The 54908-nt window shown below is 73.5% G+C and carries 51 protein-coding genes and 2 pseudogenes (2 of these 53 cut by a window edge); 27 read left to right on the top strand and 26 right to left on the bottom strand.

The window, feature by feature from the left end; genetic code table 11:
* On the bottom strand, nucleotides 1-395 hold the 5' portion of the coding sequence (locus ACFYXA_RS06750; RefSeq protein WP_352251830.1) for a MarR family winged helix-turn-helix transcriptional regulator. It extends 82 nt beyond the left edge of the window; only the first 395 of its 477 coding nucleotides appear in the window; its start codon is at nucleotides 393-395; its stop codon lies off the left edge, out of view.
* Nucleotides 396-524: 129 nt separating this feature from the next.
* Here ACFYXA_RS06750 and ACFYXA_RS06745 point away from each other — a divergent pair, with 129 nt between their 5' ends.
* Both ACFYXA_RS06745 and ACFYXA_RS06740 read left to right on the top strand, forming a co-directional pair.
* The gene (locus tag ACFYXA_RS06745; RefSeq protein ID WP_352251832.1) at nucleotides 525-2045 is read left to right on the top strand and encodes an SDR family oxidoreductase; all 1521 of its coding nucleotides are present in this window, start codon (nucleotides 525-527) and stop codon (nucleotides 2043-2045) included.
* Nucleotides 2046-2181: 136 nt separating this feature from the next.
* On the top strand, nucleotides 2182-3546 hold the full coding sequence (locus ACFYXA_RS06740) for a cryptochrome/photolyase family protein (RefSeq protein WP_389028794.1): 1365 nt from the start codon (nucleotides 2182-2184) through the stop codon (nucleotides 3544-3546).
* Nucleotides 3547-3592: 46 nt separating this feature from the next.
* Here the strand turns inward: ACFYXA_RS06740 and ACFYXA_RS06735 are convergent, their stop codons facing one another.
* Nucleotides 3593-4666 (bottom strand): MerR family transcriptional regulator, encoded by a 1074-nt coding sequence (locus ACFYXA_RS06735; protein WP_352251836.1) that lies wholly within the window; start codon nucleotides 4664-4666, stop codon nucleotides 3593-3595.
* A gap of 156 nt (nucleotides 4667-4822) precedes the next feature.
* Here ACFYXA_RS06735 and ACFYXA_RS06730 point away from each other — a divergent pair, with 156 nt between their 5' ends.
* Both ACFYXA_RS06730 and ACFYXA_RS06725 read left to right on the top strand, forming a co-directional pair.
* On the top strand, nucleotides 4823-5419 hold the full coding sequence (locus ACFYXA_RS06730; RefSeq protein ID WP_352251853.1) for a sigma-70 family RNA polymerase sigma factor: 597 nt from the start codon (nucleotides 4823-4825) through the stop codon (nucleotides 5417-5419).
* Between the two features lie 120 nt (nucleotides 5420-5539).
* Nucleotides 5540-5980 (top strand): SPW repeat protein, encoded by a 441-nt coding sequence (locus ACFYXA_RS06725; RefSeq protein WP_352251838.1) that lies wholly within the window; start codon nucleotides 5540-5542, stop codon nucleotides 5978-5980.
* Between the two features lie 107 nt (nucleotides 5981-6087).
* Here the strand turns inward: ACFYXA_RS06725 and ACFYXA_RS06720 are convergent, their stop codons facing one another.
* From ACFYXA_RS06720 to ACFYXA_RS06710, 3 genes are all read right to left on the bottom strand, one after another.
* The gene (locus ACFYXA_RS06720) at nucleotides 6088-6885 is read right to left on the bottom strand and encodes a GNAT family N-acetyltransferase (protein WP_389028789.1); all 798 of its coding nucleotides are present in this window, start codon (nucleotides 6883-6885) and stop codon (nucleotides 6088-6090) included.
* Nucleotides 6886-6960: 75 nt separating this feature from the next.
* Nucleotides 6961-7812: an aldo/keto reductase gene (locus ACFYXA_RS06715; protein ID WP_389028786.1), complete on the bottom strand. Its 852-nt coding sequence runs from the start codon at nucleotides 7810-7812 to the stop codon at nucleotides 6961-6963.
* Nucleotides 7813-7938: 126 nt separating this feature from the next.
* On the bottom strand, nucleotides 7939-8274 hold the full coding sequence (locus ACFYXA_RS06710) for a hypothetical protein (RefSeq protein ID WP_352251844.1): 336 nt from the start codon (nucleotides 8272-8274) through the stop codon (nucleotides 7939-7941).
* A 146-nt stretch (nucleotides 8275-8420) separates the two neighbouring features.
* Here ACFYXA_RS06710 and ACFYXA_RS06705 point away from each other — a divergent pair, with 146 nt between their 5' ends.
* Together ACFYXA_RS06705 and ACFYXA_RS06700 are read left to right on the top strand one after the other, a co-directional pair.
* Complete coding sequence (locus tag ACFYXA_RS06705; protein WP_389028782.1) at nucleotides 8421-9482, top strand: ABC transporter permease; 1062 nt, start codon at nucleotides 8421-8423, stop codon at nucleotides 9480-9482.
* A gap of 111 nt (nucleotides 9483-9593) precedes the next feature.
* Nucleotides 9594-10127 (top strand): DoxX family protein, encoded by a 534-nt coding sequence (locus ACFYXA_RS06700; RefSeq protein ID WP_389028779.1) that lies wholly within the window; start codon nucleotides 9594-9596, stop codon nucleotides 10125-10127.
* Nucleotides 10128-10211: 84 nt separating this feature from the next.
* Here ACFYXA_RS06700 and ACFYXA_RS06695 read toward each other — a convergent pair whose 3' ends face one another.
* Nucleotides 10212-10427 carry a hypothetical protein gene (locus ACFYXA_RS06695; protein ID WP_351096601.1) on the bottom strand — a complete coding sequence of 72 codons (216 nt, stop codon included), beginning with the start codon at nucleotides 10425-10427 and terminating at the stop codon, nucleotides 10212-10214.
* 411 nt (nucleotides 10428-10838) lie between these two features.
* Between ACFYXA_RS06695 and ACFYXA_RS06690 the strand changes: the two genes are divergently transcribed.
* On the top strand, nucleotides 10839-11276 hold the full coding sequence (locus ACFYXA_RS06690; RefSeq protein ID WP_389028776.1) for a DUF2809 domain-containing protein: 438 nt from the start codon (nucleotides 10839-10841) through the stop codon (nucleotides 11274-11276).
* On the opposite strand, the gene ACFYXA_RS06685 is transcribed toward ACFYXA_RS06690, so the two are convergent.
* Nucleotides 11263-12246 (bottom strand): expansin EXLX1 family cellulose-binding protein, encoded by a 984-nt coding sequence (locus ACFYXA_RS06685; RefSeq protein ID WP_389028773.1) that lies wholly within the window; start codon nucleotides 12244-12246, stop codon nucleotides 11263-11265. The genes ACFYXA_RS06690 and ACFYXA_RS06685 overlap by 14 nt on opposite strands.
* 297 nt (nucleotides 12247-12543) lie before the next feature.
* Between ACFYXA_RS06685 and ACFYXA_RS06680 the strand changes: the two genes are divergently transcribed.
* The gene (locus ACFYXA_RS06680; RefSeq protein ID WP_352253719.1) at nucleotides 12544-14715 is read left to right on the top strand and encodes an FUSC family protein; all 2172 of its coding nucleotides are present in this window, start codon (nucleotides 12544-12546) and stop codon (nucleotides 14713-14715) included.
* Here the strand turns inward: ACFYXA_RS06680 and ACFYXA_RS06675 are convergent.
* Complete coding sequence (locus tag ACFYXA_RS06675; protein ID WP_389028768.1) at nucleotides 14703-15206, bottom strand: hypothetical protein; 504 nt, start codon at nucleotides 15204-15206, stop codon at nucleotides 14703-14705. The two genes, ACFYXA_RS06680 and ACFYXA_RS06675, sit on opposite strands and share 13 nt — an antisense overlap.
* A gap of 200 nt (nucleotides 15207-15406) precedes the next feature.
* On the opposite strand from ACFYXA_RS06675, the gene ACFYXA_RS06670 reads away from it, so the two are divergent.
* Together ACFYXA_RS06670 and glpK are read left to right on the top strand one after the other, a co-directional pair.
* A complete protein-coding gene (locus ACFYXA_RS06670; RefSeq protein WP_352253608.1) occupies nucleotides 15407-16252 on the top strand; it encodes an MIP/aquaporin family protein in 846 nt (281 codons plus the stop codon).
* Nucleotides 16253-16321: 69 nt separating this feature from the next.
* Nucleotides 16322-17839: a glycerol kinase GlpK gene (gene glpK / locus ACFYXA_RS06665; protein WP_389028765.1), complete on the top strand. Its 1518-nt coding sequence runs from the start codon at nucleotides 16322-16324 to the stop codon at nucleotides 17837-17839.
* 73 nt (nucleotides 17840-17912) lie between these two features.
* Here the strand turns inward: glpK and ACFYXA_RS06660 are convergent.
* A pseudogene (locus ACFYXA_RS06660) lies at nucleotides 17913-18768 on the bottom strand (MBL fold metallo-hydrolase).
* A gap of 137 nt (nucleotides 18769-18905) precedes the next feature.
* On the opposite strand from ACFYXA_RS06660, the gene ACFYXA_RS06655 reads away from it, so the two are divergent.
* Entirely contained in the window at nucleotides 18906-20177 is a 1272-nt protein-coding gene (locus ACFYXA_RS06655; RefSeq protein WP_389028762.1) for a cytochrome P450, read from the top strand.
* Between the two features lie 54 nt (nucleotides 20178-20231).
* Nucleotides 20232-21896 (top strand): multicopper oxidase family protein, encoded by a 1665-nt coding sequence (locus tag ACFYXA_RS06650; RefSeq protein WP_389028759.1) that lies wholly within the window; start codon nucleotides 20232-20234, stop codon nucleotides 21894-21896.
* A 79-nt stretch (nucleotides 21897-21975) separates the two neighbouring features.
* Here ACFYXA_RS06650 and ACFYXA_RS06645 read toward each other — a convergent pair whose 3' ends face one another.
* The 4 genes from ACFYXA_RS06645 to ACFYXA_RS06630 form a co-directional block, all read right to left on the bottom strand.
* Nucleotides 21976-22227 (bottom strand): DUF2945 domain-containing protein, encoded by a 252-nt coding sequence (locus ACFYXA_RS06645; protein WP_389028756.1) that lies wholly within the window; start codon nucleotides 22225-22227, stop codon nucleotides 21976-21978.
* A gap of 94 nt (nucleotides 22228-22321) precedes the next feature.
* Nucleotides 22322-23278, bottom strand: coding sequence for a sensor histidine kinase (locus ACFYXA_RS06640; protein ID WP_352253602.1), 957 nt, complete (start codon nucleotides 23276-23278; stop codon nucleotides 22322-22324).
* A complete protein-coding gene (locus tag ACFYXA_RS06635) occupies nucleotides 23275-24069 on the bottom strand; it encodes an MEDS domain-containing protein (RefSeq protein ID WP_352253604.1) in 795 nt (264 codons plus the stop codon). The genes ACFYXA_RS06640 and ACFYXA_RS06635 overlap by 4 nt, the downstream gene beginning before the upstream one ends.
* 61 nt (nucleotides 24070-24130) lie before the next feature.
* Nucleotides 24131-25387: an aminotransferase class V-fold PLP-dependent enzyme gene (locus ACFYXA_RS06630; RefSeq protein WP_389028751.1), complete on the bottom strand. Its 1257-nt coding sequence runs from the start codon at nucleotides 25385-25387 to the stop codon at nucleotides 24131-24133.
* A 247-nt stretch (nucleotides 25388-25634) separates the two neighbouring features.
* On the opposite strand from ACFYXA_RS06630, the gene ACFYXA_RS06625 reads away from it, so the two are divergent.
* A complete protein-coding gene (locus tag ACFYXA_RS06625) occupies nucleotides 25635-26051 on the top strand; it encodes an ATP-binding protein (protein ID WP_351096627.1) in 417 nt (138 codons plus the stop codon).
* A 120-nt stretch (nucleotides 26052-26171) separates the two neighbouring features.
* Here ACFYXA_RS06625 and ACFYXA_RS06620 read toward each other — a convergent pair whose 3' ends face one another.
* Entirely contained in the window at nucleotides 26172-26756 is a 585-nt protein-coding gene (locus tag ACFYXA_RS06620) for a hypothetical protein (protein ID WP_389028747.1), read from the bottom strand.
* A 160-nt stretch (nucleotides 26757-26916) separates the two neighbouring features.
* The gene (locus ACFYXA_RS06615) at nucleotides 26917-27486 is read right to left on the bottom strand and encodes an N-acetyltransferase (protein ID WP_352253548.1); all 570 of its coding nucleotides are present in this window, start codon (nucleotides 27484-27486) and stop codon (nucleotides 26917-26919) included.
* Nucleotides 27487-27665: 179 nt separating this feature from the next.
* Between ACFYXA_RS06615 and ACFYXA_RS06610 the strand changes: the two are divergent.
* From ACFYXA_RS06610 to ACFYXA_RS06600, 3 genes and pseudogenes are all read left to right on the top strand, one after another.
* Nucleotides 27666-28318 (top strand): annotated as a pseudogene (locus ACFYXA_RS06610) (DUF6629 family protein).
* Between the two features lie 94 nt (nucleotides 28319-28412).
* Complete coding sequence (locus tag ACFYXA_RS06605; RefSeq protein WP_389028744.1) at nucleotides 28413-28670, top strand: EF-hand domain-containing protein; 258 nt, start codon at nucleotides 28413-28415, stop codon at nucleotides 28668-28670.
* Nucleotides 28671-28774: 104 nt separating this feature from the next.
* A complete protein-coding gene (locus ACFYXA_RS06600; protein ID WP_389028741.1) occupies nucleotides 28775-30253 on the top strand; it encodes a glutamate--cysteine ligase in 1479 nt (492 codons plus the stop codon).
* Between the two features lie 75 nt (nucleotides 30254-30328).
* Here ACFYXA_RS06600 and ACFYXA_RS06595 read toward each other — a convergent pair whose 3' ends face one another.
* The gene (locus ACFYXA_RS06595) at nucleotides 30329-30778 is read right to left on the bottom strand and encodes a DUF2690 domain-containing protein (RefSeq protein ID WP_352253554.1); all 450 of its coding nucleotides are present in this window, start codon (nucleotides 30776-30778) and stop codon (nucleotides 30329-30331) included.
* Nucleotides 30779-31037: 259 nt separating this feature from the next.
* On the opposite strand from ACFYXA_RS06595, the gene ACFYXA_RS06590 reads away from it, so the two are divergent.
* The 6 genes from ACFYXA_RS06590 to ACFYXA_RS06565 all read left to right on the top strand — a co-directional run bounded on the left by ACFYXA_RS06590 (nucleotide 31038) and on the right by ACFYXA_RS06565 (nucleotide 38022).
* Nucleotides 31038-34121, top strand: a complete 3084-nt coding sequence (locus ACFYXA_RS06590; protein WP_389028737.1) for a tetratricopeptide repeat protein — start codon at nucleotides 31038-31040, stop codon at nucleotides 34119-34121.
* A 178-nt stretch (nucleotides 34122-34299) separates the two neighbouring features.
* Nucleotides 34300-34584: a zinc-ribbon domain-containing protein gene (locus tag ACFYXA_RS06585; protein ID WP_352253558.1), complete on the top strand. Its 285-nt coding sequence runs from the start codon at nucleotides 34300-34302 to the stop codon at nucleotides 34582-34584.
* Nucleotides 34585-34709: 125 nt separating this feature from the next.
* Nucleotides 34710-35294, top strand: coding sequence for a hypothetical protein (locus ACFYXA_RS06580; RefSeq protein ID WP_352253560.1), 585 nt, complete (start codon nucleotides 34710-34712; stop codon nucleotides 35292-35294).
* A gap of 126 nt (nucleotides 35295-35420) precedes the next feature.
* A complete protein-coding gene (locus ACFYXA_RS06575; RefSeq protein WP_352253562.1) occupies nucleotides 35421-36308 on the top strand; it encodes an oxygenase MpaB family protein in 888 nt (295 codons plus the stop codon).
* 280 nt (nucleotides 36309-36588) lie between these two features.
* Entirely contained in the window at nucleotides 36589-37155 is a 567-nt protein-coding gene (locus tag ACFYXA_RS06570) for a hypothetical protein (protein WP_352253564.1), read from the top strand.
* 186 nt (nucleotides 37156-37341) lie between these two features.
* Complete coding sequence (locus ACFYXA_RS06565; RefSeq protein WP_388484012.1) at nucleotides 37342-38022, top strand: class F sortase; 681 nt, start codon at nucleotides 37342-37344, stop codon at nucleotides 38020-38022.
* Between the two features lie 13 nt (nucleotides 38023-38035).
* Here the strand turns inward: ACFYXA_RS06565 and ACFYXA_RS06560 are convergent, their stop codons facing one another.
* The 4 genes from ACFYXA_RS06560 to ACFYXA_RS06545 form a co-directional block, all read right to left on the bottom strand.
* The gene (locus ACFYXA_RS06560) at nucleotides 38036-38512 is read right to left on the bottom strand and encodes an MSMEG_6728 family protein (RefSeq protein WP_352253463.1); all 477 of its coding nucleotides are present in this window, start codon (nucleotides 38510-38512) and stop codon (nucleotides 38036-38038) included.
* A 48-nt stretch (nucleotides 38513-38560) separates the two neighbouring features.
* On the bottom strand, nucleotides 38561-40837 hold the full coding sequence (locus ACFYXA_RS06555; RefSeq protein ID WP_389028730.1) for a catalase: 2277 nt from the start codon (nucleotides 40835-40837) through the stop codon (nucleotides 38561-38563).
* A 257-nt stretch (nucleotides 40838-41094) separates the two neighbouring features.
* Nucleotides 41095-42648, bottom strand: a complete 1554-nt coding sequence (locus ACFYXA_RS06550) for an MFS transporter (protein ID WP_389029106.1) — start codon at nucleotides 42646-42648, stop codon at nucleotides 41095-41097.
* 298 nt (nucleotides 42649-42946) lie between these two features.
* On the bottom strand, nucleotides 42947-44641 hold the full coding sequence (locus ACFYXA_RS06545; protein WP_389028727.1) for a cellulase family glycosylhydrolase: 1695 nt from the start codon (nucleotides 44639-44641) through the stop codon (nucleotides 42947-42949).
* A gap of 213 nt (nucleotides 44642-44854) precedes the next feature.
* Between ACFYXA_RS06545 and ACFYXA_RS06540 the strand changes: the two genes are divergently transcribed.
* A complete protein-coding gene (locus ACFYXA_RS06540; RefSeq protein WP_389028724.1) occupies nucleotides 44855-46039 on the top strand; it encodes an amidohydrolase in 1185 nt (394 codons plus the stop codon).
* A 15-nt stretch (nucleotides 46040-46054) separates the two neighbouring features.
* Here the strand turns inward: ACFYXA_RS06540 and ACFYXA_RS06535 are convergent, their stop codons facing one another.
* The 5 genes from ACFYXA_RS06535 to ACFYXA_RS06515 form a co-directional block, all read right to left on the bottom strand.
* The gene (locus ACFYXA_RS06535; protein WP_389028722.1) at nucleotides 46055-47041 is read right to left on the bottom strand and encodes an MASE1 domain-containing protein; all 987 of its coding nucleotides are present in this window, start codon (nucleotides 47039-47041) and stop codon (nucleotides 46055-46057) included.
* A 60-nt stretch (nucleotides 47042-47101) separates the two neighbouring features.
* Nucleotides 47102-47950 (bottom strand): PP2C family protein-serine/threonine phosphatase, encoded by an 849-nt coding sequence (locus ACFYXA_RS06530; RefSeq protein ID WP_352253471.1) that lies wholly within the window; start codon nucleotides 47948-47950, stop codon nucleotides 47102-47104.
* A 153-nt stretch (nucleotides 47951-48103) separates the two neighbouring features.
* Nucleotides 48104-49744: a phosphoglucomutase (alpha-D-glucose-1,6-bisphosphate-dependent) gene (pgm, locus tag ACFYXA_RS06525; protein WP_389028719.1), complete on the bottom strand. Its 1641-nt coding sequence runs from the start codon at nucleotides 49742-49744 to the stop codon at nucleotides 48104-48106.
* 133 nt (nucleotides 49745-49877) lie between these two features.
* Nucleotides 49878-50195, bottom strand: coding sequence for a hypothetical protein (locus ACFYXA_RS06520; RefSeq protein WP_389028716.1), 318 nt, complete (start codon nucleotides 50193-50195; stop codon nucleotides 49878-49880).
* A gap of 87 nt (nucleotides 50196-50282) precedes the next feature.
* Entirely contained in the window at nucleotides 50283-50456 is a 174-nt protein-coding gene (locus tag ACFYXA_RS06515; protein ID WP_352253475.1) for a hypothetical protein, read from the bottom strand.
* A gap of 209 nt (nucleotides 50457-50665) precedes the next feature.
* Here ACFYXA_RS06515 and ACFYXA_RS06510 point away from each other — a divergent pair, with 209 nt between their 5' ends.
* Entirely contained in the window at nucleotides 50666-51334 is a 669-nt protein-coding gene (locus ACFYXA_RS06510; protein WP_389028713.1) for a lysophospholipid acyltransferase family protein, read from the top strand.
* A 70-nt stretch (nucleotides 51335-51404) separates the two neighbouring features.
* On the opposite strand, the gene ACFYXA_RS06505 is transcribed toward ACFYXA_RS06510, so the two are convergent.
* Nucleotides 51405-52394 (bottom strand): LacI family DNA-binding transcriptional regulator, encoded by a 990-nt coding sequence (locus tag ACFYXA_RS06505; protein ID WP_352253618.1) that lies wholly within the window; start codon nucleotides 52392-52394, stop codon nucleotides 51405-51407.
* A 392-nt stretch (nucleotides 52395-52786) separates the two neighbouring features.
* On the opposite strand from ACFYXA_RS06505, the gene ACFYXA_RS06500 reads away from it, so the two are divergent.
* The 3 genes from ACFYXA_RS06500 to ACFYXA_RS06490 all read left to right on the top strand — a co-directional run.
* Nucleotides 52787-53713 carry a carbohydrate ABC transporter permease gene (locus tag ACFYXA_RS06500; RefSeq protein WP_389028710.1) on the top strand — a complete coding sequence of 309 codons (927 nt, stop codon included), beginning with the start codon at nucleotides 52787-52789 and terminating at the stop codon, nucleotides 53711-53713.
* A 4-nt stretch (nucleotides 53714-53717) separates the two neighbouring features.
* Nucleotides 53718-54665: a carbohydrate ABC transporter permease gene (locus ACFYXA_RS06495; RefSeq protein WP_389028707.1), complete on the top strand. Its 948-nt coding sequence runs from the start codon at nucleotides 53718-53720 to the stop codon at nucleotides 54663-54665.
* 105 nt (nucleotides 54666-54770) lie between these two features.
* Nucleotides 54771-54908 carry the start of a sugar ABC transporter substrate-binding protein gene (locus ACFYXA_RS06490; RefSeq protein ID WP_351096668.1) on the top strand. The gene runs 1197 nt beyond the window's last position, so 138 of the gene's 1335 nt are visible here — the first part of the coding sequence; it begins with the start codon at nucleotides 54771-54773; its stop codon lies off the right edge, out of view.

Raw genomic sequence — 54908 nt, 5'->3', positions numbered from 1 at the left:
GTGAAGCGGGTGCGGGCGGCCTCGGTCGCCTGGGCCAGCGGCCTGAAGTAGGTGCGGGCGGCCGACCGCGCGTCGGCCGCGTAGTGCAGATGGACCACGCGGCGGTCGGCGCTCTCGCGCACCCTGCGGATGTGCCCCGCGCGCTCCAGCCGGTCGACGCAGGCGGTGACGGCCCCCGAGGTCAGGCCGAGGTGCTCGCGCAGCCGCTTGGGCGTCATCGGCTCCTCGGAGTCGAGGATCGCGGCCAGCGCCTGGACGTCCGTCGCGTGCAGCCCGTGGTCGCCGGCGAACCCGTGGACCAGCCGGTTGATCTCGCCGTTCATCCGCCGCAGCCGTACGGCGAAGGCGTGCAGGTCGGTCGCCGCCGCGGGCGTGTCGTCGTTCGCTGTGGCCACGCGGTCAGCGTAGTCGCTGACCGCGGATCACCCGATCGTGCGCACGGCGCCGGGTCGCCGCATCCGCGGGCGGCCCCCGGGTGGAAGCGATACCGAGGGGGCCCGCCGACATGTGAGGACCGACGACCCATGACCGCAGACGGCCGCGGCGCCGAGGCGCCGCTCTGCCTGGTGACCGGTGCCACGGGGTACATCGGCGGCCGGCTCGTCCCGGAGCTGCTGGAGGCGGGGTACCGGGTGCGCTGCCTGGCCCGCTCGCCGGAGCGGCTGCGCGACCACGAGTGGGCCGGCCGGGCCGAGGTGGTGCGCGGGGACGTGACCGACGCGGAGTCGGTCGGGGAGGCGATGCGCGGCGTGGACGTCGCGTACTACCTGGTGCACGCGCTGGGCACGGGCGCGGACTTCGAGGCGACCGACCGGCGGGCGGCGCGGATCTTCGGGGAGCGGGCCCGCGTCGCCGGGGTGCGCCGGATCGTCTACCTGGGCGGGCTCACCCCGGCGGGAGTGCCCGAGCGGGAGCTGTCCCCGCATCTGCGCTCCCGCGCCGAGGTCGGCCGCATCCTGCTGGACTGCGGCGTCCCGACGGCCGTGCTGCGGGCGGCGGTCGTCATCGGCTCCGGCTCGGCCTCCTTCGAGATGCTGCGCTACCTCACCGAGCGCCTCCCGGTGATGGTCACCCCGAGCTGGGTGCGCACCCGGATCCAGCCCGTCGCGGTACGGGACGTGCTGCGGGCCCTCGTCGGCAGCGCCGGTATGCCGCCGGACGTCAGCCGGGCCTTCGACATCGGCGGGCCCGAGGTCCTCACCTACCGCGAGATGATGGCCCGTTACGCCGCCGTGGCGGGCCTGCCCCGGCGCGTCATCGTGCCGGTGCCGGTGCTCACGCCGCGCCTGTCCAGCCACTGGGTGGGCCTGGTGACGCCGGTGCCCGCGTCGATCGCCCGGCCGCTGACGGAGTCGCTGCGGCACGAGGTGGTCTGCCGCGAACACGACATCGCGCGGTACGTGCCCGACCCGCCGGGCCATCCGGTCGGCTTCGACGAAGCGGTGCGACTGGCCCTGAAGAAGGTGCGCGACGCCCAGGTCACCACCCGCTGGTCCTCCGCGTCCCTGCCCGGCGCCCCCAGCGACCCGCTGCCCACCGACCCCGACTGGGCCGGCGGCAGTCTCTACACCGACGAGCGCGAACTGCCCGTGGACGCCTCCCGGGCTGCCCTGTGGCGGGTCATCGAGGGCATCGGCGGGGACAACGGCTGGTACTCCTTCCCGCTCGCGTGGGCGGTACGGGGCCGGCTGGACCGTCTGGTCGGCGGGGTGGGCCTGCGCCGGGGGCGGCGGGACGCGGCGCGGCTGCGGGTCGGCGACTCGCTCGACTTCTGGCGGGTCGAGGAGATCGAACCCGGGCGGCTGCTGCGGCTGCGCGCCGAGATGCGGCTGCCGGGCCTGGCCTGGCTGGAGATGCGCGCGGAGTCGGACGACGCAGGCCGCACCCGCTACCGGCAGCGCGCGTTGTTCCACCCGCACGGACTGCTCGGCCAGGCGTACTGGTGGGGCGTGTCGCCGTTCCACGCGGTGGTGTTCGGCGGCATGGCCCGCAACATCGCCCGGACGGCGGCCGCCACGTCCCCCGAGAGGGCGCCGGCGCCATGACGGCGGATCCGTACACGGGCCCGAACTGCCGTCCCCCGTACGGGTGGTGGCGTCTCTTCCTGTTCCTCCCGCATCCGTGGGCCGCGCCGGGGCGGAAGAACCGAGCGGCCCGCCCGTCTCACCCGGAGTCAGCGTCATGAACGTCTCGGTCGTCCTGTTCACCTCCGATCTGCGTCTGCACGACCATCCGCCGCTGCTCGCGGCGCTCGACGGGGCCCGCGAGGTGGTGCCGCTGTTCGTGCGCGACCGGGCCGTGGACGCCGCCGGGTTCGCCGTCCCCAACCGGCTGGCGTTCCTCTCGGACTGCCTGCGGGACCTGGACGCGGGGCTGCGCGAGCGGGGCGGGCGGCTCGTCGTCCGCTCGGGGGAACCGGTGGAGCAGGTGTGCCGGGTGGCGGCCGAGGCGGGCGCCGACGAGGTGCACATGTCGGCCGACGTGAGCGCGTACGCGAAGCAGCGGGAGGAGCGGCTGCGGCGCGCCCTGGAGGCGGAGGGCGTGCGGTTGCATGTGCACGACGCGGTGACGACGGCCGTCGCCCCCGGCGTGCTCACACCGTCCGGCGCCGACCACTTCGCCGTCTTCACGCCGTTCTACCGGCACTGGTCGCAGAAACGGCTGCGGGATCCGCTGGGCGCGCCCCGGACTGTGCGCGTCCCGGACGGCGTGGGCTCGCAGGAACTGCCCTCGGACAAGGGGACCTCGCCGGGGCTGGCGCCGGGCGGCGAGAGCGAGGCCCGCCGCCGGCTGACGGCGTGGCTGCGCGACGGGATCGCCGCCTACGAGGACCGGCACGACGACCTCGCCGGCGACGGCACCTCCCGGCTCTCGCCGCACCTGCACTTCGGCGCGCTCTCCCCCGTCGAGCTCGTGCACCGGGCGCGCGCGGCGGGCGGCCCGGGCGCCGGGGCGTTCGTACGGCAGGTCGCCTGGCGCGACTTCCACCGCCAGCTGCTGGCGGCCCGCCCGGACGCCTCCACCGCCGACTACCGCACCCGGCACGACCGTTGGCGCACGGAGCGCACCGCGCGCGAGGACATCGAGGCATGGCGGGAGGGCCGTACCGGCTACCCGGTGGTGGACGCGGCGATGCGGCAGCTCCGGCACGAGGGCTGGATGCACAACCGCGGCCGGCTGCTGACCGCGAGCTTCCTCACCAAGACGCTGTACGTGGACTGGCGCATCGGCGCGCGGCACTTCATGGAGCTGCTGGTCGACGGGGACGTGGCGAACAACCAGCTCAACTGGCAGTGGGTGGCGGGCACCGGCACGGACACCCGGCCCAACCGGGTCCTCAACCCCGTTCTGCAAGCGAAGCGTTATGACCCGGACGGCGCGTACGTACGCCGCTGGGTGCCCGAACTGGCCGGGATCGACGGCGCGTCGGTGCACGAGCCGTGGAAGCTCCCCGCGCGGGAACGGGCCGCTCTCGACTACCCGGACCCGCTGGTCGAACTGCCCGAGGGGCTGGCCCGCTTCCGCAAGGCGCGTGAACGGGGCTGACAGTCAGGGAGTTGCAGCTCGGACGGGACGTTCGCGGGCGCGGCTGTCACCGGCCGGGCGGGAGGGCCGGTGATCCCGGCCGTGCTCCCGTGAGCAGGTTCAGGGCCTCGTGCAGTCCCGCCGGCCGGGGCATGCCCTGGACCGGGCGTCCCGCCCAACCGGGGCCGCCCAGCACCACCGTGGGGCTGCGCCGGGCGCCGCTGACGCCCCAGCGGGTGTCCGCGAGGTGCCGGGCGAGGGCGGTGCTCGCCGTGGAGCGGGACTGCGCCCACAGCACCACCGCGGACGGGCCGAGCCTGCGGACCGCCGCCGTCAGCGCCTCCGCCGGCACCGCGGCGCCGAACATCCGCGCGGGGACGCCGAGTCGGGCGAGCCCGGCGTTGAGCGCCTCCAGCGGCAGCGTGTGCTGCTCACCGGGCACGCAGGCCAGCATCACCGCGCCGGGGGCGGTGATCGGCTCCGTGAGCGGCCGGGCGGCGCGGCGCAGCACGGTGGAGACGTGCCAGGACAGCAGGTGCTCCACCTCGATGTAACGGTCGTCGGAGGACGCCCACTTGCGGCCCACGGCGTGCAGGGTCGGCACCATCACCTCCTGCCAGGCGACAGTCAGTCCGTGCCGTTCGACGGCCTCGCTCAACTGGTCCTCGACAGCGGGCGCGTCGAGGCGTACGGCGGCTCGGGCCAGCCCCCGGCACTCCTGGCGCACGTCCCGTCCCAGCGGGAGCGCCCCGGCCGCGCGCGAGCGGCCGACGGGCGGCTCGGGCGACCCGGGGCGTTCGGAGTGCTCAGGGTGCCCGGCGTGCTCGTCCGTCCAGCCAATGGGCGCCGTGGTGTCGTCCGCCGGGTATCCGCCCGTCTCGCCCGCCTTCTTCGCCGCCCTCGCCGCCTCCGCGGGCGGCACCCCCGCCGAGGTGAGCCGGCACATCGCCTCCAGGACGGCCACGTCGTCGTGCCGCCAGCGGCGGTGCCGGCCGTCGGCGCGGACGGCGGGGCCGATGCCGTAGCGGCGGTCCCAGGAGCGCAGCGTGGTGGGCGCGACGCCCAGCCGGCGGGCCAGCGCGCCGGTCGTCAGGGCCGCGTCCTCGGAGGGGGGCGTGGTGCTCGGAGGTGTGGTGCTCATACCTCGACGATACGACGCAGGAACGACGCATGTTGAGTGATCGACGCACCGCTTCGCACGATGGCGTCCACCGGGGGCCACCCCGGTGGACGTCCGCACCGGCCTCGCGGCAGGCCGCCCGATGTGTCAGGAGCCGTCGCCATGAGCCCGCTCGCCATGATCACGCAGCCGATCGCCCCCACCGCTCCGCGGCCCCTCGCCGAGGAGTCGCTGCCCGACGAGGAGGTGGCCCGGCGTCTCGTCGCCGGGGAGGAGGCCTTCCTGGCTGTCGCCTACCGACGCTGGTCCGCCCTGGTGCACGCGCTGGCGCTGCGCTCCCTGGGGGACGCGAAGGAGGCCGAGGACGTCACCCAGCTGGTGTTCCTGGGCGTCTGGCGCGGCCGCGCGGGGTACCGGCCCGAGCGCGGCACGTTCGGCGCCTGGATCGTCGGCATCACCCGCCGCAAGATCGCCGACGCGCTCTCCGCACGGACCCGCCGCCGTGATCTGGTCGCCTCGGCGGGCTCCGACCTCGCGCTCGCCGACCCCGCCCTCGACCGCCCCGAGACCTCGCTCGACCGCGTCCTGCTCCACAGCGAGCTCGCCCGGCTGCCCGCGCCGCAGCGGTGCGTGCTGCGGCTGACCTTCTACGAGGACCTCACCCAGACGCAGATCGCGGCACGCACCGGCTGGCCCCTGGGCACGGTCAAGAGCCACGCCCGGCGGGGGATCCACCAGCTGCGCAGGCGTCTGGGTCCGGAGGTGCGGGACTGAGTACGCGCCCTGTTCCGACCTCTACACATAAAGGCTGAATAAGCGCAAAATGAACCTGCGCGGCGCTCACCGCACACCGCACCAGACGCGGTCAGGCCTGCAAGTCAAAGGAGACGAGTCATGGCCAACGTCTCGCCCACGAGAGGCGACATGTCGACTCACCCGGATGTCTCCGAGATGCGGACGAGGTACGACCGCATGCTCGGCGGCCGTGATGTGGCGCTCGTCGACGGACCGGTGTTCCTGCTCGGTCTGTACTGCGCCGTGTCCCCGTGGACGGTCCACTACAGCGCCGGCCAGCCCGCGCTCATGACGCACAACCTGATCGTCGGCATAGCCATCTGCGTGCTGGCGCTCGGGTTCACGGCGGCTCCCGCCCGGATGTACGGGCTGAGCTGGGCCATGTGCGCGCTGGGCATCTGGATGATCATCGCCCCGTGGGTCGTCGGATCCAGCCCCGACGCCGGTGTCGTCGTGAACAACGTCATCATCGGCTGCCTGGCTCTGATCCTCGGGCTGATGTGCGCCGGCACGGCGGCGAAGAGCGTCCCCAGGTCGTAAGCGGACCCCTGGGGCGTCAGGCCCTCCCCCGCCCACAGGTCATCACACCCGCACAGGAGGAAAGGCGACTCGGCCGGTCCGCGGTGGCGCGGGCCGGCCCGGTCGCGTCACCGGCGCGCCGGCGGCCGGTGGACGTACGGCGTCGTCGTGGTCAGGGCGGCGAAGCCGAGGCGTTCCAGGATGGGGCGGCTCTGGTCGGAGGCGTCGACCTGGAGGTAGCGGTAGCCGCGGTCGGCTGCGATCCGGGCGCGGTGGGCGACCAGCGCGCGATAGACGCCGCGGCCGCGCCAGGCGGGGGCGGTGCCGCCGCCCCACAGGCCGGCGAAACCCGTGCCCGGGATCAGTTCCATGCGCGCCGAGCTGACCGGCTCGTCGCCCGCGAGGGCGACCACGGCGACGGTCTCGTCCGGGGCGATGTCGAGCCGGGCGAGCATCCGGTCGCGCAGCCACGAGCCGTCCCTGCCGAACGCCTTCTCGTTCGCCTCGACCATGAGGTCGACGCCGGCCCGGTCGGTGACGGGGACGATGCGCATCCCCTCGGGCGGCGCGGCGGCGGTGAGCTGTGTGTCCGTCTCGGCGATCATCAGCGTCTCCTCCGGCTCTGCGGTGAACCCCGCCGCCGCGAGCCGCCGTCCGAGGTCGGCCGGACGGTCGTGACCGTAGAGCTTCCACTCGAACTCGTGGCCGAGGCCGGTGAACCAGTCGATCTGCTCGGCGATCGCGGCGTCGACGTCCGCCGCGGACATGCCGTCGAGGCCGGACCAGAGGACGCCGTTCCAGCCGTCGGCGGAGGCGATCTGCCGGACCACGCTCCCGGCGCGCTCGACACGGGCGTCGGGGCTGTCGGGGCGGGCGCCTTCGCGCATGTCCCGGTCGTACAGGGCGAGTGTCGCTGCGTGATCCATGCGGGTACTTCAGCAGGCCGGTGCGGCTGTCTCAACGCAATTAACGTACGGGGCGCGACGAGACGGAGCCGGCGGTCAGTCGGGGATGCGGATCTTGCCGAGCCGGGCCGTCACGGCCGGGTCGCGATGGTCGAAGAACTGGGACACTCCGGTGTCGAGAGCGGCGATGGACGCCATCTGCTCGTCGGTGAGCTCGAAGTCGAAGACGTCGATGTTCTCCCGCATGCGTTCCGCGCGGACCGACTTGGGGATGACGACGACCTCCCGCTGCACGAGCCAGCGCAGCACGACCTGCGCCACGGACCTGCCGTGCTCGCCGGCGATCCCGCTCAGCACCGGGTGGGTGAAGAGATCGTTGCGGCCCTCGGCGAAGGGCCCCCAGGACTCGATGCGCACACCGCGCTCCCGCATGAGTTCCTGGTCGGCGGTGCGCTGGAAGAACGGGTGGGTCTCGACCTGGTCGACAGCGGGCGGGATCTCGTTGTTGTCGATCAGGTCGACGAGCCGGTCCGGGTAGAAGTTGGACACCCCGATGGCCCGGGCGAGCCCCTCGCGATGGATCTCCTCCAGGGCGCGCCACTCGGCGTACACGTCGCCGTAGGGCTGGTGGATCAGATACAGGTCGACGTGGTCCAGGCCGAGCTTGTCCAGCGAGACGCTGAAGGCCCGCCGGGCGTTCTCCTCGGCGGGAGCGTCCTGGATCCACAGCTTGGTGGTGACGAAGAGCTCCTCGCGCGGAACGCCGCTCCTCCTGACGGCCCGGCCGACGGCTTCCTCGTTCTGGTAGGCGGCGGCGGTGTCGAGCGAGCGGTAACCGGCGGCGAGGGCGTCGGTGACGGCCTGCTCGGTCCGCTCCGGCGGGATCTGGTAGACGCCGAACCCGAGGATCGGCATCTCCACCCCGTTGCCGAGAGTGACGCTCCGCATGACACTGCCCTCCGCCCTGCCCCCGCCCTGGACACGACCGCCGCCGGGTGGAGTTCCCCCCGGGTTCCACGGCCCGAATGATTCAGACGCACCGACGGCCTTCGTTCCGTGTTCCGAGGGGCCCGGTCATTCCGGGTGGGCCACGGCATCCCTGTGGAGTTGTGCCGCTGCCAGGAGGGACAGGGCCGGTTCCGCCCGGCGCAGGGCCTTCACCGCTGCTGTCGAGTCGAGGGGGCCCGTGAAGCCGGCGGCTGCCAAGCGGGTGCGGACCCATTGTGCTCGGAGGCGGGGTTCCGAGACGGCCGCGGTGGACTCGACGAGGGCTGCGGCGCGTTCCAGGCCGGGGCGGTCCTCGGGGGAGGCGTCGGCCAGGGCCTTGCGCAGGGTGTCGGCGATCAGGTCGGAGTCCCGGAGGACCAGGACGACGTCGTGTTTCTTGTTCGGTCCCAGCAGGGGTGTCATGGGCGTCATCGTCGTCACCATGTCGCTCAAGCGGCAAGGGACTTGAGCGTTTTCAGAGGCCCGTGCGGCCGCCGGGGCTCCGCCGCCGCCGCTCAGGGGGCGTACGGCGCGGTTTCGCCGCGGGGCTCGCGGTAAACGGGAAACGCATGTCCGAAACGCCACACGGCAGTCACGCCAGGCCGCCGACGCCCGCGGAGCGACGGGCTCGGCTCAAGGAGTCGCCGTTGCTGCCGGCGGCCGTGCTCGTGCTGATCCTCACGGCCGCGGCGGCCCTGTTCGCGGGTTCGTACACCTACTCGATGGCGGATCCGACCCCCCACTCCGTGCCCCTCGCGGTGACCGGGGCGTACAAGGAGCCCCTCGGCCGGAAGTTCGTCGTCGGCATGGAGGAGGCGCTGAACGCGGGTGTGAAGGTCCACCTCTACGACACGCCCGCCGCGGCCCTTACCGCCGTGGAACAGCAGCGCGACTTCGCGATCCTCGACGTGCGCGACCAGGGGCGCTCCGTCGTGCTGGACCTGTCCTCGGCGTCCGGCGCGTCGGTGGCGGAGGTGCTGGCCAAGGCCGCTCCGGCGGTGGGCGGGAAGACGGGGGCCGCGGTCACCGTCCGGGACGTCAACCCGCTCCAGGAGGGCGATCCGCGCGGCCTGGCGATCTTCTACGTCTCCCTCGCCGCCGTGATCATCGGCTTCGTCGGAGCGATCCAGCTCAGCGTGCACGCCCGGGCCCTCACCCCGATCGAACGCATCGCCTGCACCGTCGTGTACGCGCTGCTCGGCGGGTTCGCCATCGCCGCGACCGTGGACTGGCTGCTCGGCGCGCTGGACCTGCCGTTCGTCGAGTCGTGGCTGATCCTCGCGCTCACGATGTTCACCAGCGGCATGGTCTTCACCATGTTCAACACGCTCGTGGGCCGCTGGGCGATGCTGCCGACATGGGGCCTCATGGTCCTGCTGGGCAACCCCTCCTCGGGCGGCGCGGTGTCCTGGCCGCTGCTGCCGTCCCCGCTGGGCGTGATCGGCCGGTGGCTGCCGCCGGGCGCCTCGGTGAACGCCCAGCACACGGCGGTGTACTTCGCCGGGCACCAGCACGTCTTCCCGTTCCTGGTGCTCGCCGGGTGGGCGCTGGTGTCGTGCGCGGTGTTCTGGATCTGGCGGCACCGCCATCCCGGCGGCCGGGAGACGGCACCCGCGCACGCCGCCCCGTGAGCGCCGGGGGACCGCCCCGCGTTCCGTGTCCCCGACGCCGAGTGACGTGCGCCCTCGTGGGGAACCCGGTCACCGTCTGTGTCGTGTCGGTCAATCTGTCTGGAGAGGACCATGAGTGTGCTGCGTCTGGTCGGTCGTCCCCTGCTCGCCTCGATGTTCGTCTCGGGCGGCCTGGGCTCCCTGCGGGCGCCCGAGCAGGTCACTCCGGCCGCCGAGCCCGTCGTACGGCCCGTCACCGACCGGGTGACGGCTCTGCCCGACCGCACCGAGGAGGTCGTACGGCTCAGCGGTGCCGTGCAGGTGGCCGGCGGACTGCTGCTGGCCACCGGGCGTGTCCCGAGGGTGGCCGCGCTCGCGCTCGCCGCGACCCTCGTACCGACGACCCTTGCGGCGCACCGGTTCTGGGAGGTGAAGGACCCCGAGGAGCGGGCGCAGCAGCGCATCCACTTCCTGAAGAACGCCTCCATGCTGGGCGGTCTGCTGATCGCGGCCGCGGACACCGCCGGCAACCCGTCCCTCGCGTGGCGGGGCCGGCACGCCGCCCGGGACGTGCGGCGGGAGGCGCGGCTGGTGCGCCGGTCGGTGCGGGCCGCCGCCCGTCCGGCGGCCAGGGCCGGCGCGGCCCGCGCACGGCTCCCCCACTGAGCGGTCGGCGAACCGAACGGCCTGCGGCCCCTGACCACGTCGGACGTGGTGAGGGGCCGCAGGCCGTCGCGCGCTGTCCGTGTGTCAGGCAGCGGTGTGAACGGCGGTGGCGGTGCCGAGGCCGAGGCCCTCCGGCGAGGCGACGGCCAGGACGTCGGCGCACACGCCCACGAGCGGCGTCTCCACCTGGAGACCGCCGGACCCGACGGCGGCGAGGCCGGCGGCGGCACCGGCGCCGGCGAGGCCGTCCAGGTCGGAGTCGGACAGCTCGACGGTGTCCACCTGAGCGGGGAGGTTCATCACTCGCGGTTCCCTTCACGTTCTTCCATGGCAGGAGTCCGCCGGACATCCCAGGTGGGACGGTCCCCGGCGACTCCAGGACGCGAGGATCCAAGCACGCCGGACGGAGCGGGGACCAGCCGCTCGGCGGCCGCCCGGGCGCGTCGCGCCGCCCCGCTCCACGGGTGTGACCACCCGGTGAGCGAATGCCGCGCGGCCTTCACAGTCCCTCCGCCGAGGCCGTCGTACGACCGTCGCCGGACAGGCCGGCCGGCCGGTGCGCGCAACCCTTGCCGCCGGTCTCGACAGGGTCGTCACAAGCGGTCCAGGTCTCGTCCGCCCGATGCGACCGCGGTGTGAGGGATTCCCGGATTTTCCGCCCCCATCGGGTGCGCACACCCCGGCCGGCGCCGTACGGGGCAGGATGCTCCCGTGCCCTTCACCTTCCGGACCGATGAGGAATCCCGCCGCGGGACGGCCGCTCGGACCCGTTGGGCGGCCGCCGCGGCCGCACTGGGAACGGTCGGCGCGGGGCTCGGGCTGCGGGCCGTCGCGGCGGGCGAGGTGGCGAAGTACGGCGGGGACGCGCTCTACACGGTGCTGGTCCTCACCCTCGTCGTCCTCGCCGCGCCCCGGGCGACGCCCCTCGCGGCGGCGGGCACCGCCCTGGCCGTCAGCTGGGCGGTGGAGTTCCTCCAGCTCAGCGAGGTCCCCTCCGAGCTCTCCCGGCGCAGTGTCCTCGCCCGCCTCGTGCTCGGCTCCACCTTCAACCCGCCCGACCTGCTCTGGTACGCGGTCGGCGCGGCAGCGGGGTGGCTCGCCCACACCGCGCTGCTCCGGGCGACGGGAGCGGTGGTCAGTGCCGGCTGAACTGGGCTCCCGTGGGCTGCAGGACGTCGGGACGGACCGGCAGGGCGCCGATCTCGAGTCGTTCGCCGTAGATGTCGGTGACGCGCAGGGACTTGCCGCAGCCGGCGCCCTGTTCGGACAGGAAGTAGTTGAAGTCGGCGCGGGGCAGGGCCCGCCAGCCGCCGTCGGCGGCGACCTCCAGCCGGGCCACGGGGTTGCGGTGGCCGACGACCTGGATGCCGCACCAGTACGCGCTGGACCCCGTCTTGTAGCGGACGGAGATCTTGTCGGAGGTGCTGGGGCTCAGCAGGCTCCAGGTGACGGAGAGTCGGCCGGCGGAGAGGTCGGCGAGCTTGGCGAACGCCTGCTTGCTGAGGTCGACCTGCCCGGGAGCGCAGGGCAGCGGGCACTCGTTGGTGACGCGGACCGTGACGGACGCGCCGGCGGCCGTGCGGACGACGATGTACGCGCCGCACGCCTTCGCCGACTCGTAGTCGGTGTGGTTCATCGCCGCGACCATGAGGTCGTCGGTCGGGCCGTACAGGCACGCCCCGTTGCCGTCACCCGCGTCGTAGTGCGTGGCGAGCCCGGCGTAGGAGACCCCGGGGCGGATCCGCCCGGCCGAGGGCGTGTCGGCGGCCGTCGCCCGGGAGGCGGCCCGGGCCGACGCGCGCGCCGTGGGGGACGCCGACGGGGTCGCGGAGGCCGTCGTGCTCGGGGTCGCCGTCGGGGAGGGGGACGCGGACGGGGAGGGTGCGGCCGGCGCGGTCGGGGACGGCGGCGTGGGCCGGGATGCGGCGGAGGCGACGGCGGCCCGGCCCGCGGCGCCCGCCCGGGATCCGGCTCCGGCGTCCGTGTGGGCGCCGGGGCCGGACCGTACGGTGATCACCAGGTAGACGAGCACGCCCAGGGCGGCCAGCGCCGCGGTCGTCATGGTCCACAGTCCGCGCCTGCCGGGGCGGCGTCGCGCGGCGTGTCTCGTAGCCTTCATGTCCGTCCGTTCGAAAAGTGCGGGTAGACGTCTCGCCCGTCAGTCGCCGCCCGGGGCGCGGAGGTTGCCGCCGTCCTCGAAACTTTTCGGGCCCGCCCGGCGGCCCTCGCCTCGGGCGGCGCGGTCGTCGACGTCGCGTCAGCCGGCGCAGCCGCCGGGCCGCGCACCACCTGGGTCGTCCGCGCCCCGGCCGGTCGCCTCGCGGAGCGCCGGGCCGCGCGCGACGCCGGGAGGTCCGCGACACTGGGAGGACTCAGCGGTCCTCGCGTGGGCGTGGGCGCGTGGAGAGGAGCGCTCATGGTGAGGCGGCCCTCGCTGCCCGAATCCCGCAGGGCCGGCCGGCGGGCGGCGCGGGTCACGGCGGCCGCGGCGGCGGGGTTCTACCCGGCGCTGTACCTGCTGGACCAGCCGGTCATGGCGATCTACGCCCTGTTCGCGCCCATCTCGTTCGGCGTCCTGTCACCGGTGCCGGGCTCCGGCCGCCGGCGAGCCCTGACGCTGCTTCGCGCCTTACCGGCCGCCGCCGCGCTGACCGCGCTCGGCACCGCGCTCGCCGTGGCGACCTGGCCGGCCGTCGCAGGCATGGTGTTCGTCGGCTTCGCGCTGACCTTCCTCGCGGCGTGCGGTCCGCGCCTCGCGGGCACCGTCCCCGGACTCCAGCTCTTCTACATCCTCGCCTGCTTCCCGCCGTACGCGCCGGACACCCTGCCGCAGCGGCTCATCGGGCTCACCGCCGGGACGCTGCTGCTCGCGCTCGGCGAGGTGCTGCTCTTCCCGGAGCCGGCTGAGCCGTCGTACCGCGTGCGGCTCGCCGACGCCCTGGACCTGGCGGCCCACGCGGCCGGTTCGTTCGCGGGCGCCGGCCGCAGCAAGGGGACGGACGTCGGCCTCGCCGCCCGGCTCAAGGCGACCGGACGGAGTCTGCGCTTCTCCCAGCAGCCGCCCGGCGCGCGACCGACCGGCGCGGGGCACACCGACCGCGCGCTCGCCCAGGCCGGCTCCGCGACCCGGCGGCTCCTGGACCTGCTGGCCGGGCTCGCCGGGCTCGCCCCCGACCCGGCCGACTCCGCCTCACGGGACCTGCTGCGCGGCATCGCGTCGACGTGCGCGGCGACGGCGGACGCCCTGCGTGGGGCCCGGCCTCTCGCCGGGCCCGAACTGATCGAGGAGATGACCGCCCAGTTCCTGGCCGCGCGCGGCGCCGCCCCCGACGCCCGCGCCGCCCCGTCACGCGCGTTGCTGCTGCGGCAGTCGACGGTGCTGACCTCGGCGGTGTCGGCCGTGACCGTGCGCGCGGCCGCCCTCCTCGCGCTCGGCGGGCCCCGGCCGCTGTTCGGGCTGCCCCGGGCGCAGTTCTGGTACGCCGCGACGCCGGCGGTCCGCCTGTGGGCGCTGCGGATCCTCGGCAATGTCACGCCCCGCTCGGTCGTCTTCCAGAACGCCGTCCGCACCGCGCTCGGGCTGGGCCTCGCCCGTCTGGTCGCGGGCTCACTGGAGCTGACGCACGGCTTCTGGGTGCTGCTGGCGGTGCTGACCCTGGGGCGCACCACGGCGGGCGCCACCTGGTCCGTGGTCCGCTCGGCCGTCGCCGGCACCCTGGTCGGCGCGCTCGCCGCCGGCGTGCTCCTCGTGGGGGCGGGCGACGCCACCGACGTGTACGCCGCGCTGCTCGCCCCGGTGATGCTGCTGGCGTTCACCGTGGGGCCGCTGGGCGGGCCGGCCTGGGCGCAGGGGCTGTTCACCCTGGTGGTCTCCACGGCGTTCGCCCAGCTCGCGCCGGTGACCTGGCGGCTCGCGGAGGCGCGGATCGTCGACGTCCTGACAGGAAGCGCGGTGGGGCTGCTGTGCGGGGTGCTCGCGTGGCCGTCCGGGGCGCGGGCGGAGATCCGGCGCAGTGTGGCGGCGCTGTTCCGGTCCACCGCGCCGCTGGTGCGGGCCACCGTCGCGGCCGCCGCCGGCGAGGGCGGCGTACCCGGCCCCCGGCACGGCGACACGGCGGAGGAGGTGCGCACGGCGCAGCGCCGGCTGCGCATCGCGGAGGCGGTGTACGCGCAGTACCGCACCGAGTTCTCGCCGCGGCCCGCCGGTGAGGGGCCGGACTGGCTCGCCGCGCTCAACTTCGGGTCGCGGGTGCTGGTGGGGGCGCACTGGCTGCCCCGCACCGACAGCATGCGGGATCTGCCGCCCGCCGCGCTGCGCTGGCTGAGGGCGGCGACGGACGAGGTGGAGGCGGCGGCCCTCCGCGCGGCCGGCTTCCCGGCGGACGGCCTGCACATCAGCCTGCCGCCTCTGCCGCCGGATGTCGCGGCCCGCACCTCGTGGAGCGTGCTGCCCCTGCTGACGGACATGGAGGTCTGGTTCGAGGCGCTCACCACGGACCTCGAGGCCACCACGGACCACCGCCCGACACCGACGACCGGACGCCCCGCGCGAGCCCGTGAACGGTGGCACACCCGTCAGCGGACGTAGGTGTCGCAGAGCTGCCGCACGGAGGGCGACACGGGCGCCTGATGGGACCAGCCGCACACGGTGCGCAGGTCGTAGTCGGTGTACGGCGGCTGCGCGGTGCGCGGGGTGCCGGACCGCCGGCGGGGCGCGCCCGGGGCCGGCGCGCGGCCGGGAGCGCGGGCACCGGTCCGGCGCCGGTTCGGCTCGGGCGCCTCGCGCGCCGCCCGCTTGCGCGGCGGGGTGTCCGGCGCGGCTTGCCGGGGCCGGGGCGTCCTGAGGGCGCTGGGCGTGGAACCGGTGCCGACGAGCGCCGACCGGCCGGTGGGCGGGCCGTCGGTCCGGCCGGCCGGCGGTCCGGGCGCGGACGTGCGGACGTCGGCGGCGGCGCTCCCGGTGGCGGGCCGCTGCGGTTCGTCACGGGGCACGGCCACGCAGCCCCCGGCGAGCAGTCCGGCGGCCAGCACCGCCACGAGGGAGAAGGGCACCGCCACGAGGGAGGAGGAACGACGCATCCCCCCACCCTGCCGCCGGGGAACCCAGCCCGGGGCCGCAATCGGCCCTGATCACCGGCACGGGTGACACCGGCCTCGCCGCGCGATCGCGGGCCCCGGGAAACCGTTGATCTGCGCACCCTTTATGACCGACTTATGCTGATCTGGTGAGAGCTCGGGCACTCGAAAGCCGGTCAGGAACCGGCGGGAAGCGGGCTTCCATGGCTGAGCGATTCAAAAGGGCGGGGTTGATCGGCGAATTGTCGGCCGAGTTCGCCGGCACCATGATCCTCATTCTCTTCGGTTGCGGCGTGGTGGCCCAGGTCGTCGCGGGCGGCGCCCTGACGACACCGCCCGGCGGCCTCGGAAACCACGACAGCATCTCCTGGGCGTGGGGCCTCGGCGTCACGCTCGGCGTGTACGTCGCAGCCCGGCTGAGCGGCGCCCACCTGAATCCTGCGGTGACGGTCGCGCTGGCCGCGTTCAAGGGGTTCCCGTGGAACAAGGTGGCGCCCTATGCCGTGGCCCAGACGGCCGGGGCCTTCGTGGCGGCGCTGATCGTGCGCTGGAACTACACCGAGGCGCTGGCGAAGGCCGACCCCGGTCACACCATCAAGACCCAGGGCGTCTTCTCCACACTCCCGGCGAACGGCAATCCGAACCTGCCGGTCCACGAATGGGGGGCGTTCCGTGACCAGATCATCGGCACCGCGATCCTGCTGCTGCTGATCCTGGCCATCACGGATCTGCTGAACACGCCGCCCGGCGCGAACCTGGCGCCGTTCATCATCGGTCTCGTCGTCGTGGCCATCGGCATGGCCTGGGGCACCAACGCGGGCTACGCGATCAACCCGGCGCGTGACTTCGGGCCGAGACTCGCCAGCTTCATCACGGGCTACGGAACGGCATGGCGAGATCAGTACGGGAACTTGTACTTCTGGGTTCCGATCATCGCACCGCTGATCGGCGGCCTGCTCGGTGCGGGCCTGTACAAGGTCCTGGTCGGCCACTTCCTGCCCACGGCGGAGCCGGAGCCCCCCGGCCGTGTCCCGGCGCCCGAGGAGTGACGATCCCCGCGCCGAAGGACCCCATCCCGGCACCCGAGGTGCTGATCCCCGCAACAGAGGCGGTAATCCATGGCTGACTTCGTGGGCGCGGTGGACCAAGGGACCACCAGCACCCGTTTCATGATCTTCGACCACTCCGGCAACGAGGTGGCGAAGCACCAACTGGAGCACGCCCAGATCCTCCCGCAGTCCGGGTGGGTCGAGCACGATCCGGTGGAGATCTGGGAGCGCACCAACTCGGTGATCCAGAACGCCCTGCGGCACGGGAACCTGTCCCCGGAAGATCTCGCGGCGATCGGCATCACCAACCAGCGCGAGACCACCGTCGTGTGGGATCCGCGCAACGGGCGCCCCTACTACAACGCCATCGTCTGGCAGGACACCCGCACCGACTCCATCGCCGCCGCGCTGGAGCGCTCGGGCAAGGGCGACGTCATCCGCCGCAAGGCGGGCCTGCCGCCGGCGACGTACTTCTCCGGGGGCAAGATCCAGTGGATCCTGGAGAACGTCGACGGGGTGCGCGAGGCCGCGCAGCAGGGCCACGCCCTCTTCGGCAACACCGACGCCTGGGTCCTGTGGAACCTGACGGGCGGTCCCGACGGCGGCATCCACGCCACCGACGTGACCAACGCCAGCCGCACCATGCTGATGGACCTGGAGACCCTCGACTGGGACGACGAGCTGCTGGGCTTCTTCGGCATCCCCCGCGAGATGCTGCCCACCATCAAGCCGTCGTCCGACCGCGAGGCCTACGGCGTCACCCGCACCTCCCGGCCCCTGCGGGCGGCGATCCCCATCGCGGGCGTGCTCGGCGACCAGCAGGCGGCCACGGTCGGACAGGTCTGCTACGCGCCGGGCGAGGCGAAGAACACCTACGGCACCGGCAACTTCCTGGTGCTCAACACCGGTACGGAGCTGGTGCGTTCGCAGCACGGGCTGCTGACCACCGTGGCGTACCAGTTCGGCGACAGCCCGGCCGTGTACGCCCTGGAGGGGTCGATCGCGGTGACCGGGTCGGCGGTGCAGTGGCTGCGCGACCAGTTGAAGATCATCTCCAGCGCGGCGGAGAGCGAGAGCCTCGCGCGCACCGTGGAGGACAACGGCGGCGTGTACTTCGTGCCCGCGTTCTCCGGTCTGTTCGCCCCGTACTGGCGTTCCGACGCGCGCGGCGCGATCGTGGGCCTCGCGCGCTACAACGACAACGGTCACCTGGCCCGGGCGACGCTGGAGGCCATCTGCTACCAGAGCCGTGACGTGGTCGAGGCCATGGAGCAGGACTCCGGGGTGCACCTGGACGTGCTCAAGGTGGACGGCGGCGTGACCGCCAACGACCTGTGCATGCAGATCCAGGCCGATGTGCTCGGCGTGCCGGTCAGCCGGCCGGTCGTCGCGGAGACCACCGCGCTCGGCGCCGCGTACGCGGCGGGGCTCGCCACCGGATTCTGGCGGGACACCGACGAGTTGCGGACCCACTGGCAGGAGTCCAAGCGGTGGGAGCCGCAGTGGTCCGAGGACCGGCGGGCGCAGGGCTACGCCGACTGGAAGAAGGCGGTGGAACGGACGCTGGACTGGGCCAAGGTCGAGTGACGCGCACCCGGCTACGACGCGACCGCCGCTCCCCCTGAGCGGCGGTCGCGTCGTCCTTCGCTTCCGCGCGCCGTCACACTCCGCTCACCGTCGCCGCCCCGCGCCCGGCGGTGACGCGAGCACGCTGCCCGTGGCCGCAGTGGACGACTCGACCGGCGAGGCCGAGGGCCTCCGTCTCCGCGAGGAAGGCGGAGAGCGGCGAGCGCATCACGGTGTAGTCGCCGTAGTGGACCGGAAGGATCAGCCGCGGGTCGAGCCGCCGGGCCAGTTCCGCGCCCTGCGCGCCGTCCATGGTCACCACGAAACCGCCGGGCAGGCGGGTGCCGCCGAGATGGAGGACGGCGAGATCGGCGGCGGGGAAACGGCGGGCGATCTCGTCGAGGCCGTCGTGGACGAGGGTGTCGCCCGAGACGTACAGCCGCAGACGGACCGGTCCGCGGGCGGGGCCGAAACTCCAGCATGCTGCCCATCACGGGCGGCAGCAGCCCGCGGAGCACGGGGTTGCCGGCGTGCCGACCGGGCAGCGCCGTCACCCGCACCCGGGCGTCGCCGTGGCGCAGGGTGAGTCCGTGCCACGTGCGCAGCCCGGCGGTCCGGGAGAAGCCGTGGACGACTCTCAGCCGGCGTGCGGCGTGCGGCGTGGTCAGCACCGGCACGGTGTGGTCGAGGAGACGGCGCGCCCGGCGGTCCCAGTGGTCGCCGTGCAGGTGGGACAGCACGATCCCGTCGAGACGGGGGAGGTCGCCGGCGTCCACGGCCGGTTCGGTCAGACGGCGGCTCAGCAGTCCGTACCCGAGGTAGGCGTACTGCCCCCGGTGAAGGAAGTTCGGGTCGGTGAGCAGGGTGAGCCCGCCGTAGCGCAGCAGCACGGTCGCGTTGCCGACGAAGTGGAGATCGAGTGCGTCGTCCGGGGTGTCGTCGCTGTTCATGGCCATGCCCGTCCAACCCGTGCGGGTGCTGTGCCCTGGTTCACGGAGTACCCGCGCCCGCCGAGCTCACTCGACGGCAGGCCTGCCCGGGGAACCGCTCGGCACTGAACGGCGGCGCCGTGGGCACTCGCCGGCGCATGACATCTTCGCCTCGTTCTCCGCACTCTCCCCTCACACTTCCCGACCAGACGCTCCCCCTGCTGGCGGAGGGCTACGCGTGGCTGCCCAACCGCATGCGGGAGACCGGGGGCGACGTGGTGCGCACCCGGCTCGCGGGGCGACCCGTGCTGGCCCTGCGCGGGCCGGAGGCGGTGCGGTTCTTCTACGACGAGCGGCACGTGCGGCGGCACGGCGCGGTCCCGGGCCCGGTGCTGAGCACCCTGTTCGGGCACGGCGCGGTCCACACGCTCGACGGGGACGCGCATCGCGCGCGCAAGGCGCTGTTCCTGCCCCTGCTGGAACAGGACGCGGTCACCGGCTCGGCGAAGGAGATCGCGGCGGCCTGGGACGAAGCCGCCCCCTCCTGGGCGGGGCGTGAACACGTCGTGCTGTTCGACGAGGTGAGCCAAGTGATCACCCGGGGCGTCTGCCGCTGGGCGGGCGTCCCCCTCGACGACGGCGAAGCGGAGCGGACGGCGCGCGATCTGATCGCCATGGTCGACGGGTTCGCCACGCTGGGCCCGCGTCACCTGCGGGCGCGCCGGGCCCGCGGTCGTCAGGAGGCCCGGCTGGCCCGTCTGGTGTCGGACGTCCGTTCGGGCGCAGTGGAGGCCACGGCCGGCTCGGTGCTGGATGCGGTGTGCGGGCACCGGGACGCCTCCGGTGAGCCGCTGGAGCCGCGGACGGCCGCCGTGGAGCTGCTCAACGTCATCCGGCCGACGGCCGCGGTGACCTGGTTCGTGGCCTTCGCGGCGCACGCGCTGCACCGCCGGCCCGAGTACCGGGAGCCGCTGCGGGACGGCGATCCCGCCTTCGCCACCGCGTTCGTCCACGAGGTGCGCCGCTTCTACCCGTTCGCCCCCTTCGTCGGCGGCAGGGCGGTGACGGAGCTGTCCTGGAAGGGCGAACGGGTCCCGGCGGGCGGGCTCGTGCTGCTCGACGTCTACGGCCAGAACCATGACGCGCGCTGGTGGGAGGAGCCGTACGCCTTCCGCCCGCAGCGGTTCCTGGGCCGGCCGATCGAACGCGACGTGCTGATCCCGCAGGGCGGCGGCGAGCCGCGGAGCGGGCACCGCTGCCCGGGCGAACGCGTCGTCATCGGCGTACTGGAGGCGCTGGCCGTGCGCCTGGCCCGGCTCGAGCACACGGTGCCGGAGCAGGACTTGAGGATCTCACTGCGGCGGATCCCGGCGCGACCGCGCAGCGGTGTCGTCCTCGCCGACGTGCGTGTCCCCGCAGGCGATTCGTGAGACGCGCCGCCCCGGTTCACACACATATGACTATAAGACATGTGTTATTCAGTCATGCACACACATACACGGCGCACCGTGCTCGGTGCATCGATCGCGGCCGCCGGTTCGGGAGCCCTGGCCGGCTGCTCCGGGACCGGCCCCGACTCCCGGTCGGCGGCCGGTCCCCGCGCCGGGGCCGACCGTCCCTCGGCGGCCGGCCCGGCCGCCGGCGGCGGTCACGCCGGCGGCTTCGTCCCCAAGGGGCCAGGGGGGTACGTGGACCCGTCCGGTCCCGAGGTGCTCGCCGCCGAGGCGGCCCGCGGGTCGGGACCGGTCCGCGAGGTCAGACTGACCGCCGTGGAGACCGCCCTGGACCTCGGCGGTCTGACCGTCAGATCGTGGGCGTACGGCGACACGCTGCCGGGCAGGGAGATCCGGGTCCGCTCGGGCGACATCCTGGACGTCACGCTCGCCAACCACCTGTCCGAGCCGACGACGCTGCACTCGCACGGTCTGCGGCTGCGCTGCGACATGGACGGCGTGCCCGGCCTGACGCAGTACTCGATCAGACCCGGCGCGGACTTCCACTACCGCTTCGCGGTGGCGTACCCGGGGACGTACTGGCTGCACTCCCACTCGGGCATGCAGCTCGACCGCGGTCTGTACGCCCCGCTGATCGTCGAGGACCCCAGGGAGCCGCTGTCCTACGACAAGGAGTGGGTCGTCGTCCTGGACGACTGGCTGGACGGCGTGAACGGCTCCACCCCGGACGCCGTGCTCTCCGAACTCCTGGGCGGCAGGGCGGCGCCCATGGACATGGGCGAGGAGCTCGCCCACCACCACGGCCCGGGCCACGGCCCCGCCGCCGGCGCCCGGTCGTCGTCCGGCGGCTCCGCCGGCCCGTCCCGCATTCTGCGGCACTCCCGCAGCCGGATGCTGCACAGCCCGGGCGGCCACGTCGACTACCCGCACTACCTCATCAACGGCCGTCTGCCGCAGGCCCCTTCGGTCTTCCAGGCCCGCCCCGGCGACCGGATCCGGCTGCGCATCATCAACGCCGGCGGCGACACCGCGTTCCGGGTGGCGCTGGGCGGCCACCGGATGACGGTGACCCACACCGACGGCTATCCGGTGGAGCACAAGGAGACGGACGCGCTGCTGCTCGGCATGGCCGAACGCTACGACGTGCTCGTCACCGCCCAGGACGGGGTGTTCCCGCTGGTCGCGCTGGCCGAGGGCAAGGACGCCCGGGCCCTGGCCGTGCTGCGCACCGGCAGCGGCGGGACCCCGGGGCCCTTCGTGCACCCCGACGAGCTGGACGGCAGGGTCGTGCCGGCCCGGCGGCTGGTGCCGGCGGAGTCCGTGGCCTTCAGCGACCGCGAGCCGGACCGCGAGATGCGCTTCCGGCTCACCGGCGGCATGGAGAAGTTCGACTGGGCCATCGACCACCAGCCCTACTCCGTCGAACAGCGCCACGCCGTCCGCGAGGGGGAACGGGTGCGGATCACCGTCATCAACGCCACCGACATGTGGCATCCCGTGCACCTGCACGGCCACACCTTCGCCCTGACCGGCATCGACTCGGTCGGGACGCGCAAGGACACGGCGATCGTGCTGCCGCACCGCAAGCTCGTCTTCGACTTCATGGCCGACAACCCGGGCCTGTGGATGCTGCACTGCCACAACCAGTACCACTCGGAGTCCGGCATGATGACCGTCCTCGGCTACAGCAGATGACGGGCGCCGCCGGCGCCTCGGGACAGGAGGGCCGGCCCCGCCCGGCCCTCGCTCCGGGCGTCGTCACGGGGCCCGGAGCTCACTTCTTCCCGCGCTTCTTCAGGGCGGACGGCTTGTGCACAGCCGTACGGCCGGACTTGTCGCTGCGCACCTCGTACTGGGGTTCGTCCGGGGAGGCGTCGACGGTGCGGCCGGCGGCCTTCGTCCGCTCGGTGATCTTCTTCTCCACGGTTCCGGTGGTCTCGGAGCCGTGACTGCTCCAGGCGACCTCGTCGCCCTTCGACGGCTCCTTCTTGCGGCTGCTGCCCTTGGCCATGGCTGCGCTCCTCATGACGGCGGTGCATCCTCCGGGGCCGCGACGGGCGCGGCGCCCTCCCCTCCACCGTGCGGGCCGTCTCCGCGCCCCGCACCCGCGGGGCGCAGGCTCAGCCGCGCAGCGCGCTGTGCAGGCGGATCGTCGTCCCGTCCTCGAGGGTGGACCGCAGCTCGACGAGGTCGCAGAGCTGGTGGGCCAGCCACAGGCCGCGGCCGCCCACCTGGGAGGCGTGGGGCTGCATCCGGCCGGCGAGGGGGTCCGCGATGTGGCCGCCGTCCCAGAACTCGCAGATCATGCGGTCCTCGTCGACCCAGGTCCGCAGCACGCCCCGGCCGCCGCCGTGCTTGATGCTGTTGGCGGCGATCTCCGTGGCGGCGATGCTCAGTTCGCGCAGCCGCACCCCGTCGAGACCGTTGCGCTCGGCGCACTCGGCGATCCGGGCGCGCACCGCGGCGAGGTCTCCCGCCCCGTACGGCAGTTCCTCGAACGGGTCACAGGGGCTGCCCAGGTGCTCGAACGCGTAGGCGGCTTCGGCGTCGTAGCCCTCGCTGGGCCGGCTGCGGCCGTCCTCGCGCAGCTCGGGGTGGCAGCGGGCCATGGCCGTCAGATCGACGTTCGTGCCGTCGGTGTCGTAGGGGCACAGCAGCCACCAGGCGGGGCTGTCGGCGAAGGCCTTGTTGAGCAGCCACTCGTGGTAGCGCAGTTCCCGGACCTCGGCCTGGCTGTGCGCCTCCTCCCAGCTGGACTCGCCGATGCCCCGCACCGGACGGCCGTCGGCGGCGTGCTCGTGGATCCATCCCTGCCAGGCGGCGATGAGCCGCCCAGGGTGGTGGGCGACGGAGTCGGTGTCGACGAAACGGACGGTCGACAGTTCGGGGAGTTCGGCGCGCAGCAGCGACACCTTGTGCTGCGGGACGGCCACGACGACGGCCTCGTCGCCGTCGAGCGCCTCGTGGATGAAGCCGAGCGTGCCGTCGAGGAACGCCTCGCGGCCCTGGTACGGATACAGCTCGTGCCGGTAGCCGGAGCCCTGGTCCCGGGTGTCGCCCGGGGTGCGGTCGGTCATGGGGAGATCACCACCGGCACCTCCGGCGCGGCGAAGCCCGACAACTGCCAGCACAACCGCACGGTCTCGTTGGCCCCCTCGATGATCACCTGTCGGTCGGGAAGGTACCGGGCCGCGTCGGCGAGTGCGCTCATCCCCGCCGCGTCGAAGAACTCCACCTCGTGGCACATCAGGCGCACCACCGGGGCGTGGGCGACGAGGTTGCGCAGCACCGCGCCGAACGCCGCGGCACCCGCGGAGTCGATGACTCCTGTCACCGTCCAGTGTCCCTCTCCGGTCCTGAACACCCGGAACTCGGGTGCTGCGGGTCGGCTGCCCACGTGGTGCGGATGCACACACGTCACTTGATCGAGAGTGGGCGGGTCCCAGTCGGCGGGGCGGTAGGTGCACAGGACCATGGCGCCGCTGTCCGCGGCGAACTCCTCCAGGTCCAGTTCGCTCTGCAGCATGCTGTCGGGAGGCGCGCCGGTGCGGTCGGCCGTGACATGGCGCAGGATGCGCAGGGCGCGGAAGCCCTCGCGTCCGGCGTTCTCGGCCTCGCGGCGCACCGCGGCGAGCAGCGATCCCTCCAGCCGCGCGGGATCGATGAGCACGGGGGCCGGGGTGTCGGGGAGGCGGCGGGCGGATCCGCCGTCCGCTCCGACGATGACGACCTTGTCGCCGAAGAGCGCGCCGTCGGCGACGAAGGCGCGGCTGCGCTCGCCCGCGGTCTCGGCCGGTTCCAGAAGCTGGCAGACGTGGTCGCCGCTCTCCACCTCGTCCAGCGTGGCCAGGCCTCGCGTCGCTCTCACCGGTGTTCCTCTGTCACATGGCTCACCTTATAAGCCGTCGGCCCCGGCCGGCGGGGGCAGGTCAGACGGCCGCCCGCCGGGTCCGGGCCTCGGCCGCCCAGGCGCGGACGACGGGGGCGCAGCGTTCGGCGAACTCCTCGTAGTCGGCGGGGGTGTTGTAGACGTGGGCGGACAGCCGCAGGTATCCGGCGCCGGCGAAGCTGGTGAAAGCGGTCTCGGCGCCCAGTTCGGCGACGGCCCGGTCGCGCAGGGCGTCGGCCTCGACCCGCGTGGCGCCCAGGCCCTCGGGGAGCGGGACCAGGCGCATCCCGGGCACCGGCATGCCGACGTCGGCTGCGGCGGTGTCGTGGGCGTCCGGGCCGGCGAGGGCGGCGGCGACGACGTGGGCGCCGTGGTCGGCGAGGTCGTCCATGTAGCGGCGGGCCGTGTCCCAGCCCCAGACGCGGTCGACGAAGTCGAGGGCCGTGGGCGCGGCCAGCCAGTTCGTGGCGTCGACGGTGCCCTGCTGGTCGAAGCGCTCGGGGAACGCCTCGCGGGCGTTCCAGGAGTCGATGAGGGGGTGCAGTTCGGCGCGCAGCGCTCCGCGGGCGACGAGGGCGGCGGTGCCGCGCGGGGCGCACGCCCACTTGTGCAGGTTGCCCACCCACGCGTCGCAGCGCAGTCCGTCCAGGGGCGCGGCGAGGAGGCCGGGGGCGTGGGCTCCGTCGACGAGCAGGGGGACGCCCCGCCGGGCCGCCTCGGCGGCGACGCGCTCGACGGGCATCCGGCGGGCGGTGGCGGAGGTGATCTGGTCGAGGACGATCAGCGCCACGTCGTCGTCGACCTCGGCCATGACCGCGTCGTACGCCTCTTCGGCGCCGGCCGCGAGCGGCACCCGCGCGGTCCGCACCCGGCCGCCCCTGCGCCGGGCGAGCCGCTCGGCGCCCATGGTGACGGCGCCGTAGCCGTGGTCGGTGACGACGACGTCGCCGCCGGGCCGCGCGGTGAGCGCCGCGTACACGACGCTCGCGCCGGCGCTCGCGTTCGGGACGAGCGCCAGGTCGCCCGCGTCGACGCCGAGGTGGCCGGCGACTTCGGCGCGGGCGGCGGCGACCCGGGCGGGGAGTTCCGGGAACCATTTGACCGGCGCGCGTTCCATCTCGGCCCGCAGCGCGTCCTGCCGCTCCTGCGCCGCGCGGGGCACCGCGCCGAAGGACCCGTGGTTGAGGTGCAGCATGCCGGGGTCGAGACTCCAGGCGAGCGCGGCGGGCCGCCCGTCGGGCAGCAGCAGGGGGCGGGGCGCGGTACGGGGGCGAATGCGGGTGCCGGTGTCGGTCACGTGGCTCCTGTCGGCGGCCGCGGCGGGCCGTGGCTGGGCGGTGGCTCGGGCGGCCTGCGGCCTGGGCGGCGGCTCACGATACCGGTGCGGGCGGGGTGCGACGGGGCCGGCGACGGCCGGGTGGGCGGCCCGGGACCGGGGCCCTGGGCCGCCGCCGTGTTCGGCCGGCTGCCCGGTTGTCCGGCTTCATGCCGCTTCCGCAGGGTAGACGCTGTCCCAGCGGCACCGATCGAGGGAGGGAAACACCGTGGACCGATCAGCGGTGCGTGCAGTGGGCTGGGCTCGTGCTCTGCCGATAAACAGCTCCGTCAAGGAGGCGCGTGACTGGGCCCGCCGGCACCTCGACACGCTGGGCTGGGCCGACGACGACCCACAGACGGTGGACTCGGTCCTGCTCACCGTCTCCGAGCTGGTCACCAACGCCCACCGGCATGCGCGCAGCAGCGCCCAGCTGGTCATGACCTGGGACAGCCGGTGTCTGCACATCGCCGTCCACGACGGGTCGCCCGACCTGCCGAGCCCGAAGCCGCCGAGCACGGAACGCGTCGGCGGGCGGGGCATGATGCTGGTCGACGCGCTCGCCGACAGCTGGGAAACCCGCCCCTGCCCCCACGGCAAGACGGTCACGGCTTGCTTCCGCCCAGCGGAATCCGCACTGTCCTGACCCGACTCACCGGACGGCATCCAGCCGGACGCCCGGTGGGGCACCCGGCGGCCCCTGGAGCCCGGTGCGGGCCGTGCACCCAGCTCGCCCGTTCAGGGCCGCACCGATCGCTTCAGGCTCTCAGTCGAAGATGTCCAGGACATCCGGCCAGGAGCCGCCGTCGCCGGAGCGGGCCCGCATGGGGCGCGGCTCGGGGTAGGTCGCCGCTGCGGCCCTGGCGCGGACCATCTCCGGCCCGCCGCACGCCGCGACCGCGAAGTCACCGAAGACCTTGCCGAATGCGGCCGGGTCGCGGAACTCCACGCCGTACGCCCGGCCGTTCCGCAGCGGCACCCACACCACCCGGTCGAACCGAACCCACTCCAGCACCGGCTGGGCGTCCGCGGTCGAACGCCCCTCCAGCCAAAGCCGTGCCACGTGCAGCAGGTTCACGTCCTGCATCGGCAGCCTCTTTCGCCGCACCCGCAGTTCGCGCGTCGTCAGCTTGATCCGCTGGTCCTTCTTCGGATACCAGACGACGCCGATCCCGAACGGCGCCCACAGGAGGATTCCGATCAGCGGCCAGGCCAGAGCGTCGCCCCACGACCGGAGCAGCCCTCCGTCCAGCAGGTACAGGGGGCCGAAAACTGACGCCCACTTCGCCGTCATCCGCCAGAACCCGGTGCCCTGCCGGTACAGGACCCGACGCTTACTCGTCACAGTCATGCCGACACGCGTCCACGGCCCAGCCGGTCTGCCGGCCTCTGCCATGGGGCGCGCGCCGACGACACCGGCTCCGTGCCCACCGTCTCACCGTCGAGAGACCGTGTCTCCTCAGTCATGCGAGACATCTTGCCCGCCTCAAGATCGTCGCGGCCGGAGATGCTCAAGCACGGAAGTCCAGCATGCAGAAGACTTTGTCGTAGCGTTGTTCGCCGACGGCGACGAAGTCGGGGAGACGGCCGTATTCGGTGAAGCCCAGCGACCGGTAGAGGTGCAGGGCGTTGGCGTTGTCGCCACGGGCGTCCAGAGTGAGGACCTCGACACCCGCCTCCCGGGCGTCAGCGATCAAGGCAGCGGTCAGCGCCCGGCCGACGCCACGACCGTGGGCAGTGGCATCCACCGCGATCTTCTCCAGATCGGCGTGAGGCCGATGGGTAGGTCGGGCGTAGCGGAGCCAGTACCCCAGCCCGACAAGTCGACGGCCGAGGTATGCCGCACGCAGGGCCGCGTCCCCGGCCTGCGCCGCCGCGACGACGTGACCGAGGAGTTCCGCCACCTCGTCCCGGGCGGGTGGCTGGATCCAGCCCAGCGCGGCGCCTCCGCTGACCAGGTCCGCCAGGATGCGGTGGGCCGACTCCGTGAACCCGGCCTCCAGCTCCGGATCGGCGGCCAGCTCCATGGCGCTGAGGAGGGCGAGCTCAGTGGTGACGCCGCAGGTCATGGCCTCGTTCATGCCCCGCAGCGTAGACCGGCCGGAGGCAGGCCCGCCGAGACCTCACGCCGGCTTGCCGGGACTCGTTCGGCGGGAGTGGCCGCCAGGTGCCCCTGACGGCGGCAGGGTTGGATCAAGAGGCCCGGGGAAGCAAGCCTGTGTGCTGCGGCACCACTTCACGAACGCCTGGCGGTGAACCGATGTGCTGGAGTGCGACGGCCGATGTGGTCGCGGGGGTCGGCGTGTGTGCGGTCGGGGTGGCTTGTGCGGCGCGGGTTCGGCGTGCGGCGGAACTGCCGCTCGCAGCGCTGCCGTTGTTGCTGGGGGCCCATCAGCTGGTCGAGGCGGTGTGTGTGGGCGTCGGACGGGGGGCGGGGGCCCGCCACCGTCGTCTGGGCCGTCATCGCGCTGCCTCTGCTCGCGGTGTGGGTGCCGGCGGGGACGCTGTGCGCCGCGCCGCCGCGGGCCCGGCGCCGGCTGCTCGTCCCGCTGGCGGTGGGCGTGGTCACCGCCGCGGCGCTCGGGTACGCGCTGGCGACCGGTCCGGTGACGGCCGAGATCCGCGGGCACACCGTGGGCTACGCCGTCGGCCTCTCCCACCCCGCACTGCTTGTCGCGGGCTATCTGGCGGCCACCGTGGGGGCTCTGCTGCTGTCGGGCGACCGGTGGCTGGTGGGGCTCGGAGGCCTGGTGGCGGTGGGCGCGGCGGGGTGCTGGGCGCTGTGGGCGGCTGGAGTTCGTGTCGACCTGGTGCGCGGTCGCGGCGGTGTGCTCGGTCGTGCTGTACGGGTGGACGCGCGAGCGGTCCGCCGTGGCGGGAACCCGGGCGGGGCGGGAGGCGTTGCGTGGATGAACGGGGCGGGCCGGCCGGCCCGGCGGCGCCGGACGGGCACTGGAGCCGGTGCCGGGCAGGGCGCCCGGACCGGCGCTGAGGAAACGGGGACGACATGGCGAGTGACAAGGCGCGGAAACTGTTCGAGGCGCTCGACCTCGACGCGAACGGCACGCTGACGCGTGAGGAAGTGATCGTCGCGCTGCGGAGAAAGGGCCCCGTCCTGGCGGCCTGGGGCGACCTGCCGTTCTGGGCCGTGGGCGACGCCGACGCGTCCTCCGCGCTGTTCGACGCCGCCGACCAGAACGGCGACTCGGTGCTGACGCTGGAGGAGTTCGCCGCGGTGGTCGACCGCCGCTTCGGCTGGCGCTGAGCGGCCTCGCCGAGCGCGCTCGCGCTGCTCCCGTATGGTCCGCCCCGCCGGGTGGTGCGACGCTGGAGGGGTCAGTTTCGCTGGAGGGGGTGCCGGGAGGGCCGATGGGACGGGACGTCCCGGCGATGGTCTTCACCCGCGAGGACCGCCGCCGGTACCGGATCAAGATGCAGGACTGCCTCGACGCGCTCGCGCAGATGCTGCGTGACTCCCGCTTCGAATCGGAGCGGCCCCGGGTGGGGCTGGAGATCGAGCTGAACCTGGTCGACGGCGAGGCCGAGCCGGCGATGCGCAACAGCGACGTGCTGGAGGCGATCGCGGATCCGGCCTGGTCGACCGAGCTGGGCCGGTTCAACCTGGAGATCAACGTCCCGCCGCGGCGGCTGACGGAGGGCGGCCCGGAGTCCTGGGAGTCCGAGATCCGTGCCGCGCTCAACCACGCCGACGAGCGTGCCAGGACGGTCGCCGCCCGGCTGATCATGATCGGTATCCTGCCCACGCTGCGGCAGGAGGACGTGGGCGAGGGCTCGCTGTCGGAGAACCCGCGCTACCGCCTGCTGAACGACCAGGTCTTCGCGGCGCGAGGCGAGGACCTGCGGATCGAGGTGGACGGCGTCGACCGGCTGCGGACGTACGCGGACACGATCACCCCGGAGGCCGCCTGCACCAGCACGCAGTTCCATCTCCAGGTCTCCCCCGAGGAGTTCGCCGGGTACTGGAACGCGGCGCAGGCCACCGCCGGCGTACAGGTCGCGCTCGCGGCGAACGCGCCGTTCCTGTTCGGCAAGGAGCTGTGGCACGAGACGCGGATCCCGCTGTTCGAGCAGGCGACCGACACCCGCCCGGAGGAGATCAAGGTGCAGGGGGTGCGGCCCCGGGTGTGGTTCGGCGAGCGGTGGATCAACAGCGTCTTCGACCTGTTCGAGGAGAACCTGCGCTACTTCCCCGCCCTGCTGCCGCTCTGCGACGAGCAGGAGCCCAAGCGCACGCTGGACGAGGGCGACATCCCCGAGCTGGCCGAGCTGACCCTGCACAACGGGACGATCTACCGGTGGAACCGCCCGGTGTACGCCGTGGCCCACGACATGCCGCACCTGCGGGTGGAGAACCGGGTGCTGCCCGCCGGGCCGACCGTCGCGGACACCCTCGCCAACGGGGCCTTCTACTACGGGCTCACCCGCGCCCTGGTGGAGGAGGAGCGGCCGGTGTGGTCGCGGATGTCCTTCGCCGCCGCCGAGGAGAACCTGCACATGGCGGCCCGGCACGGCATCGAGGCGCCGCTGTACTGGCCGGGGATGGGCGAGGTGCCGGTGCCCGAACTCGTCCTGCGGCGGCTGCTGCCGCTGGCGCACCGCGGGCTGGAGCTGTCCGGCATGGACGCGTCGTGGCGGGAGCCGCTGCTCGGCGTGATCGAGCAGCGGTGCGTGACCGGCCGCAACGGGGCGGTGTGGCAGAAGGAGATGTTCCACCGGATCGAGGCGGCCGACCACGCCGGCCGGCACGAGGCGCTGCGCCGGATGACGCAGCTGTACATCGACTACATGCACCTCAACGCCCCGGTGCACACCTGGCCGGTCGACTGACCCGGCCGGGCGCGTGCGGGCGACGAGGAAGGGGCCCCGCCGCCTGGGGCGGGCCCCCTTCCACGACCGCGCGGGTCAGTAGCTGGACGTGCGGCCCTGGTACGTCCGCGCGCCGCTGTCCCACTCGCCCTTGGCGTAGGAGGTCACGTTGACGTCGTTGACCATCCGCGTGTAGCAGCTGGAGCCGCCGGCCGGCACGGAGCAGGTGTACTCCCGCCCGTCGGAGTTGCGGTGGACGGTCGCGAACGGGGTGAACTGGCCGTTCCCGTAGCTCGCGCGGGAGATGCGCGCCCAAGCCGCCCGGCAGCTCGGGCTGTAGCGCAGCTCCACGTACGCCTGGCCGAGCCACACTCCGCCGACGGGGGACGTCGCGTCGTCCCCGCAGTAGGTGTCGGGATCCTTGCCCTCGCAGGACGAGCCGTAGCAGCTCGCGGTGGGGGCCGCGCTCGCGGGGGCGGCGACGGCGGTGCCCGCCCCGGCCATCAGCAGGACGGACGCGACCGCGGCCCAGCGCCGAAGGTTCATCTTCTGTCTCCTCTTGGGGTGTTCTGCGTCAAGGCCGCCGGGTCCCTGCCGAACCCCGTACGACAGGGACCCGCGCGCAGCCGATATGACGCTTCGTCAGGGTCTCGTCCGGTGGGGCTGGTTCGTGCGGCGGAACGCCTGACGACCTGCGCCGTGAGGATCTACGGTGGACCTTGCGAAAACCTTGTGACGGCAGGCGGTGGGCCGGCGCGTCACCGTGAAGAACCATCGGAGGACAATTGGAAGCCCGGCGTCAGCGGTGATACTGCACTTGCTCGGCCCCCTGGAACTGCGGGTCGCGGGGCGCGTGCGCGAGGTGGGGCAGCCGCGCCGGCGAGCGGTCCTCGCGGCACTGGCGGCGGACGCGGGACGGCCCGTCCCGGTGGACGCCCTGATCGACCGTGTGTGGGACGCCGACCCGCCCGGCGGGGCCAGATCGGTCCTGTACGCGCACATCAGCCGGCTGCGCCGGCTCCTGGACGACGCCTCGGCCGAGGACCACGGGCGGAAGGCGGAGGGGGCCGCGCTCCGCATCGCCAAAGCGTCGGGCGGCTACGTCCTGGAGGGCGACGACGACGCCGTCGACCTGCTGCGCTTCCGCGCGCTCCTCGCCCGGGGCCGCGCGTGCCCCTCGGCGGCGGAGCGGGCCCGTGTCCTTCGGGAGGCGCTCGGCCTGTGGCGGGGTGCGCCGCTGCCGGAGCTGTCCGGGGCGTGGGCCGAGCGTGTGCGGGCCGTGTGGAGCGGCGAGCGGATCGAGGCGGCGCTCGCCTGGGCCGGGGCGGTCCGGCACGAGGGGAGACCCGAGGAAGTGCCCGCCCTGCTCGGTCCGCTGGCGGCCGAGCATCCCCTGTCCGAGCCGCTGGCCGTGATGCTCGTCCGCGCTCTGGGCGAGGCCGGCAGGACGGCGGAGGCCGTGCACGCCTACACCACCGTCGAGCGGCAGCTGGCCGACGAGCTGGGGGTGGGCCCGGGACGCGAACTGCGTTCGGCCTACGAGGAGTTGCTGAGCGAGAGGGACGGCGGGCAGCCGCCGCCGGCCGCGCCGTGCCCCGTACCCGCCGCGCCTCCCGTCGCCGCCGCTCGCGTCCCGGCGCAACTCCCGATGGACGTACGTCCTTTCACCGGCAGGGACGATCAACTCGCCGACCTGACAAGGCATCTGCTCGACGCGGAGCACGCCTGCCGGACGGCGGCGGTCGTCGTCTCCGCCGTCTCGGGCACGGCCGGCGTCGGCAAGACCGCGCTGGCCGTCCACTGGGCGCACCGGGTCCGCGACGCCTTCCCCGACGGTCAGCTCTACGTCGACCTGCGCGGCTACGACCCGCAGGAACCGGTGTCCGCCGCGCAGGCGCTCGCCGGGTTCCTCACCGCGCTCGGCGTCCCCGGGCCGGAGATCCCGCTGCGGCTCGACGACCGGGCGGCGCGCTACCGTACGGCCGTCGACGGACGGCGGCTGCTCGTCGTCCTCGACAACGCCGCCTCCGCCGCGCAGGTCAGACCGCTGCTGCCGGGCAGCCCGGCCTGCCGGGTGCTGATCACCAGCCGGGACTCGCTGGCGTCGCTGGTGTCGGTGCACGGAGCGCACCGGGTGGTCCTCGACGCCCTCTCCCCCGACGAGGCGACGGCGCTGCTGCGCACGCTCGTCGGGCCTCGCGTGGACACGGAGCCGGCCGAGGCCGCGGCGCTGGCCGAGCAGTGCGGGCGGCTGCCGCTGGCGCTGCGGGTGGCGGCGGAGCTGGTGCTGTCGCGGCCCGCCGAGCCCCTGGCCGCGCTGGTGGCCGAACTGCGCGACCGCAGACGGCGGTTGGACCTGCTGGACGGCGACGGGGATCCGCGGGCCGCGGTGCGGGCCGTCTTCTCCTGGTCCTACGACCGTCTGCCCGAGCTGCCCGCCCGGCTGTTCCGGCTGCTGGGCCTGCACCCGGGGCCGGACGCCGACGTCCACTCCGCCGCCGCCCTGGCCGGCGAGTCCGCGGACCGCACCCGGCGGGCGCTCGACCTGCTGGCCGGGGCGCACCTGGTGGAGCGCACCGCTCCCGGCCGGTACGGCATGCACGACCTGCTGCGGGCCTACGCCGGGGAGCTGGCCGTCCGGCACGACGCGGCGCCCGACCGGGACGCCGCCCTGGCCCGTCTGCTGGACCACTGTCTGGCGGCGTCCGCCGCGGCCATGGACCTGCTCTACCCGGCCGAACGGCACCTGCGTCCCGTGGTGGACCTGCCGGACGCCGGCCTCCCGCCGCTGCGGACGCCCGGGGAGTGCCGGGCCTGGCTCACCGCCGCGCAGCCCACGCTGGTGGCCCTGTGCTCGCGGACCGAGGAGCCCGGCCCCTCCGGCCACACCGTGCGGCTCGCCACCACCCTGCACCGGCACTACGAGCGCTGCGGGCACTACGCCGACGCCCTGGCCGTGCACACCCACGCCCTGCGGGCGGCCCGGTCGGCCGGCGACGCCCGCGGCGAGGCCGACGTGCTGGTCTGCCTGGGGGCGGTGCACCGGCGGCTCGGCGACTACGACAGCGCCCACCGCTGCCACGACACCGCCCTCGCGCTGTGCCGGCGTGTCGGGTACCGCACCGGCGAGGCCCGGCATCTGACCAACGTCGGCGTGCTGCACGAGCTGCGCGGGCAGTACCGGGAGGCCGCCGACCACCACGAGCGGGCGGTCGGGCTGTTCCGCGCGGAGGGCGACGCGCACGGCGAGGCGGACGTGCTCAACAACCTGGGCATCGTGCACGAGTTGCTGGAGGACTACCAGGCGTCGATCGAGCGGTACCGCAGAGCGCTGGACCTGTACCGGTCGACGGGTCACGCGCTGGGTGAGGCCAGCGCGCTCGGCAACCTGGGCATCGTCGTGGCCCGGCTCGGCGACCATGCGTCCGCGGCCGGGTACTTCGAGCGGGCGCTCGCCCTGTTCCGGCGGCTCGGCAACACCGGCGGCGAGGCGCACGCGCTGTCCAACCTGGGCGACGCGTTCAGCGGACTCGGCCGGTACGAGGAGGCCGCCACGCACCAGGACCGGGCGCTGGAGCTGTTCCGGCGGACCGGGGAACGCTACGGCGAGGCCGGGGCCCTCAACGGTCTGGGCGAGGCGCTGCACGGGGCCGGGCGGCACGCCGAGGCCCTCGACGCGCACGCCTCGGCGCTGGAGGTGGCGTCGGGGATCGAGGAGCGGGAGGAGCAGGCCCGCGCCCACGTCGGCACGGCCGCGGTCCGGCAGGCGCTGCGGGATCCGGAGCGGGCCGAGCACCACCTCCGGGCGGCGCTGGCGCTGTACACGGCACTCGACTCGCCCCGCGCCGACGAGGTGCGCAAGGCGCTGCTGCTGGTGCGGGACGCCTGAGGGGCCCTCGCACCGCGCTCGTCCGGCCGCGGCCCGGCACCGCGTCTCGCCGTGTCACCGCAGACGCCTCCTCCCCCGCCCGCTTCCCACCGCCATGCACCAGACTGGGGAGCGCAAGCGCAGTTCGTGTCCGTCGGCGTCGTGTCGCGCGGGCCGTGCCCCGGGAGGAAGCGACAGCGTGATCATCTTCGGCACCAAGGGATACCTGTACCAGCTCGCCATACTGACCCTGGTGTGCGGCCGGTGTCACAACCCCGCCGCGCACACGCTCAGGAAGCGGGTCACGAAGTTCACGCTGTTCTTCGTGCCGCTGTTCCCGATCTCGACGAAGTACCTCACCCAGTGCACGTTCTGCGGCGCGGAGCAGAAGGTGGGCCGGGAGCAGGCGGAGCAGCTCAGCGCGCAGAGCGCGGGCGGCCCGGCGTACGGGCAGCCGCAGCACCGGCAGCCGTACCAGTCGTAGCGCAACCAGCGGTCGTGACGGTCGCGACGCCCGCCGCGCGAAGACGACGTGCTGACCGTGCAACCATCGCGCCGCCCGGATTGTCCTGTCTGGTATCAGACACTTCGGAATCCCCGGGGGACACCATGGTGCGAAGCAGAACCGTCTGGGCGGCCGCCGCCCTCATGACCGCCACGCTGGCCGTGGCCGTGACGCCGGCCGAGGCCGTCCCGGCCGCCGCCCCTCGGGCCGCCGCCGCCTGCCCCACCGGCTGGGGCAGCGTCGCCAAGACGTACTCCGCCGGCACGGCGGACTCGGTGACGAACGTCAGGACCGGACGCCACGACTGCTACGACCGGTTCGTGGTGGACGTCCCCGGCGCGGCGAGCAACGAGCTCGGCTACTCCGTCAGGTACGTCGACCGCCTCTTCCAGGACGGTTCCGGCCGTCCGATCCCCGTCGGCGGCGGCGCCGTTCTGGAGGTGCGCGTGAACGCGCCCGCCTACGACGTGGACACCGGCACGCCCACCTATCCCGGCCGGGTCGCCCAGCCGCTCCCGGGCGTCGACCTCACCGGGTACGGCACGTTCCGCGACACCCGCTACGCCGGCAGCTTCGAGGGCGTCACCCAGCTGGGGCTCGGGGTGCGGGCCCGGCTGCCGTTCCGGGTGCTGAGGCTGGACGGCGCGCTCGTCGTGGACGTCGCCCACTCCTGGACCGCCGCCCGCTGACCCGCCGCCGTCGCCCCTCGCCCCCGACCGCCTGCCGCCCGGGCCGCCCGTCGCATCGGGCGACCCGGCGCGGGTACCCGGGGAGACGGGACGCTCCACGGCGCGCCGGGAGGAGGCCGAGGGGACATGAGACTGACCGGAGCGGGCGTGGCCGGCCCGAGGGAACGGCTCGGCAACGGCCTGTTCATCCGCGTCGCCGGGCCGGACGGCCCCCGCAACCGCGCCCGTATCCACGACACGCCCGGCCCGCGCTGGTTCGGGCCCGAGCGGCCGGTGCGCCGGGTGCACGGGGATGCCTCGATGTTCATCGGCGGCCTGTCCGCGCTGCTGCTCCAGTCGCTGCACCCGCTCGCGATGGCCGCCGTGGCCGCCCACTCCGGTTTCCGCGGCGACCCGTGGGGGCGGCTCCAGCGCACGAGCACCTTCCTGGCGACGACGACGTACGGCACCGCCGAGCACGCCCAGCAGGCCTGCGAACGGGTCCGCGTCGTCCACGAACGGGTGAGGGGGGTGACGGACCTGGGCGAGGAGTACCACGCCTCGGACCCGCGTCTGCTCGGCTGGGTCCACGCCGCGGAGACCGACAGCTTCCTGCGCGCCCACCAGCGTTACGGCGCACGTCCGCTGACGGAGGAGGAGTGCGACGGGTACGTCGAGGACATGGCGCGGGTCGCCGTCGCGCTCGGCGTGCCCGATCCGCCGCGCAGCCGGGCCGCGCTCACCGAACGGCTGGCCGCGTACCGGCCGGAGCTGAGGGCAACGGCCCAGGCGCGGGACACCGCGCGCTTCCTCCTGCTCAGCCCGCCGATCCCGCTCGCCGCCCGGCTGCCGTACGGGGTGCTCGCCGCGAACGCCGTGTCGCTCCTGCCGGACTGGGCCGCCCGGGAGCTGCGGCTGCCCCGGCTGCCGGTCGTCGACGGCCTGTGCGTACGGCCCCTCGGCCACGCCATGACGGCCACGGTCCGGTGGGCCATGGCGCCGGCGCGGCGCGCGGCGGCGGCTCCCGCCACCTGACGGGGCGACGGGCCCGCGAGGCGAGCGGGAGGGTGCACCCCTGTCCCCCGTTCGAGCAGGGGGCCCGGCTCCGGCGGAAACTGCGTCAACTCTCCTGTACAGCTTGGCGTTTGGTTTCCCCGAGGCGGTCCGCGGCCGCGTCCGGCCGCCGTCGGGTGTCACCCGGGTGAGCGCCTTGAGTGGTGGCCCGCAGGCGTGTGGCTGACGGTGGATCACGTCAGGCCGGTACGAGTCAGCTGACTGCCTGCCAGCTGCCCGGCTGTGACGGAAGGACTCACAGATGCGCTCTGCCCGCATGCTCTTCGCCACCGCGGCGGCCTCGGCCGTCCTCGCCCTCACCACGCCCGGCGCCGCCTTCGCCGTCGGCGCGTACGACCACGACGACTCCTCCTCCTACAGCAAGGAAGCGGACAAGGACAAGGACAAGGAGCACGGCAAGGACGAGGAGAAGGGCTCCTGGTCCAAGGACAGCGAGAAGGACAGCGACAAGGACAAGGACTCGTGGGGCGGCGGCCACGGCAAGCCGGACGGTGGTGTCCACACCGGTGGCGGCGCCCTGAGCCTCACGAACGACGACGAGTGGAAGAGCAAGGACGACGAGTACAAGAGCAAGGACGAGGAGAAGGGCTCCTGGTCCAAGGACAGCGAGAAGGACAGCGAGAAGGACAGTGAGAAGGGCAAGGGGTCGTGGGGCGGCGGCCACGACAAGCCGAACGGTGGGGTCCACACCGGTGGCGGCGCGCTCGCCGCGCCTGGCGTGACCACGAGCGGGCTGGCCGCCCTCGCGGTCGTCGGCGCCGGTGTGTACGCGGTGCGCCGCCGGAAGACGGCGGGAAGCGCGGCCTGAGCCGTGCAGGGTGCGATAGCAGCCGTGGCCGCCACCGTGCACGTGTGGCGGCCCGGCCGCCTTTCCGGCCGCCGTTCACGGCGGCCGGGTCCCCGGCCCGTGTCCGTGGCCGTGTCGCGCCCGCCCCGCCCGCTCCGTCCACCCGTCCGTCCGCTCCGCCGCTGTGCCCAGTGAGGTGGTTTCCCGATGACAGCCAGTCCTCCCTCCCTCGCCGGCGCCGAGCCGACGCCGCCGGTCCAGGGGTCCCGTGCCGGAATGACCGCGCTGTGCGCCGTGGCGGTCCTGGCGGTGGGGCTGAACCTGTTCGGAGGCGGTGCCACACCGCCCGACGCCTCTCCCCCGCCGTACGCCCCGCCGCCCGTCCGCGTCTCCGCCGCGCCGACCGCGCCCGTCGGCAGCCCGACCGGCAAGCGGCTGCCCCGTTCCCGGCCGGTGCGCCTGCTGATCCCGAAGATCGGCGTCGACGCTCCGTTCACTGACCTGAGGATCGGTCCCTCGGGGCACCTCGAAGCGCCCCCGCCGAACGACACCAACCTGGTCGGCTGGCACGTCGACGGCGCCTCGCCCGGCGAGGCGGGCACCGCGATCATCGCGGGGCACGTCGACACCAAGACGTCCCCGGCGGTCTTCGCGGGGCTGAGCGAGTTGACCGAGGGGGACGTCTTCCAGGTCAAGCGGGCCGACGGGCGCAAGGCCTCCTTCGTCGTCGACGACACGCAGACCTTCGAGAAGGACGACTTCCCGAGCGAGCGCGTCTACGCCGACACCCCGCAGGCCCAGGTCCGGCTGATCACCTGCGCCGGGGACTACGACCGCGCGGCCAAGGACTACACGGCGAACCTGGTCGTCTTCGGCCACCTTCTCTGAGTCTGGCGCCTCCTCACGGCGTGCGGCTCCGGTCGGAGGCGGGCCAGACGTAGGGCAGGTCGTCGGGGACGCCCGGGAACAGGGGGGCGTAGAACCCGGGCTCCTTGCGCACCAGCGCGGACCGGTGGCTGCGGTGGAAGGCGGGGTCGCCCAGCCACGGCGGCAGGTCGCCGGCCTCGGCCAGCCGCCGCTGGGTGCGGACGACGCCCGCGCCGCCGCCCGGCCCGGCGAAGCCGGCGACCAGGGAGGCGGCGCAGGTGTCCGCGCGGCCGGACGCCGTCCACACCCCGCACACCTCCAGGCCGTAGCGCACCAGCGCCTCCTCGTACCCGGTCCACATCCGCACCGCCGGGTGGTGCCGCCAGCCGTAGCCGGCGACCGTCAGCCCGCGCAGCACCTGGAGGGCCTCGACGCGCTGCTTGCCCAGCCGGCGCGGGTCCAGGACGGCGGCGGACCGGGTGAAGTCGGAGTACGGCAGGAAGGTCTGCATGGTCTCCCGTCACACGAGCACGGTCCTCCGCCGCACGAGCGGCCTCCGTCAGACCAGGATGAACCGCTCCCAGGCCCGGTGCTCGCCCAGGAGCCGGGTGACTTCACGCACGGCGCCGGCTCCGTCGGACGCGAGGACCACGCCCGGCGCGTCGACGGCGATCCCGCACGCTTCGAGGGCGCTCTCGCCGCCCGCCCAGGCCCCGATGGCCTTGCCGTGGCGGAACGCCTCCGACAGCAGCAGGGTGACGCGGGGGTCGGCCGCCGCCTGCCGCGGGGCGGCCGGGAACGCCTTGGCGTCGCGGGCGCCGAACGCGTCGCCGCCGATCGAGGGGGTCCCGGCGAGGAGCAGGGCGTCGAACTCGACGGACCGGGCGGTGGCGTAGGTCCGCTGGACGGTCACCGCCCCCTCGCCCGAGCCGAGGACGCCGCCGGTCGGGGCGACGACCAGCGGGACCATGCCCGCTTCGAGGACCGCGTCGCGTACGGCCCGTACGCCGTCGAGGTCGCTGTCGGGTGAGGCGACGACGCCGATGATCCGGCCGTCCGTGGGCCAGGTGCGGCCGAGCTGGGAGAGGGCCGGGCTGGGCTCGACGTCGGCGAGGGGCACGGTGGGCTCGGGCGCGGGGAGGCCGAGGCCCTCGGCGACGGCCGCACACAGCTCGGGGTCGATGTTGGCGAGCACCTTCAGGCCGCGTTCCTTGATCGCCTGCTCGTAGCACTTGCCCAGTTCGAAGGTGTAGGCGCCGATGATGTGCTCGCGCTCCACCGGGGTCATGCTCAGCCAGAACCGGCGGGGCTGGCTGAAGTGGTCGGCGAAGGACTCGGGGGCCTCACGGACCTTGGTGGCCTCCGGCACCCGTACCGGCGTCTCGATGAACGCGCCGCCGTCCGCGCCGGCGGTGAACGGGCAGCCGCCGTCGAGGGAGTTGGGCCGGTAGGGGGCGACGCCCCGGTGCACGGCCGTCTGGTGCATGCCGTCGCGCAGCATGTCGTTGACCGGCGCGTGCGGGCGGTTGATGGGCAGCTGGGCGAAGTTGGGGCCGCCGAGGCGGGTGATCTGGGTGTCCAGGTAGGAGAAGAGACGTCCGGCGAGCAGCGGGTCGTCGGTGACGTCGATGCCGGGGACGAGGTGGCCGACGTGGAAGGCGACCTGCTCGGTCTCGGCGAAGTAGTTCGACGGGTTGCGGTCGAGGGTGAGCAGGCCGACCGGCTGTACGGGGGCCAGTTCCTCGGGAACGAGGTTGGTGGGGTCGAGCAGGTCGATGCCCTCGAAGGTCTGGTCCGGGGTGTCGGGGAAGGTCTGGATGCCCAGCTCCCACTGCGGGTGGGCGCCCGCCTCGATGGCGTCGGCGAGGTCGCGGCGGTGGAAGTCGGGGTCGACGCCGTTGATGATCTGCGCCTCCTCCCACACCAGGGAGTGCACGCCCAGCTTGGGCTTCCAGTGGAACTTCACCAGTGTCGTCGCGCCCTCGGCGTTGACCAGGCGGAAGGTGTGGACGCCGAAGCCCTCCATCGTCCGGTAGGAGCGGGGGATGCCCCGGTCGGACATGTTCCACAGGGTGTGGTGGGTGGCCTCGGTGTGCAGGGTGACGAAGTCCCAGAACGTGTCGTGGGCGCTCTGCGCCTGCGGGATCTCCCGGTCGGGGTGGGGCTTGCCCGCGTGGACGACGTCGGGGAACTTCACGGCGTCCTGGATGAAGAACACCGGGATGTTGTTGCCGACCAGGTCGAAGACGCCCTCGCTGGTGTAGAACTTGGTCGCGAATCCCCGGGTGTCGCGGACGGTGTCGGAGGAGCCGCGGGAGCCGAGCACGGTGGAGAAGCGCACGAAGACGGGCGTCTCCTCGTCTTCGGCGAGGAAGGCGGCCTTGGTGACGGCGGACGCCGTGCCGTAGCTCCGGAAGACGCCGTGCGCCGCCGCGCCCCGGGCGTGGACCACGCGCTCGGGGATGCGCTCGTGGTCGAAGTGCATGAGCTTCTCGCGCAGGTGGTGGTCCTGCAGCAGCACCGGTCCGCGCGGGCCCGCCTTGAGGGAGTGGTCGGTGTCGTGCAGGCGGGTGCCCTGCGCGGTGGTCAGATGGCTGCCGGACTGCGCGGTGCGCGCCTGGTCGGCGCCGGTGGGCTGGCCGGTCGGCGAGACGGTGTCGGGGCCGCTCTGGTCGTGCTTGGGCCGGAGCGGCTCCCGGGGCCGGGTGGGCTCCGCGACCGGCGGGGACTGCGGGGCGGGCTTGCCCGGGACACCCCCTTCCGGGCCCGCGCCGTCGCCGTGAAGCGTGTCGGCGATCTTGTCCGCGGCCCGCTTGAGGGGGTTGGTCTCGCTCATCAGCACATCCTTCGCGTCTTGAGGCTGTCCGCCGTGGTCGACAGGACGTCCGCTCACCGCGCTGTCGAAAGCCGGTTCCACGTCCGCCCGCCGCCGGGTCCCCGGCCCGGGCCGATACGAAACTCCCTGGCGGGGCGGGGACTCGGGACGGCGCCCTCGGCACGCGGACACGACTGCGCCCCCGCCGTGGCCTCGGTGGCTTCGGCGGGGGCGCGTCGCGAGTGGCCGTCGGAGGCGACGGCGGGCCGGGCGTCAGTTCACCGGCCGGGGCCGGAGCGGTGGGCGCCTGCGCCTGCCCGGGAGTCCTGCTGAATCCGGTACAGCTCCTGGGACGTCGTGATCAGTTCCTTGCGCTCCTCCTTCGAGCCCACCATCGGCTGGGAGCCGTTCAGGGAGACCTGCGCGCTCTCCGGCAGGAACTTGACCGTCACCAGGCCGATGACACCGGCCAGCATCAGGTAGTAGGCGGGCACCATGTCGTCGCCTGTGACGCTGACCAGCGCCTCCGTGACCAGCGGCGTGGTGCCGCCGAACGCGGCGACGGCGAAGTTGAAGCCGATGCCCATGGCGGCGTAGCGGACGGCCGTCGGGAACAGCGCGGGCAGGGTGGCGGCGCTGGGCGCGGCGAAGCAGGCCAGCAGCGTGGAGAGGATCAGCACGCCGAGGATGGGCGGCCAGGTGCCGTCCATCTTGATCAGCAGGAAGGACGGAACGGCCAGCACGATCATCGCGGCGGCGGCGACACCGTAGACCGGGCGTCGTCCGATCCGGTCGCTGAGCCGGCCGATGAAGGTGATCAGCAGGACGATCCACAGCATGCCCACGAGCACGAGGACGTCGGCGGAACCGCTGGAGCGGTTCAGGGTCTCCGTCTGGTAGGTGGGCAGGAAGCCGGTGACCATGTAGTTCGTGACGTTGTACAGCAGCACCAGGCCCATGCAGATGAGCAGCGGCCGCCAGTGGTTCTTGACGATGGTCTTGAACTCGCCGCCGGCGGACTCCTGGGCGAGGCTCTTCTCGTGGTCGTCGAGCTGCTGCTGGAAGGCGGGCGACTCCTCGAGCTTGAGCCGCATGTACAGGCCGATCACGCCGAGCGGGCCGGCGATGAGGAACGGCAGACGCCAGCCCCAGGAGAGCATCTGGTCGTCGGTCAGGGCCAGGTTCAACGCGGTGACCAGGGCGGATCCCAGCGCGTAGCCGACGAAGGTGCCGAAGTCGAGCCAGCTGGAGAGGAATCCGCGTCGCCGGTCGGGTGAGTACTCGGCGACGAAGGTGGTGGCGCCGCCGTACTCGCCGCCGGTGGAGAAGCCCTGCACCATGCGGGCGAGCAGCAGCAGGATCGGGGCGGCGATGCCGATGGTCGCGTAGCTGGGGATCAGACCGATGGCGAAGGTGCCGACCGCCATCATGATCATGGTGGTGGCGAGCACCTTCTGCCGGCCGAGCCGGTCGCCGAGCGGGCCGAAGACGAGGCCGCCGAGGGGGCGCACGACGAAGGCCGCGGCGAAGGTCGCGAAGGAGGAGATGACCTGGGCGGCGGGGGACGCGCCCGGGAAGAAGACCTTGCCGATGGTGGCGGCGAGGTAGCTGTAGACACCGAAGTCGAACCACTCCATGCAGTTGCCGAGCGCCGAGGCGCCGACCGCGCGCTTGAGCAGCGGCGGCTCGACGACCTGGACGTCGTCCTCACGGAAGGCGCGCTTGGTGCGGCGCAGCCGGCTCAGGAGGTCCTTGCGGACCTGTACGGGCAGCTCCTCGACGGTGTCGTCCGCCGTCGGCGTCGGCTTCGGGTCTGGTCGCCCTTCGGACATGACATCGGACACAGCGGTACCTTGGCGCCTTTCTCAGTGGGGAGATGTGTGCTCTGAAAGGGAGGTGGGGTTTCGCGGGGACGCGTGTGTGCACTTCGGCGGGGGTGACGCGGCGCGGAACGCGACGGGGGCGGTGCAGACCTCCCCAGGCAGCACCGCCCCCGCTTCACATCACCCGTCCGTGCTTGTGCCCGGCGATCGCGCGATCACACGGTCACGTGTCCGTTGTCACACTCGCGCACACGCGGGCGGCCCGGCCGCCCTCGAATGTAAGGGCGGCCGGGCCGGAACGCGCAGGTCAGGCGGTGGTGCAGACGGCGCCGTTCAGGGTGAAGGCGGTGGGGGCCGTATTGGCGGCGCCCTTCGCGCCGATGAAGCCGACGGTGACCGTGCCGCCGGCGGGGACGGCCGAGGTGTAGGAGGCGGCGGCGACGCTCACCGTGCCGCCGGTCTGGGTGGGAGTCCCGCCCCACATGCTGCTGACGGTCTGCCCGTCGGCGAAGGCGAAGCGGAGGGTCCAGCCGTCGACGGGCGCGGTGCCGGTGTTGCGCAGGGCGATCTCGCCCTGGAAGCCGCCCGGCCACTCCCCCAGCACGCGGTAGCGGACGGAGCAGGCCGCGCCGGGGGTGCCGCCGCCCGGGGTGGTGAGGGTCACCGTGGCCGAGCGGGGCGAGCGGTTGCCGGCGGCGTCGCGGGCGTAGACGGCGAAGGTGTACGCGGTGTTCGGGGTGAGGCCGGTGAGGGTCGCGGAGGCGGTCGTGGAGGAGGCGGCCGGGGTCTCGGCCCCGCCGCTGATCCGGACGACGTCGTAACCGGTCACGCCGACGTCGTCACTGGCGGCGCTCCAGGTGAGGGTGGCGGAGGTGGCGGTCACGGCGGAGGCGGCCGGGGCGCCGGGGGCGGTCGGGGGCCGGGTGTCGCCCGGGCTGCCGCCGCCGAAGACGGTGGCTTCCTCGGCGGTCCGGGCGATGCCGTTGACGCCGTGGAAGACGCGCTGTCCCCAGGCGCTCAGCTTGGCGGGGTCGAAGCCGATGGACAGGTCGAGGGCGGGGTCGGTGTTGCCGCTCCACGACCAGGCCAGGTAGCCGAGGTCGAGCTGCTCGGCGGCGGCCATCATGGTGTCCTCGTCCGGGTCGCCCCACTGGTCGGCGGGGCCGCCGAACTCGCCTATGAGCAGCGGGAGTCGGGCGTTCACGAAGGCGTTGAGGTAGTCGGTGATCTCCGCCGCGGTGTCGTAGACGCTGTACATGTGGATGGAGAAGATGAGGTTGCCGGTGGGGTCGGCGTCGTACACCGAACGGGCGTTGGCGCGCATGACGCCCTGCCAGTCCTGGCCCCAGTTGGGGGCGTCCACCATGAGGGTGTGCTGGAGCCCGGCGGCGCGCAGTTTCTTCACGGCGGCGACGGTGGGGGCGGTCCAGCCGTCCGGAGCGGTGTTGCCCCAGGGCTCGTTGCCGAGGTTGACGATGACGTAGTTCTCCTCGCCGGCCAGCACGCTCTTGAGGCCGATCCAGTAGTCGGCAGCCTGGTCGAGGGTGCCGGCGGCGGCCTCCTCGCCGTAGCCGGTGGTGTCGTGCACCTCCAGGACGCAGATCAGGCGGTTGGCCTTGCACTGGGCGATGACGGCGGCGACTTCGGCGGGGGTGTTCTTCGTCCAGCGGTGGCCGTCGGCCAGGACGACCCGGACGGTGTTGGCGCCCAGCGCCTTGATGTCGGCGAGGGACCGGGTCTGGTTCGGGTACCAGGTGTACGCGTGGTTGACCCCGCGCATGACGAAGTCGTTGCCGTTGGCTTCGAGCAGCCGGCCGTTGCTGATGTGCAGGCCGGTGGCGAGGGTTCGGGGCGCAGGGCCGATCTCGGCGGACCGTGCGCCGGCCCGGGCGGCGGCCTGTGCGGCGACGGGGGTGAACACCCCCACGACCAGGGCCAGCCCGAGCAGGGCGGCCAGCCAGGTGAGGAAGCTCGTGGGTGCGGTGCTGTGTGCTCTTCTCACTGCGACTCCAGGGGAGTGGGCGCCGGAAAACGCGGGGCAGCGGTGGGGGGAGACCTGGGAGCGCTCCCATGAAGCCATCTATGCCAAGTACACGTCAAGCCGTTGGGCGAGAGGGAGAGTTGCGAAAAGCGGGTGTCGTGAGGTCGCGTTCCGGTGGAACCCGGTTCCTGTCAACGACGCCCGCCGATGCCTCCGGGAGGCCCCGTGTCCGTCATGTCCGACTCCGATGACGTCTACCGGCGGGTCCGTGCGGAGGTGGGCGCGCGGGCCGACGCGATCTGGGAGGTGGCGGCGGCGCTGCACGCCGATCCCGAGTACGCCTTCGACGAGCGGCGGGCCGCGTCCCGGCTCACGGGCGAGCTGCGCCGGGCCGGATTCGAGGTGCGGGACGGTGTGGCGGGGATGCCGACCGCGTTCACCGCGCGGTGGGGCGAGGGGCGGCCGGCGGTGGCGCTGCTGCTGGAGTACGACGCGCTGCCCGGCCTCGGCCACGCCTGCGGCCACAATCTCATCGCCGCCGCCGGTCTCGGGGCCGCGCTGGCCGCGCGGGCGGTGCTCGGCGAGGGCTCAGGGGCCGCCGGGACCGTGGTGGCGGTGGGCAGTCCGGCCGAGGAGGGCGGCGGGGGCAAGGTCCTGGAGGTGGAGGACGGGGTCTTCGACGACGTCGACGCCGCCCTCATGTTCCATCCCGGGGTCCACGACTGGGTCCGTGCGCCGCTGACCGCTCAGGAGCAGTACCGGGTGGGCTTCCACGGCCGGGCCGCGCACCCCACGGGCAACCCCACGGAGGGCGTGGACGCGCTCGCCGCGCTCGTGGAGCTGTTCAACGTGCTGTCCGCGCTGGGGCGGCGGCTGCCTGAGGCCTCGCACGTCCAGGGCATCGTCACGGAGGGCGGCAAGGCGACGAACATCGTGCCGGAGTACGCGGAGGGCCGGTTCGGGCTGCGCGCGGCCACGACGGAGGCGCTGGACGAACTGGCCGAGCGGCTGCGCACCTGCGCGCAGGGGGTTGCCCTGGCGACGGGCACGTCATGCATGATCGAGCGGGCCGGGGTGCGGTACGAGCACTTCCGGGACAGCGGGGTGCTGTCGGGGCGCTTCGCCGGGCATCTGGCGCGTGCGGGGATCACGCTCACTCCGCCCGCGCCGGGGGTGTACCTGGGTTCGTCGGACATCGGGAACGTCAGCGGGCGGGTGCCGGCGATCCACCCGTTCGTAGCGATCATGAACGAGGACGGCTCCGACCACACACCCCAGTTCGCCGAGGCGGCGGCCTCCGAGCGGGCCCGCCGAGTGCTCACGGCGACGACGGAGGCGCTGACGTGCACAGCACTGGACGTACTGAGGGACGCACCGCTGCGTGCCGGGGCATGGGCGGAACACGGCCGCGCAGGGTGAGCGGGGCAGGTGGGGTCAAGGGTCCGGAGGTGTGGGCTTCTTCGGGGGGCGGGTCGGCGGTTCGCCTGCTGTGAGGTGTTCGAGGACCTCCACCAGTTCCTGGCAGGCCCGTTCCACCGAGCGGCGCGTGTTGCGCTGCTCGGTGATCACCGCGGAGAGGAGCAGCGCGGTCAGGGCCATCGTCCCGTTGAAGGCCTGGAGCTTGATCATCACCTCGACCCGGGTGAGCCCCTCGAAGGGGCCGGACGCGTCGGTGGCCGCGACAGTGGCCACGACGGAGGCGGCGAGGGCGCACAGGATGCTGCCGACGAGCTGGAAGCGCAGGGCGGCCCAGATCAGCAGCGGGTAGACCAGGAAGAGCAGGCTGAGGCTGCTGTAGGCGGCGAGGGGGACGACGGCGACGGTGATGAGGACGAGGCCGGTGGCCTCCGGCCAGCGGGACAGGGGCGGGCGGTGGCGGGCGCCGTGGAGGAGGAGCAGCACCGGGGTGACGAGCAGGACGCCCATCGCGTCGCCGACCCACCAGGCCAGCCAGACGGGCCAGAAGGCGCTCGCCGCCAGCCGGTCGAAGAGGACCAGGACGCCGACGCCGACGGTGGCGCTGAGCAGGGTCGCGGTGAGGGCGGCGAGGAAGACCAGCGCCAGGCCGTCCCGCAACCGGGCGAGGTCGTTGCGGAAGCCCACCTTGCGCAGCATCAGGTAGGCGCAGACGGGGGCGGCCGTGTTGCCCAGGACGTTGAAGATCGCCATCGGCCGGAGCGCGGTGATCGACATGATGACGAGCAGCGATCCGAGGGCGATGCCGAGGGTGGACCGCAGCCCGAGGACCAGCAGGCAGGCGACGGCGACGCCGGAGGGCGGCCAGATGGGGGTGAAGACGGCTCCCTCGACGACGAGCTGCCGTACGAGGCCCAGTCGCCCGGCCGCGTAGTAGGCGAGGGCCACCGCCGCCGTCTCGACGGCGAGGACGCCCGCGCGGCGCAGTTCGCTGGTAGCCACCACAGCAGCCATGAGACACCGGGGCGGCCCTGACGGCGAGGCGAGCGCCGCGGCTGACCGGCCCTATGGCTGAACGCGGGGCGCCCGCGGGCCGAGGACGCCGTCGTGTCCGACGACGAGGACGGCCGCGTCGTCCTCGTGTCCCACGCGTTCGGCGCCCCGGATGACGGCGGCGGCGAGGGAGCCGGCGTCCATGCCCGCGACGGCGGCGACGCCGGCGAGCCGTACGACCTGGTCGAGGCCTTCCTCGACGCTCAGTGAGGGCCCTTCGACCACGCCGTCCGTGAGGAGGACGAAGAAGCCGCCCTTGGTGAGCCGGTAGCGGGTGACCGGGTACGCCACGTGCTCCAGGACGCCCAGTGGCGGCCCTCCCTCGTCCTCGGCGACGCCGGACCTGCCGTCGGCGGTGGCCCACACGCAGGGGATGTGACCGGCCCGGGCGCTCTCCAGCAGGCCGGTGACCGGGTCGAGGCGCATGAAGGTGCAGGTGGCGAAGAGGTCGCTGCCGAGGGAGAGGAGCAGCTCGTTGGTGCGGGCGAGGAGTTCGCCGGGCTCGCCGGTGACGGAGGCCAGCGCGCGCAGTCCGACGCGCACCTGGCCCATGAAGGCGGTCGCCTCGATGTTGTGGCCCTGGACGTCGCCGACGGACAGGCCGACGCGGCCGTCGGGCATGGTGAAGGCGTCGTACCAGTCGCCGCCCACGTTGAGGCCGTGGCAGGCGGGGGCGTAGCGGACGGCGAGGCGGACGCCGCGGGGCGTGGGCAGGTCCCTGGGGAGCATGCCGCGCTGGAGGGCGATGGCCAGCTCGACGCGGGTGCGTTGGAGTTCCGCGCGTTCGCGCGCCTGGGCGGTGAGCGATCCGAGTCTGGCCAGCAGCTCGTCGTCTTCGTCCGTGGTGCGCTTGCGGGGCATGGATCACCTCGGAGGGACGGTTGCCCTTTCGGGGCGAACGCCACCATGGGACGTAAAAGCGTCATCTTTTACGTCTAATGGATGATAGCGACCCGGGCGGCGGCCCGTGGTGTCGTGCAGTCGCCACCACGGCCCGCCGCCCCTTGACCCCGGTCAGCCGCCGAGCGCCGCCATGACCACGTCCTTCGCCTCCTCCTGCACCTGGGCGAGGTGGTCGGGGCCGTGGAAGGACTCGGCGTAGATCTTGTAGACGTCCTCGGTGCCCGAGGGGCGGGCGGCGAACCATGCGTGGTCGGTGGTCACCTTGATGCCGCCGAGGGCCGCGCCGTTGCCCGGGGCCTCGGTGAGCACACCCGTGACGGGGTCCCCGGCGAGGGTGTCGGCGGTGACCTGCGCGGGCGAGAGCTTGGCGAGCAGCGCCTTCTCCTCGCGGGTCGCCGGGGCGTCGACGCGGGCGTAGGCGGGCGCGCCGAAGCGGGCCGTCAGCGCGGCGTAGTGCTCGGAGGGGGTCTTGCCGGTGACGGCGGTGATCTCGGAGGCGAGCAGCGCCAGGATGATGCCGTCCTTGTCGGTGGTCCACACCGAGCCGTCGCGGCGCAGGAACGACGCGCCCGCCGACTCCTCGCCGCCGAACCCGAGCGAGCCGCCGGCCAGGCCGTCCACGAACCACTTGAAGCCGACGGGCACCTCCACGAGGCGGCGGCCGAGGTCGCCGGCGACGCGGTCGATCATGGAGGACGACACCAGGGTCTTGCCGATCCCGGCGTCGGCGGGCCACTGCTCGCGGTGGGAGTAGAGGTAGGAGATGGCGGCGGCCAGGTAGTGGTTGGGGTTCATCAGGCCGGCGTCGGGGGTGACGATGCCGTGCCGGTCGGCGTCGGCGTCGTTGCCCGTGGCGATCTGGAACCGGTCCCGCTGGTCGATGAGGGAGGCCATCGCGTAGGGCGAGGAGCAGTCCATGCGGATCTTGCCGTCCCAGTCCAGCGTCATGAACCGCCAGGTGGGGTCGGTGAGCGGGTTGACCACGGTGAGGTCGATCCGGTGCTGCTCGGCGATGCGGCCCCAGTAGGCGACGGAGGCCCCGCCGAGGGGGTCCGCGCCGATGCGGACGCCGGCGGCGCGGATCGCGTCGAGGTCCAGGACGGCCGGGAGGTCGGCGACGTAGGCGCCGAGGAAGTCGTGGCGGCCGGTGCCGGGGGCGGTGAGCGCCCGCGCGTAGGGGATGCGGCGTACGTCCTTGAGGCCGGCCGCGATGATCTCGTTGGCCCGGTCCTGGATCCAGGAGGTGGCGTCGGAGCCGGCGGGGCCGCCGCTGGGCGGGTTGTACTTGAAGCCGCCGTCGGCGGGCGGGTTGTGCGAGGGGGTGACGACCACGCCGTCCGCGAGGCCGGCGGTGCGGCCGCGGTTGTGGGTGAGGATGGCGTGCGACACGGCCGGGGTGGGCGTGTAGCCGTCGGCGCTGTCGATGAGCACCGTGACGTCGTTGGCGGCGAACACCTCCAGGGCGGTGACGCGGGCGGGCTCGGACAGGGCGTGCGTGTCGGCCCCGAGGAAGAGGGGGCCGTCGGTGCCCTGGGCGGTGCGGTACTCGCAGATGGCCTGGCTGGTGGCGGCGATGTGGTCCTCGTTGAACGCGGTGTTCAGGGAGGAGCCGCGGTGCCCCGAGGTGCCGAACGCGACCCGCTGCGCGGGGTCGGCCGGGTCGGGGTGCAGCGCGTAGTACGCGGTGACCAGCCTGGCGACGTCGACGAGGTCCTCGGGGCCGGCCGGCCGACCCGCTCGTTCGTGCTGCATGGTCCGTTCCTCCGCATGAGTGTGATCCGTCGCTCGCCGTCTCATCTTTCCTCGTGACGGCGGGGGCACGCGAGGGGGGTCGGCCGGCCGGGCGGGGGACGCCGTGCGGCGCCCCGGTCGGAAAGCCCGCGGTTCAGACCTCGGAGTCGATGCCGGTGACGACCGCGGGACCCAGTGGGGCCGCTCCGTCGTCGAGTCCGGCGTCGCGCAGGGCCGAGTCGGCGAGCTCGCGCGCCTCCTCTTCGGCGTGGGGGACGCTGTCGGCCTCGACGGTGAGGCGGATGGTGAAGGTGCCGTCCTCGTTCACGGTGAGGGCGTCGAGATCCTCGGAGGCTCCCATCCGGGTGCGGTGCGGGTCGGTGGGGCGCAGACTGCGGCTGAGGTGTGCTCGGGTGTCCTCCTCGACGGTGGTGGTGAACGTGCCGGGCACGGTGATCACGTAGGTCGTCATGGTGGTCCTTTCCTCGGATCCTCTCCCGCGTACCCAGACCTGGCGGGCGGCATGGCCCGTCCCGGGCGGGGACGGGCCGTGCCGCGGTCAGCGTCTGCCGCGGACCGACCAGCCGCTGCCGACGCCGGCGAGGTGGAGGGCCAGCAGGGTCAGGCCGAGGAGCATGACGTTGACGGAGGTGAAGGCGTCATTGGTCGAGATCTCCGCCGCGTTGATGAGGAAGGCGATGAAGAACGCCACTGCCGCGATGATGGCGAGCACGGATGTCCGTCCCTTCGGTCGTGTGGATGCGCTGTGTGGTGACTTGGTGTCCCTGTTCCCGGATGCCCCCGAGCGGGCGGTGAACACGGCTCGCGGTGGGCGCAGTTAGCGGCGTTTCTGAGTAGCCGTACTCAGGCGCGGGTGGGTGGCCGCCGGGAGACTGAGGGCCACCGCGCTTCGCGCAACGCCCCGAGTGGAAAGGCCTTGTCGTGCTCACTCGCGCCGCCTCCGTCCTGGTGCCCCTCTTCGGACGCCTCACCGTGACCAGCGAACTGAGGATGCGTCTGCCGGCGGGGACCATCTTCGCCGCCAACCACGACTCACTGGCCGACCCCGCGGTCGTCCTGAGCGCGCTGCGCTCGCTGGGCGTGGAGCCGGTCGTGATGGCCGCGGCGGGGCTGTGGCGGGTGCCGGTGCTCGGCCGGGCGCTGGCCCGCGAGGGGCACATCCCGGTGCACCGCCGCTCGGCGCGCGCCGCGCACGCGCTCGACGCCGCCGCCGAGGCGCTCGCGGGCGGACGGCACGTGCTGCTCTACGGCGAGGGCGGGCTCCCGGGGCGCAGGGACGCCACCCCCGGCCCGCCGGAGGCGTTCCGCACCGGGCTCGCGCGCCTCGCGCAGGTTTCCGGCGCGCTGGTGGTGCCCGTGGGCCATGTCGGCGCCCGCCGGATCTCCTCGGGCTCCACGGCGAAGCAGCTGGCCGGCGTCCTGACGGCCCCGGTGCGCCGCCCGCGCTGCCACGTCCACGTCGGAGCGCCGCTCAGACTCCCCACCGAGGCCGACACCGGTACGGCGGCGGCCCGCCGGGCGGTCACGGTGGCGTGGCGTACGGCGGCCCGCGCGGTGGGCGACCGGGAGGCACAGCTCCACCTCGTCTGACGCCGGCCGCCCAGCCCTCGGGAAGAAGAGACGACTCGGGGGCCTGACGGCCCCTCAGTGCGTCCGGCCCTCAACTCGTAGGCGGCGGCGCCGTGCTGGAGCGCAGGACCAGGCGGGTCGGCACCAGGGTGGTCCCGTGTTCGGGGCCGTCCCGGCGCATCTTGCGCAGGACGGCCTGGACGCAGAGGCGGCCGACCTCGGCGAAGTCCTGGTGGAGCGTGGTGAGCGGGGGCTGGAAGGAGCCCGCCTCGGGGATGTCGTCGAAGCCGATGACGCTGACGTCCTCGGGGACGCGGCGTCCGCGTTCGTGCAGGGCGCGCAGCAGGCCGAGCGCCATCTGGTCGTTGGCCGCGAAGACGGCGGTGCAGTCCTCGCGCGCGGCGATCTCCAGGCCGGCCCGGTAGCCGGACTCCGCCGACCAGTCGCCCCGCACGACGGGCGGCGCGGGGCGGCCGGCCTCGGTGAGGGCGCCGCGCCAGGCGTCCGCGCGGCGCTGGGCGGCGAAGGAGCCCTCGGGGCCGGCGAGGTGCCAGACGGTGGCGTGGCCGAGGTCGAGCAGATGCTGGACGGCGGTGCGGGTGCCGCCGGCCTGGTCGGTGTCGACGACCGTGTAGTGGCTGCCGGCGTCGGAGTCGACGACCACGACCTGGACGTGCGGCGGGAGGGTGACCGTGGCCGCGTCGAGGAGGTGCACCTCCATGATCACGATCACCGCGTCGACGGCGAGCTCCTCCAGCCGGGAGAACGCGCCGCGCACCTCGTCCTGGGTGGGGACGGCGACCGGCAGCAGGGTGACGGCGTACCCCTCGGCGGCGGCGGAGGTCGCGATGGCCTCCAGGGTGCGGACGTTTCCGGTGGTGGAGAGGGTGAAGGTGATGACGCCGATGGTGCGGAACTCGCCGCGCTTGAGGGCCCGGGCCGCGCTGTTGGGGCGGTAGCCCAGCTCCTTCATCGCCGCCAGCACCTGCTGCCGGGTCTCCTCGTTGACGCCGGCGTAGCCGTTGGAGACCCGGGAGACCGTCTGGGAGGAGACGCCCGCGAGGCGGGCCACGTCCGCCATGGAGGCGGTGGTCCGGCGCCGCGACCGCGTCCGCCGCGCGGCGACGCCCGCCGCGGGCAGGGTTTCCGGCAGCCCGGAGACGCGCCCGTGAGCGTCCCCGCCCGGGCCCCGCGCCGTCCCGGTCTCGTCCGCCCGGGATCTTCCCGCCATCTCCACTGCGCAGCCCGACCTTTCTTCCACCGCGGCACCCCATGGTCTCCCCGCGGTCTCCCCAGAGGACCCTTGACCATGGTTATCGGGGCAGTGTAGACATGCCGCCATCAGATGTTTACGTAAACATAACAGGCGATCGCCCCTTTCGCGGCGCTGATGTTTGCGTAAACATCCTGGCGGTGCGCGCAGCAGGCCGGCGCGGCGCCGCGGGCTCCAGGACGGGACGAACGAGGAACGACATGACGACGCTGCAACCGCCGGCGGCCGCCGCACCACGGCCGGCTCCTCCCCCGGCGAGACGGGACCGACGCTCCTGGGCGGGGTGGGGGTTCCTGGGTCCCTTCGTGGCCGTGTTCGCCCTGGTCTTCCTGGCCCCGATCGGTTACTCGATCTACCTCAGCCTCTTCCGCGACCAGCTCATCGGCGGCACCACCTTCGTCGGCCTGGACAACTACACCCAGGCCCTGAAGGACCACCAGTTCTGGGACTCCCTGGCCCGCGTGGCGCTCTTCCTCGCCGTCCAGGTGCCGATCATGCTCGGCATCGCCCTGCTGGTGGCCCTCGCGCTGGACAGCGGGCGGCTCTACGGCAAGAGCTTCTTCCGCATCACGATCTTCCTTCCGTACGCGGTGCCCGCCGTGGTCGCCACCCTCATGTGGGGCTTCATGTACGGCACCAAGTACGGCCTGGTGGGAGACGTCAACGAGGCGTTCGGCGTCTCGCTGCCCGACCCGCTCTCCCCCGACCTGGTGCTGGCCTCCATCGGCAACATCGTGACCTGGGAGTTCGTCGGCTACAACATGCTGATCTTCTACTCTGCGCTGCGCGTCATCCCGCACTCGCTGTACGAGGCCGCGGAGATCGACGGCGCCGGGCAGATCCGCGTGATCACCGCGATCAAGCTGCCGGCGATCCGGGGCGCCCTCGTCATCGCGACGATCTTCTCGATCATCGGCAGCTTCCAGCTCTTCAACGAGCCGAACATCCTGCGCCCGCTGGCCCGCAACGCCATCACCACGGACTACACCCCGAACTTCTACACGTACTCGCTGTCCTTCAACGGCCAGCAGCACAACTACTCCGCGACGGTGGCCATCATCATGGGCCTCATCACGATGGTGATCGCCTACGTCGTGCAGCTGCGCGGCATGCGCAAGGGAGCGTGACCCGATGAGCAGCCCTCTCACCACCGCCTCCCCCACCCCGGCCGTCGCGACCACCGACGCCCCCAAGGCCGCCCCCCGGCTGCGCGGGCCGCGCCGGCACAGCGTCCAAAAGCCGCGCCGCAGCGTCCTGTTGACGGTGCTGACCTCGCTGATCGTCCTGTACACCGTGGTGCCGCTGATCTGGCTGGCCGTCAACGCCACCAAGACGCAGGCGGGTCTGGCCGACTCCAGCGGTCTGTGGTTCAGCGACGACTTCGCCCTCTGGGACAACATCCGCGACACGTTCACGTACGACGACGGTGTGTTCGGCCGCTGGCTGCTCAACACCCTGCTCTACGTGGTGCTCGGCGCGGGCGGCGCCACCTTCCTCGCGGTGCTGGGCGGTTACGCGCTGGCGAAGTTCGACTTCCCCGGGAAGCGCGGCGTGTTCGCCGTCGTCATCGGCGCGGTCGCCGTCCCCGGCACGGCGCTCGCGGTGCCCACATTCCTGATGTTCAGCAAGATGGGCCTCACCGACACCCCGTGGGCGGTGATCATCCCCTCGCTGGTGTCCCCGTTCGGCCTGTACCTGATGTGGGTCTTCGCCTCCGAGGCGATCCCGACCGAACTGCTGGAGGCCGCCCGCATCGACGGGGCCGGCGAGGCCCGCACGTTCTTCCGGGTCGCCCTGCCGCTGCTGGCCCCCGGCATCGTGACGGTGCTGCTGTTCACGACCGTGGCCACCTGGAACAACTACTTCCTGCCGCTCATCATGCTCAAGGACCCGGACTGGTACCCGCTGACCCTGGGGCTGAGCGCCTGGAACGCGCAGGCCGAGACCATCGGCGGCGAGGTGATCTTCAACCTGGTGATCACCGGTTCGCTGCTCACCATCCTGCCGCTGATCGCCGCCTTCCTGCTGCTGCAGAAGTACTGGCAGTCCGGTCTGGCCGCCGGAAGCGTCAAGGAGTGACCCCGCGGCCCGGCGGCCGCCCCTGAGCCCCCCATGGCGCACCACTGCCTCCCACGCACTTCACCCTCACACCCTCACCCACCACCAAGAAGCGGAAGCACCTCCATGCACAGAAGGACCAGCCGCGCGCTGCGTGGCCTCGCTCTCCTCTCCACGCTCGCCCTGGGCGCCACCGCCTGCGGCGGCTCCGACGACAGCTCGGACCAGAAGGCGGTCTCCGCCGGCGACGTCAAGGCCGCCCTG

The organism is Streptomyces sp. NPDC002566 (genome assembly GCF_042889585.1).
GTDB lineage: Bacteria > Actinomycetota > Actinomycetes > Streptomycetales > Streptomycetaceae > Streptomyces.
This window is presented reverse-complemented; position numbering and strand designations above follow the sequence as displayed.

Bases quoted from the DNA above. Each gene is read 5' to 3' on its own strand.
- ACFYXA_RS06685 (WP_389028773.1), bottom strand. From the start codon at position 12,246: ATGAAGGCTACGAGACACGCCGCGCGACGCCGCCCCGGCAGGCGCGGA.
- ACFYXA_RS06530 (WP_352253471.1), bottom strand. From the start codon at position 47,950: ATGCCCCGCAAGCGCACCACGGACGAAGACGACGAGCTGCTGGCCAGA.
- ACFYXA_RS06715 (WP_389028786.1), bottom strand. From the start codon at position 7,812: ATGCGGAGCGTCACTCTCGGCAACGGGGTGGAGATGCCGATCCTCGGG.
- ACFYXA_RS06505 (WP_352253618.1), bottom strand. From the start codon at position 52,394: ATGGCGGACGTGGCCCGCCTCGCGGGCGTCTCCTCCCAGACGGTCTCC.
- pgm (WP_389028719.1), bottom strand. From the start codon at position 49,744: ATGCAGCACGAACGAGCGGGTCGGCCGGCCGGCCCCGAGGACCTCGTC.
- ACFYXA_RS06615 (WP_352253548.1), bottom strand. From the start codon at position 27,486: ATGAACGAGGCCATGACCTGCGGCGTCACCACTGAGCTCGCCCTCCTC.
- ACFYXA_RS06580 (WP_352253560.1), top strand. From the start codon at position 34,710: ATGGTGCGAAGCAGAACCGTCTGGGCGGCCGCCGCCCTCATGACCGCC.
- ACFYXA_RS06550 (WP_389029106.1), bottom strand. From the start codon at position 42,648: ATGTCCGAAGGGCGACCAGACCCGAAGCCGACGCCGACGGCGGACGAC.
- ACFYXA_RS06725 (WP_352251838.1), top strand. From the start codon at position 5,540: ATGGCCAACGTCTCGCCCACGAGAGGCGACATGTCGACTCACCCGGAT.
- ACFYXA_RS06575 (WP_352253562.1), top strand. From the start codon at position 35,421: ATGAGACTGACCGGAGCGGGCGTGGCCGGCCCGAGGGAACGGCTCGGC.
- ACFYXA_RS06595 (WP_352253554.1), bottom strand. From the start codon at position 30,778: ATGAACCTTCGGCGCTGGGCCGCGGTCGCGTCCGTCCTGCTGATGGCC.
- ACFYXA_RS06620 (WP_389028747.1), bottom strand. From the start codon at position 26,756: ATGACTGTGACGAGTAAGCGTCGGGTCCTGTACCGGCAGGGCACCGGG.
- ACFYXA_RS06645 (WP_389028756.1), bottom strand. From the start codon at position 22,227: ATGAGGAGCGCAGCCATGGCCAAGGGCAGCAGCCGCAAGAAGGAGCCG.
- ACFYXA_RS06710 (WP_352251844.1), bottom strand. From the start codon at position 8,274: ATGACACCCCTGCTGGGACCGAACAAGAAACACGACGTCGTCCTGGTC.
- ACFYXA_RS06555 (WP_389028730.1), bottom strand. From the start codon at position 40,837: ATGAGCGAGACCAACCCCCTCAAGCGGGCCGCGGACAAGATCGCCGAC.
- ACFYXA_RS06600 (WP_389028741.1), top strand. From the start codon at position 28,775: ATGGGACGGGACGTCCCGGCGATGGTCTTCACCCGCGAGGACCGCCGC.
- ACFYXA_RS06605 (WP_389028744.1), top strand. From the start codon at position 28,413: ATGGCGAGTGACAAGGCGCGGAAACTGTTCGAGGCGCTCGACCTCGAC.
- glpK (WP_389028765.1), top strand. From the start codon at position 16,322: ATGGCTGACTTCGTGGGCGCGGTGGACCAAGGGACCACCAGCACCCGT.
- ACFYXA_RS06640 (WP_352253602.1), bottom strand. From the start codon at position 23,278: ATGACCGACCGCACCCCGGGCGACACCCGGGACCAGGGCTCCGGCTAC.
- ACFYXA_RS06740 (WP_389028794.1), top strand. From the start codon at position 2,182: ATGAACGTCTCGGTCGTCCTGTTCACCTCCGATCTGCGTCTGCACGAC.
- ACFYXA_RS06730 (WP_352251853.1), top strand. From the start codon at position 4,823: ATGATCACGCAGCCGATCGCCCCCACCGCTCCGCGGCCCCTCGCCGAG.
- ACFYXA_RS06650 (WP_389028759.1), top strand. From the start codon at position 20,232: ATGCACACACATACACGGCGCACCGTGCTCGGTGCATCGATCGCGGCC.
- ACFYXA_RS06680 (WP_352253719.1), top strand. From the start codon at position 12,544: ATGGTGAGGCGGCCCTCGCTGCCCGAATCCCGCAGGGCCGGCCGGCGG.
- ACFYXA_RS06540 (WP_389028724.1), top strand. From the start codon at position 44,855: ATGTCCGACTCCGATGACGTCTACCGGCGGGTCCGTGCGGAGGTGGGC.
- ACFYXA_RS06735 (WP_352251836.1), bottom strand. From the start codon at position 4,666: ATGAGCACCACACCTCCGAGCACCACGCCCCCCTCCGAGGACGCGGCC.
- ACFYXA_RS06705 (WP_389028782.1), top strand. From the start codon at position 8,421: ATGTCCGAAACGCCACACGGCAGTCACGCCAGGCCGCCGACGCCCGCG.
- ACFYXA_RS06500 (WP_389028710.1), top strand. From the start codon at position 52,787: ATGACGACGCTGCAACCGCCGGCGGCCGCCGCACCACGGCCGGCTCCT.
- ACFYXA_RS06520 (WP_389028716.1), bottom strand. From the start codon at position 50,195: ATGACGACCTACGTGATCACCGTGCCCGGCACGTTCACCACCACCGTC.
- ACFYXA_RS06675 (WP_389028768.1), bottom strand. From the start codon at position 15,206: ATGCGTCGTTCCTCCTCCCTCGTGGCGGTGCCCTTCTCCCTCGTGGCG.
- ACFYXA_RS06670 (WP_352253608.1), top strand. From the start codon at position 15,407: ATGGCTGAGCGATTCAAAAGGGCGGGGTTGATCGGCGAATTGTCGGCC.
- ACFYXA_RS06655 (WP_389028762.1), top strand. From the start codon at position 18,906: ATGACATCTTCGCCTCGTTCTCCGCACTCTCCCCTCACACTTCCCGAC.
- ACFYXA_RS06745 (WP_352251832.1), top strand. From the start codon at position 525: ATGACCGCAGACGGCCGCGGCGCCGAGGCGCCGCTCTGCCTGGTGACC.
- ACFYXA_RS06570 (WP_352253564.1), top strand. From the start codon at position 36,589: ATGCGCTCTGCCCGCATGCTCTTCGCCACCGCGGCGGCCTCGGCCGTC.
- ACFYXA_RS06560 (WP_352253463.1), bottom strand. From the start codon at position 38,512: ATGCAGACCTTCCTGCCGTACTCCGACTTCACCCGGTCCGCCGCCGTC.
- ACFYXA_RS06695 (WP_351096601.1), bottom strand. From the start codon at position 10,427: ATGAACCTCCCCGCTCAGGTGGACACCGTCGAGCTGTCCGACTCCGAC.
- ACFYXA_RS06495 (WP_389028707.1), top strand. From the start codon at position 53,718: ATGAGCAGCCCTCTCACCACCGCCTCCCCCACCCCGGCCGTCGCGACC.
- ACFYXA_RS06565 (WP_388484012.1), top strand. From the start codon at position 37,342: ATGACAGCCAGTCCTCCCTCCCTCGCCGGCGCCGAGCCGACGCCGCCG.
- ACFYXA_RS06720 (WP_389028789.1), bottom strand. From the start codon at position 6,885: ATGGATCACGCAGCGACACTCGCCCTGTACGACCGGGACATGCGCGAA.
- ACFYXA_RS06700 (WP_389028779.1), top strand. From the start codon at position 9,594: ATGAGTGTGCTGCGTCTGGTCGGTCGTCCCCTGCTCGCCTCGATGTTC.